Origin of the sequence: Streptomyces dysideae (assembly GCF_001514305.1) — a bacterium.
Lineage (GTDB): Bacteria > Actinomycetota > Actinomycetes > Streptomycetales > Streptomycetaceae > Streptomyces > Streptomyces dysideae.
Genome location: NZ_KQ949085.1, coordinates 51,724 through 107,659, shown reverse-complemented (window position 1 = coordinate 107,659; position 55,936 = coordinate 51,724). Strand labels below are relative to the sequence as shown.

Annotated in this window: 51 protein-coding genes and 5 pseudogenes (1 of these 56 cut by a window edge); 32 read left to right on the top strand and 24 right to left on the bottom strand. The window is 70.2% G+C overall.

Features of this window, described 5'->3' with window-relative positions:
- The 5 genes from AQJ91_RS19320 to AQJ91_RS19300 form a co-directional block, all read right to left on the bottom strand.
- Positions 1 to 10, bottom strand: the start of a protein-coding gene (locus AQJ91_RS19320) for a SpoIIE family protein phosphatase (RefSeq protein WP_407696875.1). 2,813 nt of this gene lie to the left of the window's left edge; only the first 10 of its 2,823 coding nucleotides appear in the window; its start codon is at positions 8 to 10; the stop codon falls past the left edge of the window.
- A 155-nt stretch (positions 11 to 165) separates the two neighbouring features.
- On the bottom strand, positions 166 to 1,134 hold the full coding sequence (locus AQJ91_RS19315; protein WP_067022882.1) for a cyclase family protein: 969 nt from the start codon (positions 1,132 to 1,134) through the stop codon (positions 166 to 168).
- A 254-nt stretch (positions 1,135 to 1,388) separates the two neighbouring features.
- Positions 1,389 to 2,168, bottom strand: coding sequence for a carbohydrate ABC transporter permease (locus AQJ91_RS19310; RefSeq protein WP_079085060.1), 780 nt, complete (start codon positions 2,166 to 2,168; stop codon positions 1,389 to 1,391).
- A gap of 50 nt (positions 2,169 to 2,218) precedes the next feature.
- A complete protein-coding gene (locus AQJ91_RS19305; RefSeq protein ID WP_234382549.1) occupies positions 2,219 to 3,145 on the bottom strand; it encodes a carbohydrate ABC transporter permease in 927 nt (308 codons plus the stop codon).
- A 130-nt stretch (positions 3,146 to 3,275) separates the two neighbouring features.
- The gene (locus tag AQJ91_RS19300) at positions 3,276 to 4,553 is read right to left on the bottom strand and encodes an extracellular solute-binding protein (RefSeq protein WP_067022875.1); all 1,278 of its coding nucleotides are present in this window, start codon (positions 4,551 to 4,553) and stop codon (positions 3,276 to 3,278) included.
- Positions 4,554 to 4,910: 357 nt separating this feature from the next.
- Between AQJ91_RS19300 and AQJ91_RS19295 the strand changes: the two genes are divergently transcribed.
- The 3 genes and pseudogenes from AQJ91_RS19295 (at position 4,911) to AQJ91_RS52175 (ending at position 6,459) form a co-directional block, all read left to right on the top strand.
- Positions 4,911 to 5,663 (top strand): DeoR/GlpR family DNA-binding transcription regulator, encoded by a 753-nt coding sequence (locus AQJ91_RS19295; RefSeq protein ID WP_067023220.1) that lies wholly within the window; start codon positions 4,911 to 4,913, stop codon positions 5,661 to 5,663.
- A pseudogene (locus AQJ91_RS19290) lies at positions 5,660 to 6,095 on the top strand (family 4 glycosyl hydrolase); the annotation flags it as partial. The gene AQJ91_RS19295 and the pseudogene AQJ91_RS19290, both read left to right, overlap by 4 nt.
- A gap of 19 nt (positions 6,096 to 6,114) precedes the next feature.
- A complete protein-coding gene (locus tag AQJ91_RS52175) occupies positions 6,115 to 6,459 on the top strand; it encodes a hypothetical protein (RefSeq protein WP_159054606.1) in 345 nt (114 codons plus the stop codon).
- On the opposite strand, the gene AQJ91_RS19285 is transcribed toward AQJ91_RS52175, so the two are convergent.
- Positions 6,423 to 7,637: an acyl-CoA dehydrogenase family protein gene (locus tag AQJ91_RS19285; RefSeq protein ID WP_067022872.1), complete on the bottom strand. Its 1,215-nt coding sequence runs from the start codon at positions 7,635 to 7,637 to the stop codon at positions 6,423 to 6,425. The two genes, AQJ91_RS52175 and AQJ91_RS19285, sit on opposite strands and share 37 nt — an antisense overlap.
- 120 nt (positions 7,638 to 7,757) lie before the next feature.
- Between AQJ91_RS19285 and AQJ91_RS19280 the strand changes: the two genes are divergently transcribed.
- From AQJ91_RS19280 to AQJ91_RS19250, 8 genes and pseudogenes are all read left to right on the top strand, one after another.
- The gene (locus tag AQJ91_RS19280; RefSeq protein WP_107122474.1) at positions 7,758 to 8,582 is read left to right on the top strand and encodes an enoyl-CoA hydratase/isomerase family protein; all 825 of its coding nucleotides are present in this window, start codon (positions 7,758 to 7,760) and stop codon (positions 8,580 to 8,582) included.
- Positions 8,583 to 8,689: 107 nt separating this feature from the next.
- A complete protein-coding gene (locus AQJ91_RS19275; protein WP_234382546.1) occupies positions 8,690 to 9,322 on the top strand; it encodes a hypothetical protein in 633 nt (210 codons plus the stop codon).
- Positions 9,319 to 11,913 carry a putative PEP-binding protein gene (locus tag AQJ91_RS19270; RefSeq protein ID WP_067022866.1) on the top strand — a complete coding sequence of 865 codons (2,595 nt, stop codon included), beginning with the start codon at positions 9,319 to 9,321 and terminating at the stop codon, positions 11,911 to 11,913. Before AQJ91_RS19275 ends, AQJ91_RS19270 begins: the two co-directional genes overlap by 4 nt.
- Complete coding sequence (locus AQJ91_RS19265; protein ID WP_067022863.1) at positions 11,910 to 13,028, top strand: acyl-CoA dehydrogenase family protein; 1,119 nt, start codon at positions 11,910 to 11,912, stop codon at positions 13,026 to 13,028. The genes AQJ91_RS19270 and AQJ91_RS19265 overlap by 4 nt, the downstream gene beginning before the upstream one ends.
- Positions 13,029 to 13,047: 19 nt before the next feature.
- Positions 13,048 to 13,164: pseudogene (locus tag AQJ91_RS55710) on the top strand (zinc ribbon domain-containing protein); the annotation flags it as partial.
- An 18-nt stretch (positions 13,165 to 13,182) separates the two neighbouring features.
- Complete coding sequence (locus AQJ91_RS19260) at positions 13,183 to 13,467, top strand: OB-fold domain-containing protein (RefSeq protein WP_234382586.1); 285 nt, start codon at positions 13,183 to 13,185, stop codon at positions 13,465 to 13,467.
- Positions 13,464 to 14,618 carry a thiolase family protein gene (locus AQJ91_RS19255; protein ID WP_067022857.1) on the top strand — a complete coding sequence of 385 codons (1,155 nt, stop codon included), beginning with the start codon at positions 13,464 to 13,466 and terminating at the stop codon, positions 14,616 to 14,618. The genes AQJ91_RS19260 and AQJ91_RS19255 overlap by 4 nt, the downstream gene beginning before the upstream one ends.
- A gap of 16 nt (positions 14,619 to 14,634) precedes the next feature.
- On the top strand, positions 14,635 to 15,342 hold the full coding sequence (locus AQJ91_RS19250; protein ID WP_067022854.1) for an SDR family NAD(P)-dependent oxidoreductase: 708 nt from the start codon (positions 14,635 to 14,637) through the stop codon (positions 15,340 to 15,342).
- Positions 15,343 to 15,348: 6 nt separating this feature from the next.
- On the opposite strand, the gene AQJ91_RS19245 is transcribed toward AQJ91_RS19250, so the two are convergent.
- Positions 15,349 to 16,002: a TetR/AcrR family transcriptional regulator gene (locus tag AQJ91_RS19245; protein WP_234382543.1), complete on the bottom strand. Its 654-nt coding sequence runs from the start codon at positions 16,000 to 16,002 to the stop codon at positions 15,349 to 15,351.
- A gap of 143 nt (positions 16,003 to 16,145) precedes the next feature.
- On the opposite strand from AQJ91_RS19245, the gene AQJ91_RS19240 reads away from it, so the two are divergent.
- The gene (locus tag AQJ91_RS19240) at positions 16,146 to 16,757 is read left to right on the top strand and encodes a TetR/AcrR family transcriptional regulator (RefSeq protein WP_067022848.1); all 612 of its coding nucleotides are present in this window, start codon (positions 16,146 to 16,148) and stop codon (positions 16,755 to 16,757) included.
- Positions 16,758 to 16,769: 12 nt separating this feature from the next.
- Here AQJ91_RS19240 and AQJ91_RS19235 read toward each other — a convergent pair whose 3' ends face one another.
- The 4 genes from AQJ91_RS19235 to AQJ91_RS19220 all read right to left on the bottom strand — a co-directional run bounded on the left by AQJ91_RS19235 (position 16,770) and on the right by AQJ91_RS19220 (position 20,788).
- Complete coding sequence (locus AQJ91_RS19235; RefSeq protein WP_234382540.1) at positions 16,770 to 18,206, bottom strand: 2-oxo acid dehydrogenase subunit E2; 1,437 nt, start codon at positions 18,204 to 18,206, stop codon at positions 16,770 to 16,772.
- Positions 18,203 to 19,237 (bottom strand): alpha-ketoacid dehydrogenase subunit beta, encoded by a 1,035-nt coding sequence (locus tag AQJ91_RS19230; protein WP_234382537.1) that lies wholly within the window; start codon positions 19,235 to 19,237, stop codon positions 18,203 to 18,205. Before AQJ91_RS19230 ends, AQJ91_RS19235 begins: the two co-directional genes overlap by 4 nt.
- On the bottom strand, positions 19,234 to 20,235 hold the full coding sequence (locus AQJ91_RS19225) for a thiamine pyrophosphate-dependent dehydrogenase E1 component subunit alpha (RefSeq protein ID WP_067022842.1): 1,002 nt from the start codon (positions 20,233 to 20,235) through the stop codon (positions 19,234 to 19,236). Before AQJ91_RS19225 ends, AQJ91_RS19230 begins: the two co-directional genes overlap by 4 nt.
- A gap of 97 nt (positions 20,236 to 20,332) precedes the next feature.
- The gene (locus tag AQJ91_RS19220; RefSeq protein ID WP_234382534.1) at positions 20,333 to 20,788 is read right to left on the bottom strand and encodes a VOC family protein; all 456 of its coding nucleotides are present in this window, start codon (positions 20,786 to 20,788) and stop codon (positions 20,333 to 20,335) included.
- A 240-nt stretch (positions 20,789 to 21,028) separates the two neighbouring features.
- Here AQJ91_RS19220 and AQJ91_RS19215 point away from each other — a divergent pair, with 240 nt between their 5' ends.
- From AQJ91_RS19215 to AQJ91_RS19200, 4 genes are all read left to right on the top strand, one after another.
- On the top strand, positions 21,029 to 22,321 hold the full coding sequence (locus tag AQJ91_RS19215) for an aromatic ring-hydroxylating oxygenase subunit alpha (RefSeq protein WP_067022839.1): 1,293 nt from the start codon (positions 21,029 to 21,031) through the stop codon (positions 22,319 to 22,321).
- Positions 22,318 to 23,142, top strand: coding sequence for an SDR family NAD(P)-dependent oxidoreductase (locus AQJ91_RS19210; RefSeq protein WP_234382532.1), 825 nt, complete (start codon positions 22,318 to 22,320; stop codon positions 23,140 to 23,142). Before AQJ91_RS19215 ends, AQJ91_RS19210 begins: the two co-directional genes overlap by 4 nt.
- 32 nt (positions 23,143 to 23,174) lie before the next feature.
- Positions 23,175 to 24,911, top strand: a complete 1,737-nt coding sequence (locus AQJ91_RS19205; protein WP_067022833.1) for a PEP-utilizing enzyme — start codon at positions 23,175 to 23,177, stop codon at positions 24,909 to 24,911.
- A 70-nt stretch (positions 24,912 to 24,981) separates the two neighbouring features.
- Positions 24,982 to 25,296, top strand: a complete 315-nt coding sequence (locus AQJ91_RS19200; RefSeq protein ID WP_079085055.1) for a putative quinol monooxygenase — start codon at positions 24,982 to 24,984, stop codon at positions 25,294 to 25,296.
- 25 nt (positions 25,297 to 25,321) lie between these two features.
- Here the strand turns inward: AQJ91_RS19200 and AQJ91_RS19195 are convergent, their stop codons facing one another.
- Genes AQJ91_RS19195 through AQJ91_RS19180 form a run of 4 tightly spaced genes read right to left on the bottom strand, consistent with a single transcriptional unit; the run spans position 25,322 to position 28,297 of the window.
- The gene (locus AQJ91_RS19195) at positions 25,322 to 26,353 is read right to left on the bottom strand and encodes an NADP-dependent oxidoreductase (protein ID WP_079085054.1); all 1,032 of its coding nucleotides are present in this window, start codon (positions 26,351 to 26,353) and stop codon (positions 25,322 to 25,324) included.
- 4 nt (positions 26,354 to 26,357) lie between these two features.
- Positions 26,358 to 26,573 carry a transposase gene (locus tag AQJ91_RS19190; RefSeq protein WP_067022830.1) on the bottom strand — a complete coding sequence of 72 codons (216 nt, stop codon included), beginning with the start codon at positions 26,571 to 26,573 and terminating at the stop codon, positions 26,358 to 26,360.
- Positions 26,574 to 26,579: 6 nt separating this feature from the next.
- Positions 26,580 to 26,894 carry a 2Fe-2S iron-sulfur cluster-binding protein gene (locus AQJ91_RS19185; RefSeq protein WP_067022827.1) on the bottom strand — a complete coding sequence of 105 codons (315 nt, stop codon included), beginning with the start codon at positions 26,892 to 26,894 and terminating at the stop codon, positions 26,580 to 26,582.
- Positions 26,891 to 28,297 carry an aromatic ring-hydroxylating oxygenase subunit alpha gene (locus AQJ91_RS19180; RefSeq protein WP_234382529.1) on the bottom strand — a complete coding sequence of 469 codons (1,407 nt, stop codon included), beginning with the start codon at positions 28,295 to 28,297 and terminating at the stop codon, positions 26,891 to 26,893. The genes AQJ91_RS19185 and AQJ91_RS19180 overlap by 4 nt, the downstream gene beginning before the upstream one ends.
- Positions 28,298 to 28,738: 441 nt before the next feature.
- Between AQJ91_RS19180 and AQJ91_RS19175 the strand changes: the two genes are divergently transcribed.
- The 4 genes and pseudogenes from AQJ91_RS19175 to AQJ91_RS55705 form a co-directional block, all read left to right on the top strand.
- Positions 28,739 to 29,881, top strand: coding sequence for a sugar ABC transporter substrate-binding protein (locus AQJ91_RS19175; protein ID WP_067022821.1), 1,143 nt, complete (start codon positions 28,739 to 28,741; stop codon positions 29,879 to 29,881).
- Positions 29,866 to 31,389, top strand: a complete 1,524-nt coding sequence (locus AQJ91_RS19170; RefSeq protein ID WP_234382526.1) for a sugar ABC transporter ATP-binding protein — start codon at positions 29,866 to 29,868, stop codon at positions 31,387 to 31,389. The genes AQJ91_RS19175 and AQJ91_RS19170 overlap by 16 nt, the downstream gene beginning before the upstream one ends.
- Positions 31,390 to 31,416: 27 nt before the next feature.
- Positions 31,417 to 32,496, top strand: coding sequence for an ABC transporter permease (locus AQJ91_RS19165; protein WP_067022818.1), 1,080 nt, complete (start codon positions 31,417 to 31,419; stop codon positions 32,494 to 32,496).
- A pseudogene (locus AQJ91_RS55705) lies at positions 32,493 to 32,636 on the top strand (NAD(P)-dependent alcohol dehydrogenase); the annotation flags it as partial. The gene AQJ91_RS19165 and the pseudogene AQJ91_RS55705, both read left to right, overlap by 4 nt.
- A 47-nt stretch (positions 32,637 to 32,683) precedes the next feature.
- On the opposite strand, the gene AQJ91_RS19160 reads toward AQJ91_RS55705, so the two are convergent.
- From AQJ91_RS19160 to AQJ91_RS19150, 3 genes are all read right to left on the bottom strand, one after another.
- Positions 32,684 to 33,469, bottom strand: a complete 786-nt coding sequence (locus AQJ91_RS19160) for a ThuA domain-containing protein (protein WP_067022815.1) — start codon at positions 33,467 to 33,469, stop codon at positions 32,684 to 32,686.
- Positions 33,470 to 33,472: 3 nt separating this feature from the next.
- A complete protein-coding gene (locus AQJ91_RS19155; protein WP_067022811.1) occupies positions 33,473 to 34,237 on the bottom strand; it encodes an SDR family NAD(P)-dependent oxidoreductase in 765 nt (254 codons plus the stop codon).
- 78 nt (positions 34,238 to 34,315) lie between these two features.
- Complete coding sequence (locus AQJ91_RS19150; RefSeq protein ID WP_067022808.1) at positions 34,316 to 35,557, bottom strand: acyl-CoA dehydrogenase family protein; 1,242 nt, start codon at positions 35,555 to 35,557, stop codon at positions 34,316 to 34,318.
- A 240-nt stretch (positions 35,558 to 35,797) separates the two neighbouring features.
- Between AQJ91_RS19150 and AQJ91_RS19145 the strand changes: the two genes are divergently transcribed.
- From AQJ91_RS19145 to AQJ91_RS55700, 7 genes are all read left to right on the top strand, one after another.
- A complete protein-coding gene (locus AQJ91_RS19145) occupies positions 35,798 to 37,336 on the top strand; it encodes an AMP-binding protein (protein WP_067022805.1) in 1,539 nt (512 codons plus the stop codon).
- A gap of 52 nt (positions 37,337 to 37,388) precedes the next feature.
- Entirely contained in the window at positions 37,389 to 37,994 is a 606-nt protein-coding gene (locus AQJ91_RS19140; protein WP_067022802.1) for a histidine phosphatase family protein, read from the top strand.
- A gap of 57 nt (positions 37,995 to 38,051) precedes the next feature.
- Positions 38,052 to 39,242, top strand: coding sequence for an acetyl-CoA C-acyltransferase (locus AQJ91_RS19135; protein WP_067022799.1), 1,191 nt, complete (start codon positions 38,052 to 38,054; stop codon positions 39,240 to 39,242).
- Between the two features lie 19 nt (positions 39,243 to 39,261).
- Positions 39,262 to 40,230, top strand: coding sequence for a PDR/VanB family oxidoreductase (locus AQJ91_RS19130; protein ID WP_067022796.1), 969 nt, complete (start codon positions 39,262 to 39,264; stop codon positions 40,228 to 40,230).
- A gap of 144 nt (positions 40,231 to 40,374) precedes the next feature.
- Complete coding sequence (locus AQJ91_RS19125) at positions 40,375 to 40,575, top strand: hypothetical protein (protein ID WP_067022793.1); 201 nt, start codon at positions 40,375 to 40,377, stop codon at positions 40,573 to 40,575.
- A gap of 274 nt (positions 40,576 to 40,849) precedes the next feature.
- Positions 40,850 to 41,710, top strand: coding sequence for a 3-hydroxybutyryl-CoA dehydrogenase (locus AQJ91_RS19120; protein WP_067022791.1), 861 nt, complete (start codon positions 40,850 to 40,852; stop codon positions 41,708 to 41,710).
- A gap of 56 nt (positions 41,711 to 41,766) precedes the next feature.
- Positions 41,767 to 42,084, top strand: a complete 318-nt coding sequence (locus tag AQJ91_RS55700; RefSeq protein ID WP_067022789.1) for a hypothetical protein — start codon at positions 41,767 to 41,769, stop codon at positions 42,082 to 42,084.
- Here AQJ91_RS55700 and AQJ91_RS19110 read toward each other — a convergent pair.
- Positions 42,051 to 43,517, bottom strand: a complete 1,467-nt coding sequence (locus AQJ91_RS19110) for a non-reducing end alpha-L-arabinofuranosidase family hydrolase (protein WP_067022786.1) — start codon at positions 43,515 to 43,517, stop codon at positions 42,051 to 42,053. The genes AQJ91_RS55700 and AQJ91_RS19110 overlap by 34 nt on opposite strands.
- Positions 43,518 to 44,505: 988 nt before the next feature.
- Between AQJ91_RS19110 and AQJ91_RS58255 the strand changes: the two are divergent.
- The 3 genes and pseudogenes from AQJ91_RS58255 to AQJ91_RS19095 all read left to right on the top strand — a co-directional run.
- Positions 44,506 to 44,751, top strand: a pseudogene (locus tag AQJ91_RS58255) (non-reducing end alpha-L-arabinofuranosidase family hydrolase); the annotation flags it as partial.
- 424 nt (positions 44,752 to 45,175) lie between these two features.
- Positions 45,176 to 46,618: an endo-1,4-beta-xylanase gene (locus AQJ91_RS19100; RefSeq protein ID WP_067022781.1), complete on the top strand. Its 1,443-nt coding sequence runs from the start codon at positions 45,176 to 45,178 to the stop codon at positions 46,616 to 46,618.
- A gap of 31 nt (positions 46,619 to 46,649) precedes the next feature.
- Positions 46,650 to 48,008: an RICIN domain-containing protein gene (locus AQJ91_RS19095; RefSeq protein WP_067022777.1), complete on the top strand. Its 1,359-nt coding sequence runs from the start codon at positions 46,650 to 46,652 to the stop codon at positions 48,006 to 48,008.
- Positions 48,009 to 48,275: 267 nt separating this feature from the next.
- Here the strand turns inward: AQJ91_RS19095 and AQJ91_RS19090 are convergent, their stop codons facing one another.
- Positions 48,276 to 48,698, bottom strand: a complete 423-nt coding sequence (locus AQJ91_RS19090) for a YjbQ family protein (RefSeq protein WP_067022774.1) — start codon at positions 48,696 to 48,698, stop codon at positions 48,276 to 48,278.
- Between the two features lie 437 nt (positions 48,699 to 49,135).
- On the opposite strand from AQJ91_RS19090, the gene AQJ91_RS19085 reads away from it, so the two are divergent.
- A complete protein-coding gene (locus AQJ91_RS19085; protein WP_067022771.1) occupies positions 49,136 to 50,203 on the top strand; it encodes an NAD(P)-binding domain-containing protein in 1,068 nt (355 codons plus the stop codon).
- A gap of 179 nt (positions 50,204 to 50,382) precedes the next feature.
- Here AQJ91_RS19085 and mltG read toward each other — a convergent pair whose 3' ends face one another.
- A complete protein-coding gene (gene mltG / locus AQJ91_RS19080; protein ID WP_067022767.1) occupies positions 50,383 to 51,225 on the bottom strand; it encodes an endolytic transglycosylase MltG in 843 nt (280 codons plus the stop codon).
- Positions 51,226 to 51,268: 43 nt separating this feature from the next.
- Complete coding sequence (locus AQJ91_RS19075) at positions 51,269 to 53,077, bottom strand: ABC transporter ATP-binding protein (RefSeq protein WP_067022764.1); 1,809 nt, start codon at positions 53,075 to 53,077, stop codon at positions 51,269 to 51,271.
- A gap of 94 nt (positions 53,078 to 53,171) precedes the next feature.
- On the opposite strand from AQJ91_RS19075, the gene AQJ91_RS19070 reads away from it, so the two are divergent.
- Positions 53,172 to 53,621 carry a MarR family winged helix-turn-helix transcriptional regulator gene (locus tag AQJ91_RS19070; protein WP_067022761.1) on the top strand — a complete coding sequence of 150 codons (450 nt, stop codon included), beginning with the start codon at positions 53,172 to 53,174 and terminating at the stop codon, positions 53,619 to 53,621.
- A gap of 73 nt (positions 53,622 to 53,694) precedes the next feature.
- On the opposite strand, the gene AQJ91_RS19065 is transcribed toward AQJ91_RS19070, so the two are convergent.
- A complete protein-coding gene (locus AQJ91_RS19065; RefSeq protein ID WP_067022758.1) occupies positions 53,695 to 55,104 on the bottom strand; it encodes a cation:dicarboxylate symporter family transporter in 1,410 nt (469 codons plus the stop codon).
- Between the two features lie 181 nt (positions 55,105 to 55,285).
- Positions 55,286 to 55,936 (bottom strand): annotated as a pseudogene (locus tag AQJ91_RS19060) (peptide-N4-asparagine amidase); the annotation flags it as partial.

Here is a 55,936-nt window from a genome sequence, read left to right as displayed (position 1 = left end):
CCGTCGGCATCGGTTCCCCGCCGGACCGAACCACGCTTCGCCTCACCCGCGTCTTCGATAATCCGCTCTTCGGAAATATCTGACATTGACGAGAATACGGGCATCAAGGCCGCGAGTCACGGTTCGTAAGGCTCCTCACGCACGGTAACCGGACGGAGTCGGTCGTCACAGGACCGCGACCGGGCTGACGGGCGAGCCGGTCCCGCCCGGAACGTTCAACGGCGCCACGACGAGCAGGAATTCATGCCGCCCGGCCTCGGCGGTCGCGCCGGAGAGCGCTTCCAGGTCGAGGTTGTCCAGCAGCGGCACCCCCATCGCGGCGACGGCCAGGGCGTGGACCGGCGAGTGCACGCCGTCCACCGGCGACGGCCGTACATCACTGTCGCCGTCACCCCCGAGCAGCGCGATGCCACGCTCGGCCAGCAGCGGTACGGCGTCCACGTGGAAACCCGCGCTCGCCGCGTCGGGGTCCCAGGCGCCGAGTTCCGCACGGCGGCGGACATGTCCGGAGCGCAGCAGCACCGCGTCACCCTCGCCGATCGTCACATCGAGCGCCTTCTCCGCAGCGATGATGTCCTTCGCGTGCACCGCTTGTCCCGGCTCCAGCCAGCGGATCCCCAGGGCGGCGGGGAGGTCGAGCAGCACTCCCGTCGTGACGAGGGGACCGAGCGTCGACACCGCGCCGAAGCGGGCGCCTGCGGCATCGACGACCTCGTGTGCCGTCCGGCCGTCGTAGAGCTGCCCCCGGTAGACGATGTGGCACAGCGCGTCGAGATGGGTGACGCCCTTGCCGTGGTAGTCGGCGGCGATGAAGTCCTTGTGGGTGGACGGTTCCGGAGCCTCCACGTCGCCCAGGTCGGTCATGTGGTGGAGGGCGGGCTTGCGGTTGTCGGGGCCGGGTCGGGTGTTCCAGGGCAACGCCATCGGGACGACCGTCCCGGACCGCACTCCCGCCGTGGCCCGCCGCACATGGTCCGCTGTCACACGGTTCCAGGCACCGCGGTCGGCCGGGGCCCAGCGTCCCCACGTGCGAACCGCCTCGAAGAGTGCGTCGAACTCCCGACGGGAGACGGCAGGCCCGTTGCCGGTACCGGTCGGCCCGGGATTCGGGGCATCGGCGGAGTTCGAGCTCATCTGTACTCACCGTTCCCATAGGGCGTCGGGGTGTGCGCCCGGCTGACGTCGTGACGTCGCGCCGTGACGCGGAAGAGCGTCGTCCTCGTGATCAGAAATCCAGCTTTGCACACCCGCCGATTCCCCCGCAGGTCAGCCCGACCGCCGAAGCGCCGGCGCCACCGCCAGGCCGACTGTCGCCGACTGGGTGACCGCCGGCCCCATGCCGTCCGCCTCGGCACGATCCGACGCGCGCGACGTCCGATCGCGCTGCCTCAGCGCAAGGCGCCCTTGGTGGCGTCGGCGATGAAACCGCGCGCGAAGAAGGTGAACACCAGCACCAGCGGGATGACCGAGAGGAGCACCCCGGACATCACCATGCTGTAGTCCGTGGAATGGCCGGCGTACAGCTGGGCCAGCGCCACCTGGAGGGTGAGGCGGTCCGGGTTGACCAGCATCACCAACGGCAGGATGTAGTCGTTCCAGGCGGCGATGAAGGTGTAGATGCCGAGGAACGCCAAGGCCGGGCGGACACACGGCAGCACCACGTGCCAGTACAGCCTGATGAACCCGGCGCCCTCGATGCGGGCGGCGTCCAGCAGTTCGTCGGGGACGCTGGTGGTGGTGTACTGGCGCATCCAGAAGATGCCGAAGGCGTTGGCGGCGGCGGGCACGATGAGCGCTTGGAGCGTGCCCAGCCAGCCCAGCTGCACCATGATCTCGTACTGCGGGATGATCGCCAGCTGGGTCGGCAGGATGTACATCGACAGCAGCACGCCGAAGAGGAACTTCTTCGCGGGGAAGTCGTACTTGGCGAAGGCGAAGGCGGCCAACGAGTCGAAGAACAGCACCAGCACGGTCGTACAGACCGCCACGATCACTGTGTTGACCAGGGATCCGAAGAAGTCCATCTTGTCGAAAAGGTGCTGGATGTTGGTCAGCAGGTTGTCGCCGAACCACAGCTTCGGCGGGTAGCGGTAGATGTCCTGCGAGGTGTTCGTCGCCATGACGACGATCCAGTAGAACGGGAACACCGAGATGACGACACCGGTCATCAGGATGAGATGGACGCTGAGCCCCCGCAGGCGTTCACGGTTCTGGCTGTTCACGGCCGGCGCTCCTTACGCTGCACCAGGCGCCAGTTGATGACGACGATGAGCAGGATCAGCAGGAAGAAGGCCCAGACGATCGCGGCCCCGTAGCCGAAGTCGTTGTTGTCGAAGGCCTGGTGGTAGAAGTACAGCAAGGTGGTCAGGCCCGCCTGGCCCGGTCCGCCGGAGTTGGGGTTGGTCGCTGCCTCGCTGCCGAACAGCACCTGTGGTTCGGTGAAACTCTGCAGGCCGGTGACAGTGGAGATCACCACGGTGAACAGGATGATGGGCCTGAGCAGCGGGATCGTGATGGAAAAGAAGATCCGTACCGGGCCGGCCCCGTCCATCCGGGCGGCCTCGTGGAGTTCCGAGGGGATCGCCTGGAGACCGGCCAGGTAGATGATGGCGTTGTAGCCGGTCCACTGCCAGGTCATCAGCGCCGCGATCACCAGCTTGATCGTCCACTCGTTGCTCATCCAGGGCACCGCCGACAGGTGCAGGGCCCTCAGGATGGCGTTGATCAGGCCGAAGTTGTTGCTGAAGATCGCGCCGAAGAAGATCGCGATGGCCACCAGCGAGGTGATGCTGGGGATGAACAGGGCGACCCGGTAGAAGGCCGTGAGACGTTTGGTGGAGTTCACCAGCACCGCGAGCACCAGCGCCAGGCAGAGCATCGGCACCGTCGACAGCACCCAGATGACGAGGGTATTGCGGACGGACAGCCAGAACACCGGGTCGTCCCACAGGAAACGGAACTGCTGGAACCCGACGAACTGCATGTCCCCGACGCCGTCCCACCGCTGGAAGGCCAGATACACGGTGAAGATCACCGGGAAGAGCATGAAGACGGAGAAGATCAGGTAGTACGGCGAGATGGCCAGGTACTGCGGCCAGTACCTGGCCGCCCGCGGTCGCGGCCCGCGCCGGGCCCCGGCCGGCACCGGCCGGATCCGAGGGCCGCGACGCTCCGGACGGCGCGAACGGTCCGGAGCGGGCTGCCCGGTGGTCACGGTGTCGGATCCGGAGGTCGGTCCGGTAGGTGCCGGGCCGGCTACCGGGCTTGACGACATGTCACTTCACTCCCTGACGCTGCGCGATCTGCATGGCCTGGCTGACCGCGTCCTTCCAGGCTTCGTCCGGGTCCTTGCCCTTGGCCTCGATACTGGTCAGCTCGCTGTAGTAGGGCGCGGAGACCGCCGCGTCGGCGGGTGCCTCGTAGGCGGCGGGGATCCTCTCCGCCGCCGGACCGAAGATCTCGATGGTCTTCTGGCCGCCGAAGAAGGCGTCGCCGCCGGTCAGCGCCGGCAGCTCGTACGCGGCCGGGGCGGTCGGGAAGAGGGCCGCGTCGGTGAAGCCGCGGGCCTGGTTCTCCGGGCTGAGGATCCAGCTGATGATCTCGAAGGCTTCTTCGGGGTTGCCGCTGGTCGCGGGGATGGCCAGGAAGGACCCGCCGAGGTTGGACGGTCCACCGGGCAGGCTCGCCACCCGCCACTTGCCCTTGGTGCCGGGCGCGGCGTTGCTGATATCCAGCGCGTGCCAGGCTGCGCCGATCTCGGTGCCCAGGGTGCCGCCGCTGATCGCCGCGTTCCAGGTGTTGTCGTTGATCTTGGCGTCGATACCGAGGGTGTAGGGCTTCACCGCAGTGGTCCACGCGGTACGGATGTGGTCCTGGTCGCCGATGAACTTGTTGTCCTCGTCGATGAACCGCTGGGTGCCCTGGCCGACGATCATCGAGAACACCGAGCCGATGTTGTTGATGAGGAAGGTCTTGGGGATGGCCTTGTGCAGTTCGACGCCGGCCTTGAAGTAGGCGTCCCAGGTGGACAGCTCGGCGGAGACCTTGGCGGGGTCGGTGGGCAGCCCCGCCTGCGCGAAGAGGTCCTCGCGGTAGTACGTCGCGCAGGGGCCGATGTCGATCGGGAAGCCGATGAGCTTGCCGTCCTGCGTGGTGGCCTGCTTCAGCTTCCACGACAGGTACTGCGGGGCCAGCTTGTCCGCGCCGACGGAGTTCAGGTCGATGAAGCGGTTGGCGTTGGGCAGGAACGAGGCGATGTCCTCGCCCTTGATACCGGTGATGTCCGGTGCGGACTGGGCGGCCCTCAGGCCGGTGAGCAGCTTGGTCTTGAAGTCACCGCCGACCACGGAGGTCTTGAGGCTGATGTCGGAGAAGTGCTTCTTGGCGTCCGCGACAACCTTGTCGCTCAGGCCGCCGGACCAGTACCAGAGGGTCAGGTTCTTGCTGTCCTTGCTGCCGCTCGATCCGGAGCCGCCGCCGCACGCTGCGGTGGCGCCGGCCGCGGCGGCCGACAGTGCGGCGGCCTGCAGGAATCGTCTGCGGGAAAGGTCCACGATCTTCTCCTAGTTTCGGCGGGTTCGGCACGTCCGCACGTCCGACAGGACCTGTGAGTCGTGGGGCACGTGGGGGCACGGCGGCGGGGGCCGGGCGGCTGAAGAGCATCGGCGTGGGTGGAACCCTTCAGCCACCCGGAGTGTGTGACCTGGTCCTCTCAGACGGTGCCGACGCGTCCGTGACGGCGGAACACGCCGTTCATCCGCTTCGGCCGACCGGAGTGGGGTCCGGACCTGGCTCCGAATTACGCAAGAGAGTGCACCCGGTGCGTGACTTTGACAAGGGTCAAGCACGTATCGAGACATTCATGCGCGACTTTGCTTGAGTTTGGCGCGTTGGCGAGTATGGTCAGCCGCATGCTCCCTGACCGAAGACATCAGCTGATCCTGCGCGCCCTGCGCGCGGACGGGCCCACCACGGTGGTCGCCCTGGCCGAGAAGGTCGGGGCGAGTCAGGCCACGATCCGGCGCGACCTCGCGCAACTGGAGGACGAGGGACTGCTCAAGCGGGTCTACGGCGGTGCCGCCCCCGTCGTGGGTGAGGACGACCCGTTCGCCGACGTGGCCGGCGTCCGCGTCGAGGCGAAGGACGCCCTGGCCGCCTGGTGCGCAAACCTCGTCAGGGACGGCGAGACCGTGCTGCTCGATATTGGCACCACGGCCCACCGGGTGGCACGCCACCTCCATGGCCGGTCTCTGACCGTGATCACCAGCAACCTGGCCGTCTATGAGGAACTCCAGGACGACAAGGACATCCAGCTGATCCTGCTGGGCGGCGTGGTCCGGCGGGACTACCGCTCGCTGGTCGGCTTCCTGACCGAGGACAACCTGCGGCAGGTCCACGCCGACCGGCTGTTCCTCGGCACCAGCGGGGTCCGCCCCGACGGGCAGGTGCTGGACACGACCGCCGTCGAGGTTCCCGTCAAGCGGGCGATGATCGCCGCCAGCACCCACGTGGTCCTGCTGGCGGACGCGGGCAAGTTTCCCGGCACCGGCATGGCCCGGGTGTGCGGTCCGGAGGAGCTCGACGTCGTGGTGACCAACGCTCCGGGGGACGAGAAGACCTGCAATCGGCTGCGCGAGGCGGGAGTTGAGGTGGTCGAAGTATGAGACTCACGATCCTGGGCGGCGGAGGCTTCCGGGTCCCGCTGGTCTTACCGGGCGCTGCTGGGCGACCGCGGCGAAGGACGTGTCACCGACGTGACCCTGTACGGCCTGGACACCTCCCGGCTGGCGACCATCCGCAGGGTTCTCGCCGACCAGGCGGCCGGGCATCGCGATCCGCCCGTCGTCACTGTCACCACCGACCTGGACGAGGCGGTCACCGGAGCCGACTTCGTGTTCTCCGCCATCCGCGTCGGCGGGCTCGCCGGACGGGCGGTGGACGAGCGGATCGCTCGGGCGGAAGGTGTGCTGGGCCAGGAGACCGTCGGCGCGGGCGGCATCTCCTACGGTCTGCGCACCATCCCGGTGGCGCTCGGGATCGCCCGTCGCATCGCTACCCTGGCGCCCGACGCCTGGGTCATCAACTTCACCTGCCCGCCCCATCGCCGGAGCCCCGTTGCCCGACCACGGCAAGGGCCTGGTGTGTGCGGTCGAGGCGGTCGAACGCGCGGTGATCCACGCCGCCACCACCGCCGATCGCGCCCACGCGGTCAAGGCGCTCACGATCCACCCGCTGATCGACTCGTACACCGTCGCGAAGCGCCTGCTGGACGCCTACCAGCGCCACTTCTCCGAACTCGACTACCTGGGCGGCCAGGGCCGGCCCTCGCAGCACGCCGCGAAACACTCGTCCTTCCGGGCAGGAGGTGCACCGCTCCCGTCCGTCGCACCCGAATGCGGCAGCTGTTCACCTCGTCGACGCCGTCATGAGCCGGCGGCACCCGAACTCGGCTGCCGGTAGGGCCGCACGGCACGGCGCGCGATGGCGAAACGGTGCGTCTCCGACGGCCCGTCGTAGATCCGGAACGGTCGCACCTCCCTGAGCAGCCGGGCCAGCGGGGCGTCGGCGGCCGAGATACCGAGTGCTCCGCAGATCTGCACCGCCCGGTCGACCACCCGGTTCACGGCCTCCGCCACGAAGGTCTTGGACACCGAGGTGAGTTGCGCGGCGGCGGAGCCGGTGTCCAGCTCCCAGGCGGTACGCAGGATCAGAGCGCGGCTCGCCTCGATGTCGATCTCGGAGTCGGCCAGCATCTGCTGCACCATGCCGAGGTCCCCCAGGACGGAGCCGAACGCCATGCGACTGCCCGCCCGTTCCAGCGCGACGTCCTGGGCGCGCCGCGCGGCTCCCAGCCAGCGCATGCAGTGCGTCATACGGGCGGGGCCGAGCCGGACCTGGGCGCCCGCGAAGCCGTGGCCGACCGCGCCGAGCACCTGGTCGTCCCCCACCACGCACTCCTCGAAGACGATCTCGCTGTGCCCGGCGAAGAGCCCTTCGTCCAGAGTCTCGATGTCCCGGGCGATGCTCATGCCGGGAGTACCGGCGTCGACCAGGAACATGGTGGCGCCACCCGGGTCTCCGGGGTTGCCGGAGGTGCGGGCCATGACGATGGCGAAGCCGGCGCCCTGGGCACCGCTGATGAACCACTTGCGCCCGTCGATGCGCCACCCGCCGGGAATCCGGGTCGCGGTGGTCCGCAGGGAGCGGGGATCAGCGCCGGCTCCCGGTGCCGGTTCGGTCATGGCGAAGCAGGACCGCACCTCGCCGGCGGCGAGCGGGCGCAGATAGTGCTCCTTCTGGTCTTCGGTGGCGGCCTTCTCCAGCAGGTGCATGTTGCCCTCGTCCGGGGCCGCGCAGTTCAACGCCAGGGGTCCGAGCAGCGAGTAACCCGCGGCTTCGAAGACCACCGCCTGCCCGCGCAGGTCGAGTCCGTGCCCGCCCCACCGCGTCGGCACGTGCGGAGCGAACACACCGGCCTCACGGGCGCCTCTCTGCAGGATTTCCCGCAGGGCCTCGGGGGCGTCGTGCACGGACCCGCCGCACGCGCGCTCTGCCGGGATCACCACCTCGCGTACGAACGCGGAAGTGGACGCGGCAAGTTGGGCAACAGTCGGATCGACATCGAACTGGATGGGCACGGGACCTCCCGGCGACGGGCGTACGGGCATCGGGCCCGCCGCGTCCTAGAAACTGTATAGCGTCTTCAGTATCTTGCCGAGAGACACCCGGCGACGGGAAGACGACAGGAGAGACGTCCTATGAGCCATCCTGTGAGCACCGAGCCGGTCCGGATCGTCCGTCACGCCGACGGAGTCGTCGAGCTGAGGCTGGATGCCCCCGAGCGGGGCAACGCCCTGGACCTGGCCACGGCCGAGGCACTGCGGGACACAACTGCCCAGGTGGCCGCCGACCCGGGCGGCGCGGTCCTGCTGCGGGCGGCGGGCGGCACCTTCTGCGTGGGCGGTGACCTGCGCGCCTTCGCCGGTCGCGGCGAGGGGACGGGTGCCTATGTGCATGCCGTGGCGACCGCCGCGCATGCCGCGATACAGGTCCTGCACGAGCTGCCGGTACCGGTGGTGACCGCCGTGCGCGGCGCCGCCGCGGGTGGCGGGGTCGGCCTCGCCCTCGTGGGCGACATCGTCCTGGCGGCCCGGTCCGCGCGGTTCCGGCTGGCGTACACGGACGTCGGGCTCACGCCGGACTGCGGGGCCTCCTGGTTCCTGCCGCGTCTGGTCGGCCGCCGGCTGGCGGCGGACCTGATCCTGACCAACCGGGTCCTGACCGGGGACGACGCCGAACGGTGGGGCCTGGTCTCCCGGTCCGTCGACGACGAGGAGCTGGACCCGGCGGCGCACCGGACCGCCGCCGGGCTGGCCGCCGGCGCCGGTGACGCGCTGCGCGGCGCGAAGGGCCTGCTGCGCGGCCGCGCCGGGCACGGACTCGGCCGCCACCTCGCCGAGGAGGCGCGACAGATCGCCGCCCTGGCGGAGGGGCGGGAGGCGCAGGACCGCATGGCGTCGTTCCTCGTCGCCCGGGACCGCGCCCGGACGCGGCAACAGCCGGACACAACCCAGGCAACCTGAAAGTGTTTCTTGAATCCCTCTTCACTAACAGGCTCGCCGGAGCGTAACCTCCGGGCAACACAGAACCGAGGAACCGGTCACCACAGAACCGGGGAAAAGGTGTGGCGATGCAATCTGCTGCCGTGGACCTTCCGGACTCTCCCGACGAGACGCTCACCGAAGCCGTCGTCGACCTCGTTCTGCGTGGCATGTGGCGCGGCAGGCCCGAGTCGGAGCACCGCCCCTTGGTCGACGCCGGGCTGGCGATGGTGAAGGGTCCGATGGTGCTGCCGACCGAGCGTGCCAGGACCGCCGCCTCGCGGATCCTGCGGATCTCCCCGGGATCAGCGCAGGAGGAGCAGATCACCACGGCGTACGAGGCTTTCCTGCCGGTCAACAGGAAGATCCGCGAGGTGTGCACGGCATGGCAGTGCCGCCCCGACGGCACCGCCAACGACCACTCCGACAGCGTCTACGACGCCGGGGTGCGCGAGTCGCTGGAAGACGTGCACGAGGCCATCCAGCCCGTGCTGCGCAGGCTGGAACGGGTGCTCGAAGGCAGCGGACGGTATCTCACAGCCTTGGAGGAAGCCCTCGACCGCTTCGACGACGGTGCGGTGCAGTGGCTGGCCTCGCCGCTGTGCGACTCGTACCACACCGTGTGGATGCGGCTGCACCAGGAGTTGCTGCTCGTGCTGGGGATCAGCCGGGCCGACGACGAGGCCCGTGAAGAAGAACTGGTCACGAGGAGCCGAGGTTGAGCGTCACCAACCGCCAGGCGGGCCCCCTCGCACCGTCCGAGGCCCCCCTCGCACCGTCCGAGGCCCCCGGCCGGATCCTGGTGCCCTACGGGCAGGGACGGGCCCGGGGGCTCGACGCCGACGAACTGGGCGCCCACGGCACGGCGATGGACCGGCTGGTGGCCCTCGGGCTGCCGGTCGTGCCGGGGCTCACCGTGCCGGCCGGCGCCTCCGCGTCGCTGTGTGAACCCGACACCGCCCGAGCCGCCGTCGACCTGATCGAACAGCTCTCGGGGCGGCGGATCGGCGACGCGGGCCGCCCGTTGCTGCTGCGCCTGTCGGCGAGCGCGCCGACCGAGATCGCCGGACTGCCGCCCGACCTTGCCTGTCTCGGCGTCACCACCGCGGGCGCCGACGGCCTGTGCACCGTCATCGGGCGCGAGGACGCGCTGTACGAGGTGTGGGCCGCCACCGTGCGGATGATCGCCGAGTACGCCCTCGACGTACCCGGCGCGGTGCTCGACGACGCTCTCCTCGACACGCCCGAGCCGCGGGCACGGGTCGATGCGCTGCTGTCCCTGGTCGCGCGGCACGGCTCACAGCCATTCCCCGACGACCCGGCCCAGCAGCTCGCGCTGGCCGCCCGTGCCCTCCTCGTTCGGTGGGACTCACCACGAGCGAGGAGATCCCGCAAGGCACAGCGGCTGCCCGCCGATCTCGGTATCGCCCTGCACGTGCAGGCGCTGCGCATCGGCCCGGCGGACCACTCGGGCTACGGCACGGCGGTCAGCCGCCATCCCGAGACCGGCCGCCTCTCCCCCCAGGGCTCGTTCTTCCGGGGGGTGCGCCGCAGCGCCCCACCCCCGCACACCAGTGAACCGCTGGACCGGCTCGCGGGCGGAACGGCTCTGCTGGAGCATTCCCTGCTCACCCTCGAACGTCATCTGTACGCGCCCGTCTCCGTCGACTTCGAGGTGCGCGACGACGAGATCTCCCTGCTCGCCGCCTCCGCGCAGCAACGGCCGCCGCTGCGGGCCTCGGTATGCCTCGCCGCCGACCTGGCACGGGACGGCGCAATCGGCCCCGAGGAGGCCGTACTCCGGATCAGCCCCGCGCAGGTGCAGGAGCTGCTGCACCCCCAGCTCCGGCTGACCGGCGGCGAGGAACTCCTGATGAAGGGGCTGCCCGCCTCCCCGGGCGCGGCGACCGGAGTGATCGTGCTGTCCAGTGAACGCGCCCTCGAACTGGGCGCGGACGGCACCCATGTCGTGCTCGTGGCCCATGAGACGACCCCGGCGGACGTCCCAGGAATGCTGGTGTCCGTCGCCGTACTGACCGGCAACGGCGGTATCGCCTCGCACGCCGCCGTGGTGGCGCGGGGCGCCGGCAAGCCCGCGGTGTGCGGCGCCGAGGGGCTGCGCGTGGACCGGGCCGCCGGGACGGTGCGCATCGGGGACCGGGTGCTGCGCGAGGGCGACCCCGTCTCGCTGGACGGCCGTACCGGCGCCGTCTACGCGGGGACGCTGAGCCTCAGTGTCGCCGGACCGCCGCCCGAACTGTCCACCCTGCTGGAGTGGGCGGACGGCATGCGCCGACTGGGTGTACGGGCCAACGCCGACAGCGCCGCGGAGGTGAGCACCGCCGTCGCCCTGGGGGCGGAGGGTGTCGGGCTGTGCCGTACGGAGCACCAGTTCCTCGGCGAGCGGCTGCCGCTGATCCGCCGGGTGATCCTGGCCGCCGACCCGGCGGCCCGCGACGAGGCGCTGTCGGCACTGGAGCACGCCCAGCACCAGGACTTCAGAGCTCTGCTGGCCGCGGTCGGGAACCGGCCGGTGACCGTGCGCCTGCTGGACGCCCCGCTGCACGAGTTCCTGCCCGCCGCCGGCCACGCCCTGGACGGGGCGGAGGAGCAGCGGGCCGCCGCGCTGCGTGAGGCGAATCCGATGCTCGGGCTGCGCGGGGTGCGGCTGGCGCTGCTGCACGAGAGGCTCTACCCGGCGCAGGCCGAGGCGCTCTTCGCCGCCTGGGCGGACGTCGCCGCCACCGGAGTCCGGCCCGAGCTGGAGGTGATGATCCCGCTCGTCAGTATGCCGGAGGAACTGGCCGCCGCGGCCGCGTACGTGCGCGGGGCCGCCGAGGCGGTCGCCGCCCGCACCGGTGTGGAGGTTCCGTACCGGCTCGGCACGATGATCGAGACCCCGCGGGCCGCGCTGCTCGCCGGTGAACTCGCCGAACACGCCGAGTTCTTCTCCTTCGGCACCAACGACCTCACTCAGCTGACCTACGGATTCTCCCGCGACGACGTCGAGCGCCAGGTGCTCGCCAACTATCAGGAGCGCGGGTTGCTGACGGCCAGCCCCTTCGCGCGGCTCGACCCGCACGGGGTGGGCGCCCTGGTCGCTCTGGCGGCCGAGCGGGCACGGAGCGTGCGGCCGGGTATCAAGCTGGGCGTGTGCGGAGAGCACGGCGGGGATCCGGAGTCGATCGCGTTCTGCGACGACCTCGGCCTCGACTACGTCTCCTGTTCCGCGCACCGCGTGCCAGTGGCACGGATGGCGGCCGCGCACAGTGTCCTGCGCGAGCGGCGTGACGAGAGCGGGAGCGCACGATGACGAGCACCGTGACCGACGGCACGGCCCTGTCGGACGCCGAACTGGACGACCTGCGCGAGACCGTACGGTCCGTGTGCGCGGACGCCGGAGGCACCGCGGCGGTGCGCCGGCTGCCCGAGCACTCCCCCGGCGTCGACGCCGCGTTGTGGGACACCCTCGGCCGGCAGGTCGGCCTCGCGGCCCTCGGTCTGCCCGAGTCGGCGGGAGGGATCGGCGGCCTGGCCGAGATCGCCGTGGTCTGCGAGGAGTTGGGCAGGACGCTGGCACCGGTACCGCTGCTGTCCTCCACCGTGCTGGCCGGGCAGGTACTGGCCGGCTGCGGTACGGCCGACAAGGCGCTGGCCGAGCTGGCCGAGGGCACGGTGCACGCCCTGGCGGTGGCTGCGCCCGACGGAACGTGGCGGTCCGACGCCGTGCCGGTGGCCGTCTCCTGGCGGGGCGGTGTCCCGGTCCTTGACGGCACCGTGCCGTTCGTCCTCGACGGCGCCGATGCCCAGGCGCTGGTGGTGGCCGGTATCGGGGCCGACGGCGTGGACCTCTTCCTCGCCGACCCGAGCGGGCCGGGGGTCACGGTTCGCCGGGTGCCCACCCTGGACCTCAGCCGGGGCCAGGCGGTGGTCACCTTCTCCGGCGCCCGGGTCCGGGCGCTGACCACCGGGGGCGAGGGAGCGGATGTCGTCTCCCGCGCCCTGGACGTGGCCCTGGTCGCCCTGGCCGCCGAGCAACTCGGCGGTGCGCAGGCGGCGTTGGACATGACGGTGGCCCATGTGCGGGACCGTACCCAGTTCGGCAGGGCGATCGGCGGCTTCCAGGCGGTCAAGCACACGTGCGCCGACATGCTGCTCCAGGTCGAGGGCGCACGGTCGGCGGTGGTGCGCGCCGTCCGGGCGGCCGCGTCGCGCGAAGCGCTGGCCGAAGCGGCGGCGGTGGCACAGGCGTGGTGCTGCGAGGCCTTCGTGTCCGTCGCCGCCGAGTGCGTGCAGCTGCACGGCGGCATGGGTTTCACCTGGGAGCACGACGCACACCTGTACTTCCGGCGTGCCCAGTCCGACGCCGTCCTGCTGGGCGGCGCCGCACACCACCGGGAACGGCTGGCCGGGCTGCTGGGCTGGTGACGTGGAAGGCGGAACCGGTATGACCACCAGACTCATCGATGACTCGCTGTTCGACAGTGGGGCCCCACCGCGTCTCGCGGGCGCGCGCTGCTCCGGGTGCGGCACTGTCGTCTTCCCCCGACAGGACTCGTGCCCGTGCTGTTCGGACGGGCCCATGTCCGGTCACGTGCTGCCGGTGAGCGGGCGCGTGTGGTCGTGGACGCTCCAGGCGTTCCCGCCCAAGCCGCCGTACCGGCCGCCCGCCGGCGGCTACCGGCCGTACCACGTGGGCTACGTGGACCTCGGTGAGGTGTTGGTCGAGGCGCAGCTGGCGGTTCCCCGCGCGGAGATACGGATCGGGCTGCCGGTCCGGCTCACCACGGTGCCCGCGTATCACGACGAGGACGGGACCGAGGTACTGACCTTCGCGTTCCGCCCGGACCGGGAAGGAGAGCGATGAGCCGGACCGACGACGTCTACGTGGTCGGATGCGGGATGCATCCCTTCGGCCGCGACGAGAACGTCACCGGGATGGACATGGCCGAGCGGGCGGTATGCGAGGCGCTGGCCGATGCCGGGGTCTCCTGGGAGGACATCGGCTACGCGGCCGGCGGCTCCGACGTGTCCGGCAAGCCCGACACGCTGGTGGGCCGCCTGGGCCTGACCGGTGTGCCGTTCGTCAACGTGCAGAACGGCTGCGCCACCGGTGCCTCCACCGTACTCACGGTGGCCAACGCGCTGCGCGCGGGCGAGGCCTCCCTGGGACTGGCGATGGGGTTCGACAAGCACGAGCGGGGCGCGTTCCACGTCTCCGCGGCCCGCTACGGCCTGGGCGACTGGTACGCCGAGACCGGCATGATGCTGACCACCCAGTTCTTCGCCCTGAAGACACAGCGGTACCTGCACGAGCACGGGATCTCGGAGCGGGCGCTGGCGACGGTCGCCGCGCGGGCCTTCCGCAACGGCTCGCACCACCCCCTGGCGTGGCGGCGCAAGCCGCTGACGGAGCAGGAGATCCTGGACTCCGCCGAGGTCAGTCCTCCGCTCACCCAGTACATGTTCTGTTCACCGGGACAGGGCGCGGCGGCGCTGGTGCTGGCGCTCGGCGACCGCGCCTTCGACCTGTGCGAACGACCAGTCAGGCTGGCGTCGTTGGCCTTCCGCACCCGGCGGTTCGGTTCGTTCGAGGTGTTCGCGCCCTGGCTGCCGCCGGGACCGCACCGCAGCCCCAGCGTCGACGCCGCTGAGGCAGCCTTCCGCACGGCCGGTGTACGACCCGCGGACGTCCAGGTCGCCCAGTTGCAGGACACCGACAGCGGCTCGGAGCTGATCCACCTGGCGGAGACCGGGCTGTGCGGGCACGGCGAGCAGGAAGAGCTGCTGGCCTGCGGGGACACCGACCCCACGGGCCGGATACCCGTCAACACCGACGGCGGCTGCCTGGCCGGCGGGGAGCCCGTCGGCGCCTCGGGGCTGCGTCAGTTCCACGAGGTCGTACGGCAGTTGCAGGACCGGGCACCGGGCGTGCAGGTACCGGGCGCTCCCCGGGTGGGCTTCACCCATGTGTACGGGGCGCCCGGGATCAGCGCCTGCTCCGTCCTCACGGTGTGAAAGGCGGAAGGCTCGCATGCGGAACAACACCCCCAGAACCGCACTGGTCACCGGCGGGGCGCGCGGAATCGGCGTGGAGATGTGCCGACAACTCGCGGACAAGGGGCTACGCGTCCTGATCGGCGCGCGAAGACCGCAGGCGGCCGAAGAGACGTGCCGCGCGATCGGTCCGGCGGCGCTGCCGCTGACCCTGGACGTGACCTCCGCTCAGAGCGTCACGGAAGCGGTGCGGGAGGCCGGACAGCTGACCGGCGGGATCGATGTCCTGGTGAACAACGCGGGAGTGTCCCTGGACGGGGAACTGCGACCGCCGTACGTCGACGAGGACGTCCTGCGGGCCACACTGGACACGAACTTCACGGGTGCCTGGCGCGTGACGCAGGCCGTCGTCCCGGGCATGGTGGAAGCAGGCTACGGACGGGTCGTGAACATCACCAGCTCGTACGGTTCGCTGGCGCTGATGGACTCCGGTCGGCACCCCGCCTACCGGATCTCCAAAACGGCGCTCAACGCCCTGACCCGTATGCTCGCGGCCGAACTGTCCGGCACAGGCGTCCTGGTCAACGCCGCCGACCCCGGCTGGACCCGCAGCGGGATGGGCGGTCCGTCCGCTCCGCGCGGTCCGGAAGTGGGCGCGGACACGCCGGTCTGGCTGGCGACCCTTCCTGAGGGCTCCGAGACGACGGGCGGGCTGTTCGCCGACCGCAAGCCACTGCCCTGGTGATTCACCTCAGGACCGTGACGTGGCCGGTTTCTGCTCGTCGGCGACGATACGCAGCGCCAGCGCCCTGACCGCCTCCAGTACGGAGCGCGACGGCATCTGGGCCAACGGCCCTCCCTCCGCCCGCAGTGCCGTGACGAGCATGGTCGTACTGATCAGGGTGCGGACCGCGAGCGCCTGCACCGCGTGCCGGGCCTTGGCCGCCCGGGGGCTACGGGTGGTGCCCTCGGGCAGGTAGTCGTACCCCCGCTGGATGTGCCGCTGCTCGAATTCGTCGCGGAGCACCTTGACGTTGCCGTTGGCGGAGGCGAACTGGAGCTGGTACAGGCGGGCCTCGTCCGGGTTCTGCTCCATCCAGTCCCATACGGCGTCGATGACGCGGAGCAGACCCTCCGCGTCACCCGGCTCGGACTCCGGCCGGGCGGCCTCCACAACCGCGTTCAGCTGGTCGAAGACCCGTCGCATGGCGAGTTCGAGCAGCTCCTCCTTGCCGTTGAAGTGGTAGTAGACGGCCGTGGGCACCACCTGGGCCTCGGCCGCGATGTCCTGGATGCTGGTCTCCGCGAATCCGTTGCGGCCGAACACCCGCACGGCGGCGGTGATGATGTGCTGCCGTCGCGAGGGGCGGTGGGCGGGCTGCTTGCCGTTCTTCGTGGTGGCCATCATGCTCCCCTGGCGACTGCCGTGACCCGCGTCCGTGGGTCCTGAGTACTGACCATGCTATCCAGTAACTCCAACGGGCCGAGGGCATAATTCCTGCTACGTATGTGCCTCCGGAACACCGAGGTCCCGGCATACTTGACATCATGACGACATCCGGGACCCGCGCCGCTCACCGTCCGTCACGCAAGCAGTGGGTGATCGAAGCAGCCACGGAGCTGTTCGCCACCCAGTCGCCGGACGAGGTGACGGTGGCCGACATCGCCGCTCGTGCGGAGATGACCTCGGCAGCGGTGTACTACCACTTCTCCTCCAAGGACCAGGTCCTTGCGGAAGGGATGCGGGTGTTCGCCGCCGCGCTGCGCGAGCAGTTGCAGGCACTCACGGAGGTCCACGAGCCCGGCTCGGACATCGGACCGGCGGTCACCACGCTGCTGGCCTGGCTGGGCGAGCACCGCTCCGCCGCCACCGTGTTCTTCGTGTCGTCGGCCGGCATGAGCCAGGAGGTGGAGGCGCTGCGCCAGGAAAGCCGCGCGGACCTGCTGGCCGAACTGGTGCGGCTGATCCACAAGGCCCGTGAGTCGGTCTCCGACGCGGAGGCGGCGGTGATCGGCCTGGGCCTGCTGGCGCTGCTGGAGACCGCGGCGATCTCTCAGGTCCGGGGCGACGACGTGTACCGGTCGCTCGGCCACCGTTCGTTCGTCCGCGAGGTCGGCCACCTGGCCGAGAGGATCGCCGACCCGGCGGCGGCCGAATAGACCTCGACCGAATCACACCAGCAGACGCAGGGGCTTGCGCAGCAACTCTCCGACCGTGCGCAGATACTCGGCCGCGGGTGCTCCGTCGACGGCGCGGTGGTCGAAGGTGAGGCTCAGGGTGAGCACCCGCGTCCGCAGCGGTCGGTCGTCCGTCCACTCGACGCCGTCCCTGAGTCTGCCCACCCCGAGGATCGCGACGTTGCCGGGGTTGATCACTGGCGTGAAGAAGTCGACGCCGTATCCGCCCAGCGAGGTGACGGTGAAGGTGGCGCCTTCCAGCTGGGCCGGGGAGACCCGCCCCTCGCGCGCGGCCTGGGCCAGGGCCCTCGACCGGCGGGCGATCTCGGGCAGCGGCAGCGCCACCGCGTCCTCGATCACAGGCACCATCAGGCCGCCCGGAACGGCCACAGCGAACCCCAGGTGGATTTCGTCGAGCAGATGGACGCCGTCCTCGCGCACCGTCGCGTTGAGCAGCGGGTGTTCGCGCAGGGCCAACGCGGCGGCCTTCAGCAGGAAGTCGTTGAGGCTGGGCACGGGCAGTTCGCTGTCGGCCCATTCCTCCTTGAGCCGGTCCCGCAGGGTCACCACGGCGTCCATCCGCACCTCGTAACCGTGCGTCAGCTGCGCCATCTCCTGGAGGCTGGCGTGCATCCGGCGGGCGATGGTGCCGCGCATCCCGGTGAGTGGGAGGACGTCTCCCGGCTGGGGTGCGGCGTTCCGGCGGACGGGCGCCGGTTCGAGCGCCGGGGTGACGGAGTCGAGGTCGGACCTGCGGATCCGGCCGCCGGGCCCGGTGCCGTTCACCTCCGAGAGTTCGATGCCCCGCTCCTTCGCCAGCCGGCGGACCAGCGGCGAGACAGGGAGAGCGGAGTCGGCGGGCAGGACCGCGGGCAATGCCTGGGCCGCCGGGGAGGCGGCAGCGTCGGCGAGGAACTCCTCCACGTCCTCGGAAACAATCCGGCCGCCGGGACCAGTACCGCGTACGGCGGTGAGATCGACGCCGGCCCCGGACGCCACCCGTCGGGCGTTCGGTGAGGCCAGGAGTCGGCCCCCGGGACCGCCGGTGGCAGAGCTGCCGTTGAGGGACGGCGCAACCGATGCCGTGGGAGCGGCAGCAACGCCTGAAGCCGCCGGCGCCGAGGCCGTACCGCTGGTCCCGGACCCGGCGGGCATCGGCGTACCGGCCGGGTCCGGTGGCTGCTCGCCTTCGGCCAGCAGCCAGCCGATGAGGGCCCCGGCGGGGACGGTCGCCCCGGCCGGGACCACCGGGTGGAACAGTCCCCCGGCCTCCGCCTCGACGTCCACGTCGACCTTGTCGGTGGCCAGCCGCAGCAGTGCGTCGCCTTCGGCGACGGCGGCGCCGGTGGGCACGAGCCATTCATCGATCGTGCCTTCCTGCATGGTCAGGCCGATCTTCGGCAGCAGAACCTCGACCGCCACGTCGGTCACGACCTTTCGAGTAGGCGCCGGCAGCCCTGGGTGATCCGGGCACGATCGGGAACATAGGCCTTCTCGAGGACCGGCGAGAAGGGCACCGGGGAGAAGGGGGCGCCGATACGCAGGACCGGCGCGTCCAGGTGGTCGAAGGCGGCGTCCTGGATCTGGGCGGCGATCTCCGCGCCGAGCCCGCCGAAGGTGACGGCCTCGTGCACCACGAGCACCCGGTTGGTGCGGCGCACGGAGGCGAACATCGTCTCGGTGTCCAGGGGCTGCACGGTGCGGGGGTCGATCACCTCGATCTCCACTCCCTCGGCGGCGAGTTCGTCGGCCGCCGCGAGGGCCTCCCCCACCATCCGGCCCAGGGCGATCACGGTGACGTCGGAGCCCTGCCGGGCGGTGTGCGCCTGGCCGAGCGGGATGCCGTAGATCTCCTCGGGCACCTCGCAGGTGCTGCCGAGCAGGACCTTGTTGAGCATCACGACGACCGGGTTGTCGTCCCGGATGGCCGAGACGGTCAGGCCCTTGGCGGTGTACGCGTCGCTCGGCATCACCACCTTGAGGCCGGGCACATGGGCGAGCCAGGCCTCCAGGCTCTGGCTGTGCTGGGCCGCGGCGCCGAGACCCGCCCCGGAGGCGGTGGTGATGGTGAGCGGCACGGACACGGAGCCGCCGAACATGTACTTCATCTTGGCGGCCTGGTTGACGATCTGGTCGAGGCAGACGCCGATGAAGTCCATGAACATCAGGTCGACGACGGGGCGCAGCCCACGAGCGGCGGCTCCCACCCCGAGGCCGACCAGGGCGGCTTCGGAGATCGGGGTGTCGATCATGCGGCGGGGGCCGAACTCGTCGAGCAGGTTGTCGAACATGCGGAAGACGCCGCCGTATCCGGCCACGTCCTCGCCGGCGACGAAGACGTTCTCGTCCTCGCGCATGGCCTGGGCGAGTCCTTCGTTGAAGGCCTTGACGTAGGTCAGTTTGCGGGCCGTGTTGTTCGGGCCGACGGCCTGTGCTTCGGTGAGGGTGGTCATGGCGGTCATCCCGAGTAGACGTTGAGCAGCAGGTCGGCGGTGTCGGGCAGCGGGCTCGTCTCGGCGTACGCGATGGCCTCGGCGATCTCGTCGCGGGTGCGTTGCCATGCGTCGTCCAGTTCCGCGCGGGTGGCGGTGCCGTCGGCGACGGCCCGGACTTCGAGCAGGTCGATGGGGTCGCGGGCCTTCCACTCGGCGACCTCCTCGGCCGAGCGGTAGGGGTGACGCAGGCCCTTGACGCCCTGATGGTCGTAGTAGCGGTAGGTCTTGGCCTCGATCATCATCGGGCCCCCGCCGGACCGGGCCCGATCGACGGCTTCGGCGGCGGCGCGGTGGACGGCGACCGCGTCCATGCCGTCGACGATCACGCTGGGCATGCCGTAGGCGGCGGCCCGCTCGGCCACGTCGGTGAGCAGCATGTGCTTGGACTGTGGCGTGAATTCGGCGTAGCCGTTGTTCTCGCAGACGAAGACGACGGGCAGGCCGAGGATGGCAGCCATGTTGGCGCCCTCGTGGAAGGCGCCGATGTTCGTGGCGCCGTCGCCGAAGAAGGTCACGGCGACGCTGTCCTCGCCCTTGTACCGTGCGGCGAAGGCGGCGCCCACCGCGATCGGGACGCCCGCTCCGACGATGCCGTTGGCGCCGAGCATGCCGCGGGTGACGTCGTTGATGTGCATGCTTCCGCCGCGGCCGAGACAGGCGCCGGTGGCGCGGCCGTACAGCTCGGCGTACATCTCCCGGAAGCCGACGCCCTTGGCCACGGCGTGCCCGTGTCCGCGGTGGGTGGAGGTGATCTGGTCGTCGTCGCGCAGGGCCGCCATCACACCGGCGGCCACGGCTTCCTGGCCGACGTAGAGGTGCAGGAAGCCGGGCAGCTTGCCCGCCTCCATGAGCGTGCCCGCCTCGGTCTCGAACAGCCGGATGCGCACCATGCGCTCGTGCAGATCCTTGATGACCTGCGCGGATATCTGGTGCGCGGCCACATCGGCCGACTTCTTCTGAGCCATCGTCCCGCCCCTTCGCCCGAGGGAGGTGTGCCAAGCAAATGGACTTTCTAGTGCCGGTCTACAGTAACCAGCATCGGCACCTTACTGAACAGCCTCTCTAATTACTATGCCCCGGACCCGACTCTTCGCCTCGCCCGTCCACCAACTCCACCGCATTGCCCTCCGGATCCGCCCAGAAGCTGATCCGCCGGCTGCGGGCCCGCACGACGACCGGATGCGACAGGGGCGTCGCACCCGCCGCCACCAGGTCCGACACCACCGGGTCGAGGTCCTCCACATGGAAGGTGAGGTACGACAACCCCTGGCGCGCGGCGAGCGGCAGCACCGACTCCATGGACACCGGGGCCGCCTGAGGCAGGATCAGCTTGACGCGGCCCCCGGAGGGCACCCGCAGCCAGACGACCAGAAGCTCGCCACCCAGCCCGGCCGGGCCGCCGATGGACTCCGGTATGCGCGATCGATGCACGACACGGCAGCCGGGCACCTCGCGACAGAAGCGCTCCATCAGCTCCAGGTCCCGTACCACCACACCCGCCTCGAATGACTTGGTCACGCTCGCCACCACCTCCCGTAGCGCACCCGACGGCTCATGGAGCACCCGACCGCCGGTCACCGCGAAGACTGGAGCCGGTCCACAGAAAGCAGGGGGAGCGATCCGTCACACTCCACGCGGCGACTTCGACACTTTCTATTGACAGACCACACTAAGTCCTGTTGTCGTTTCGGACACAGCCCAGCTGTCGCATTCCGAAGCCGGCCACCGGCTCGCGGCTGGGAGGATTGTGAGGACATCGTGGTCCAGACCAGTTCGCCGGAGATTCGGGAAACGGACGCCGAGCGCAAGCCGCCGACGGCCCCCGAATACTCCTCGTGGATCAGCCAGGACCGGTCCACCGACGCCGCATCCGTGACGATGCGGCGGGAGGCCGCCGAACTCGTCGAACGCGTGGTGGCGCACTACCGCGACAGCACGACGCACGAGGCGGACGGCCAGTGGACGGAACCTGTCACCAACTACCTCGACGCCGGCCGCTGGCACCGGGAGATGAAAGCCGTCCACCGGAGCGTTCCGCTGCCGCTCGCCATGTCCTGCGAGCTTCCCGGACCGAACACCTACAAGGCGCTCGACGTGCTGGGTGTACCGGTGCTGATCACCCGGGACCGCCAGGGCGCCGTGCACGCGATGATCAACGCCTGCCGGCACCGGGGGGCCAAACTCCTGGAACCCGGCTGCGGGGTGTCGAGGCGGCTCACCTGCCCGTACCACTCCTGGTCCTACGACCTGACCGGTGAGCTGCGAGGCGTGTACGCCGAGAAGACCTTCGGAGAGGTTCCGCGCGAGGGCCGCGGCCTCGTCAGGCTTCCGGCCGGGGAGCGGGCGGGGATCGTCTTCGTCTCGCTGGACCCGGCCGCCGAACCCGACCTGGACGCCTGGCTGGGCGATCTGCAGCCACTGCTGGAGGGACTGCGGCTGGCGGAGTGCCACCACTACTCCACCGGCGAACTGACCAGCCCCAACTGGAAGGTCACTCTCGACGGGTATCTGGAGACGTACCACTTCGCCTCGCTGCACCCGAAGACGGTGTTCGAGACGAACCTCTCCAACATGATGGCCCACGACACCTGGGGCCCCCACCAGCGCATCGCACCGGCCCTGCGCCCGATCGCGCAGGCGGTCGAGCTGTCCCCGGACAAGCGCGACCCAGGGGACTGCGTCGGCCCCATCTACTGGCTCTTCCCCGGCCTGGCGATCGCCGGCGGCTGGCGGCAGAAGATCGCCGTCTCCCTGGTGCTCCCCCGGACGGCCACCGAGTCGGTGACCCAGCAGATCATCCTGCTGCGGGAACCGGCGGTCACCGAGGAGGAGCGCCAGGCCGCCGACCGGTTCGGCGAGTGGTTCCACGAGGTGGTCCGCGACGAGGACTACGCGACCACCTACGGAGTTCAGCAGGGCCTCGCCGCCCTCAACGGGACCGACTTCGTCTTCGGACGCAACGAGCCCGGACTCCAGCACTTCCACCGCACCATTCACCAGCACCTGGACATACACGCCAAAGGCGACCAAACCGCCAGAGTCGCCAGGTGACGAACCAACAACACTCGCGGGAGAACACCATGGTGGCTACGGGCAGCCTCGACGGACGTGTCGCAGTGATCACCGGCAGCACGCGCAGCATCGGCCGCGCCATCGCCGAAGCATTCCTCGCCGACGGCGCCACGGTCGTCCTCAGCGGCCGCAGCGAGGTCAAGGGCAAGCAGGCCCTGGAGGAGCTGGGCGCCGGGGAACGGGCCGTCTTCCACCCCTGCGACGCCAACAGCCAGGAGGACATCGAGAACCTCGCCGACTTCGCCGCCGAGCGCTTCGGCAGGCTCGACATCTGGGTCAACAACGTCGGTGGCACCTCGGGCTTCGCCCCGGTCCACGAGCTCAGCGACGAAGCCTGGCACGACGCCCTCAAGCTGAACCTCAACGCCTACTTCTACGGCACCCGGCGCGCGCTGCCGAAGATGCTGGCGGGCGGCTGGGGCCGGATCATCAACATCTCCTCGGTCGAGGGCAAGCAGGCCAACAAGCCCGCGATCAGCCACTACATCACCAACAAGCACGCGATCCACGGACTGACCAAGGCGACCGCCTTCGAGTACGGCACCCAGGGCATCACCTGCAACGCCATCTGCCCCGGCGCCGTCGACACCGACCTGATGCGGGCCGCCGGACCGGCCGCGGCCGAGGCCGAGGGCATCTCGTACGACGAGTGGCTGAACCGCTTCGCGGAGCACGCAGCCACCAAGCGGATCACCACCGTGGAACAGATCGCGGCCGTCGCCTCACTGCTCGCGAGCGACGCCGGCGCCGGTATCACGGGCACGCTGATCAGCGTGGACGGCGGAACGGCACAGTGGTAGGCACCGGGACGGACGGCGGGAGACCTTCGACCATGAAGAGCTGGATCACGGACTGGCAGCGCAGTGAGCGACTGCCGCACTACACCCGGGCCAACGCGGGCGAGACCCTGCCGGACCCCGCCAGCCCGCTGGGCTGGACCCTGGTCTGGGGGCGCGGTCTGCACGGCTGGCGCAAGGGATTCGTCGGCTTCGGCATCTACCACGAGGAGGAGGTGACCGGCCCTCGACCGCCGTTCGTCGGCATGTTCGGCGGCTACTTCTACCTCAACCTGTCCCACATGCGGCTGTTCGGCATCCGCATGGGCCAGACGGCGGACCAGATCGACGCCGCCTTCGTCGGCCGGCGCTCCGACACCCCGGTGTACGTCGCGCACCCCGACGACCAGGATGCCGAACTGACCGCCACGGCCGGCGGCACGCTCCAGCGGATGCTCGGCCAGAGCAACTTCCCGGAGGCCGACGCCGACCAGGAACGGCTGCGCCGCCTGCGCCGCGAGCGGCCGGACCCGACCGGGCTGTCGGACGCCGAACTGGTGGCGCACGCACGGTCGTTGCTGGACGAAGTGGAGACAACCTTCCAACGGCACGTCGAGTCGTCGCTGCCCGCGTCCGTCGGCCCCGCGATCCTCGGACCGCTGTGCGCGAGCGTGGACCGCCCCGGCGCCATGCTGGACCTCATAGGCGGTCTCGGCGATGTCGACTCGGCCTCCCCCTCGGACGGGCTGTGGACACTGTCCCGCCAGGTGGCGGCGTCGGCGGAGCTGACCGCGCTGTTCGACCAGGGCCCGGCCGCGGTGGAGCAGGCGCTCGACGGGGCGAGCGGGGACGTGAAGGCGTTCCGTGACGCTTTCGAGGAGTTCCTGGCCAACTCCGGTGACCGCGGTCCCAACGAGTGGGACATCCACGCGCTGTCGTGGGAGGCGGCGCCGGTCCAGGCACTGGCGCTGGTCGACCGGATCCGGCACAGCTCCGACGACGTCTCCCCGGCCGCCCGACGGGCTCGCCTGACCGAGCGGCGCGAACAGACCGCGCAGGAGATCCGGGCCGTGCTGCCCGAGGACGCGCAGCCCATGTTCGACGCCGGCATGCACGCCTCCCAGGTGTGGATCCCGGCCCGCGAGCGCACCAAGGCGAACTGCGTCACCGTCGTCAACGAGATCCGCATGGCGGTACGAGAGCTCGGCCGCCGCGGCGTCGAGTCGGGGCACTTCGCCAAACCCGAGGACGTGATGATGCTGCTGGACACCGAACTCGACGACTATGTCGCCGACCCGGAGTCGTTCGGCCCTGTCATCTCGCAGCGACTTCAGGAGTACGCCGGACTGCACGAACTGGAGCCGCCGTTCTTCATCGCGGACGACGCGCGGACCGAGATCGACACCTGGCCGCGACGCGCCGAGGAGCGCACCGAGGCCGCGGTGGAGGGCGATGTGCTCAGCGGCGTGGGTGGCAGCCACGGCACGTACACCGGCAGGGTCCGGGTGGTCACCGACCCGGCCTCGTGCGAGGCGCTGGAGCCCGGCGAGGTGCTGGTCGCGCCGATCACGGACGCGGCCTGGACCCCACTGTTCCTGGTCGCCGGAGCGGCCGTGGTGGACGTGGGCGCGCTCAACAGCCACGCAGTCGTGGTCTGCCGGGAGCTGGGCATCCCGGCCGTCATCTCCGTCGAAGGCGGGACGCGACGGCTGCGGGACGGCATGGTGATCACGGTCGACGGCCACCAGGGCACCGTCACCGTGGACAGCGTCCCGACGCCGCTCGGCGTCTGAAACACCACGGGCCCGCCGTTCCCCTGCACCGGGGCGGCGGGCCCGAAGGCATGACCGCGAAAGGAACCCCGTGACTGAGGAAATCATCGTCGCCGGCTGGATGGACTACGAACCCGGCGACCGCGACACCATGCTGAATGCCCTCGTCGAGCTGGGCCGGTATACCCGCGAGCGGGAACCCGGCTGCCTGGACTACGCCATGACCTCCGATCCCACCGACGCGCGGCGTATCCGGGTGTACGAGCACTGGACCTCCCGACAGGCCCTCGACGAGCACTTCTCCACCGCGCACATCAAGGACTTCCGGGCGGCCGTGGCGGGGCTGACCCGAGTCGGAGTCTCCCTGCAGGCCCACACCGTCGCCGCGTCGCGCCCCATGCGCTGAACGGCGCTCCCCGGCGGGGCGCCGTTCAGTCGGAATCGCCCAGCCGGACCAGCATCTTGCCGACGTTGCCGCCGCCCAGCAGGGACAGCAGCGCACCGGCGGCGTTCTCCAGGCCGTCCACGACCGTCTCACGCGCGGTGATCCGACCGTCGGTGAGCCAGTCCGCGACCCGCTGCTCGAACTCCGGCCGCAGGTCCTCATGGTCACGGACGATGAAACCGCGCAACGTCAGCCGTTTGAGGACCGCCTGGATCAACTGGTTGATGTCCACCGGCCGTCGCTCGCCGCCGAACTGCGACATCATGCCGCACAGGGCGACCCGGCCACCGGTGCGCAGCGCGTGCAGGGCGGCGGCCAGTTGCTCACCGCCGACATTGTCGAAGTAGACATCGATGCCCTCGGGTGCCAGCCGGGCCAGCGCCTCGCGGACCGGCTCGGCGCGATAGTCCGCAGCGGCGTCGTAGCCGAACTCCTTCACCAGCAGAGCGCACTTGTCCGGCCCTCCGGCGGTCCCGATGACACGGTCCGCGCCCAGCAGGCGCGCGAACTGGCCGGCGGCGGTGCCGACAGCCCCGGCCGCCGCCGACACGAAGACGGTGTCGCCGGGGTGCAGTGCGGCGATCCCGGTCAGGCCGACGTACGCGGTGAAGCCGGTTTGGCCGAGCAGCCCCAACCAGGTGGGCAGCGGGGCGAGTCGCGGGTCGATGCGATCCGCGCCGTCGGTGTCCGCGACATCCAGCACGGCCCGCTCCCGCCAGCCCAGCTGGTGTCGTACGAAGGCACCGGCCGGCACCGAGGAACAGCGGCTCTCCTCCACTACCCCGAGAGCCCGGCCGTCGAGCGGCGAGCCGGGGGTGAAGTTGTGCGTGTAGTGCTTCTCGGTTCTCTCCAGTCGCCCTCGCATGGACGGGTCGACGCTCATGTAGAGGTTGCGGACGAGCAGCTGCCCCTCACCGACGGACGGCAGCGGACGCTCCTCGACGGCGAAGTCACCGGAGACCGGTTCCCCGTCGGGCCGTCGCACCAGACAGACCACCCGCGTGGTACGGGGTGCCACCGGGTCACTCCCCCGGCTGCCGGGCGCCGCGCCGCTGGGCGAGCCGACCCACCCAGCCGGCCATCTGCAGATCGGCGTGGCGCAGTTCGCCCGACTGCCACCGGGCCTGGAAGTCGAAGACGCCCTGCGCGCCGGTCTTCGGGTCGGTCACCTCGACCAGACCGTCCTCGGTGAGCCGGTACACATGCCCGGTCAGCGGGTGGATCACTTGCTTGGGCATGGGCCCTCACTCCTGCACTCGGCGGCGTACGCCGCGCTTGGTCACGGTCACCGGGCCCTCGACCCGAAGCCGGCAGGCGAGCCGGGTCAGGCCGTCCACCGGCTTGCGCAGGGCCTCGATGCCCTCGCGTTCCAGCGGGTCCACGGGGGAACAGTTCTCGGCACCTTCCTCGATCCGGACGAAGCAGGTGCGGCACGTGCCCTTGCCGCCGCAGACGGTGGGCCAGCGGTAGCCGAGCCGCCCGGCGGCGCTGAACAGGTCCTCGCCGTCGAGGACCTCGATCTCGACGTCGGAGGGCCGGACCGCCACGCGGTGGGTCACTTGTTCATCCAGTGGTCGAGCGTCTGGTTGAAGTGGCGGATGCGGCTCTCCTGGTAGTTGGCCAGGGTGATACCCGGCTTGCGCATCGCCTTCAGGCCCTGCTGGACGTAAGGCAGGTTCTCGCAGTCCTGGTCGAAGACGGGCCCGAGCACACCGAGTTCGGGGATGTCCGCGAACAGCATGTCCTCCGGCACCCAGCGGATCTTGGCCGGAGAAGGCATCTCGCCGGGCTGCTTCGGGGCCGACATGAAGATGATCTCGGCGGTGCACGAGTCCGGGTCGAGCCCGTTGGGCCGGAACCGGTAGATGATGTTGGACTTGGCGCCGCCCCACGGGTTGAAGTTGGGGAACAGCAGGTAGTTGATGGCATCCAGCAGCTCGGTGTCAGGGGTCCGCGAGAAGTCCTGCTGCGAGGTGGCCGCCAACTGCTCGCGCATCCGCTGGGCGAGGACCTGGCGGGCGGTGCCGCCGGGCGGAATCGCGGGCAGCTCGTCCCCTTCCCCCATCACCAGGTCGCGGCCCTGGGCCGCCGAGTAGAACGCACGCGAGTCGTAGAACGTCTCCAGCACGTCCTCCTCCGTGACGGACTCCGCCACGTGCGGGCTGGGCGCGCCCTGGATGTTGATCATCCGGTTCCAGTTCGGCTGGTCGGCCATGACGTCGTACTGGGAGTTGGCGTCGGCGAGCCACGGCAGCATCTGCGGGTGGGTGGCGATCACGTGGAAGGACTCGATGAACGCGTCCTGCGCGATCTTCCAGTTACAGGGGAGCACCTTGGCGATGTGCAGCGACTTGTAGCGGTTCTCCAGCGGCCAGATGTAGTACTCGTCGAAGGTGCCGCGGTAGCCGTCGAACGATTCCGCGCAGGGGTCCATGTTGATGAAGACGAAGCCGCGCCAGGTGGCGACCTGGGCCTCGGGGAGCGCGAACTTCGCCGGGCTGACGTGCGGGAAGTCCCAGGCGCACGGCGGGGTCTGCATGGTGCCGTCGAGGTTCCAGGCGAAACCGTGGAACGAGCAGCGGAACTCGCCGACGTTGCCGCCGCTGGTGCGGAGCTTCCGGCCGCGGTGCAGGCACACGTTGACGAAGGCGCGGATCTCGTCGGGGGCCGTCCGCACGACGATGAGCGAGTCGTCGCCGATCTCGTAGATCTCGTGGTCGCCGACCTCGGGAATCTCGCTCTCCAGGCAGGCGAACTGCCAGACCCGCCGCCACACCTGCCGCATCTCGCGTTCGGCCCAGTCGCGGGAGGTGAAGCGTGTGGCGTCGATGTCCTCGCTGCCGAGGTAGTCGTTGCGCTCGAACCTCAGAGCGGGCGGAACGGGCCGGCTGTCCTGGTCGAGGTAGTCCTGGACGCTGGGCCCGGGGCACCGTGCAGTGCCCAACTCCGACGTTTCGTCCATCATCTCTCCTCCGGCAGAAACTTTAGAGTGAGTGTAGTTAGCTGCCGCAGTCGGGAGCAACACTCACGGCGGTGGACAGAGCCACATCGCCCCGAGGTCATCACGGACACTGCCTCCGGGCCAGGAATTTTTTGCGACGGGCCCCTCCCCAAGCCCGCCGGGGCATGTCACACTCCGACGCACTTGAGGCTGTAGTGCCTAATAAGTTTCTCGTCCAGGGTCGGCGTCTGCCCGTCCCGGACCCAGCGCCGCGGGTTCGCCCCCACGGCCCGCGCCGTACCCCACGCCGGCGATCAACGCAGCCGTCTTCCCCTCAACACCCCATGCGTGCCGTCCCGTCCCGGGCGGCACAGGATCCGCCTGAACGGAGCCGACCGCCGCGGACGCGGGAGCGACGCGGGTCGCGGCAGTGCAGGCGCCACACCACGGGAGTACTCAACGATGAGTTCCAGACCCGGTCGCGCGGTCCGCCGCGCCCTCACCGCGATCGTGCCCGTCGCCGCCCTGCTCACCCTGGCGGCGTGCGGTACCGACTCGACTACGGCCGCCGAACCGTCACAGGCGGCGGCACCCGGCTCGCCCGGCCTGGCGGCGGCCCGCGCGGCACTGAAGAAATACTCCGAGCGCCCGGCCTCGATCGCCGTCACCCAGCCCGTCGGCAAGAAGATCCCCGAGGGCAAGAAGATCGACTTCATTCTGTGCGGCGTCCAGTCCTGCAAGGACCTCGCCGACTTCTTCACCGAAGGCGCCGAGGAACTCGGCTGGAAGGTGAAGCAGATCGCGACCCAGGGGACCCCGGAGTCCGTCCAGGCCGCCTACGAGCAGGTCCTGCGCGACAAGCCGGACGCCGTCGTCGCCTCCGGTTTCCCGCGCGCCGTCTACGCCAGGCAACTGGCGCAGCTGAAGGCGGCCGGCATCCCGGTCGTCCAGTCGAACGCCGACGAGGTGATGGGCGACGGCATCTCCCTGCTGAAGAACGGGCCTAAGGACGTCGGCGTCCAGGGCGAGATGCTCGCCTCGTGGGTGGTGTCGGACAGCGACGCCGAGGCGAACACCGTGTACTTCGATCTGCCGGCCTACACGATCCTCAAGCCCGTCAAGGACTCCTTCGCGGCCAAGTACGAGGAATGGTGCGACGGCTGTGCGCTGGACAACATCGACGTGCCGATCACCGCGGTCGGCAAGGACATGCCGGACCGGGTGGTTTCGTACCTCCGCTCGCACCCGAAGGTGACCCACGTCGTCTTCTCGCTGGGCCTGCTGAACGTGGGTGTCCCGGCCGCGCTGAAGACCGCGGGCATCACCGGCAAGCACCTTGTGGTCAACGTCGGTGACGCGCAGAACTACCAGTACATCCAGAGCGGCCTCAGCGACGGCGCGATGGCGCTGAACTCCCACGAGACGGCATGGCTCCAAGTCGACGCGCTGGCCCGGCACTTCACCGGCCAGTCCATGGACGTGGACCAGCGGGCGGAGCTGCCGAACATGCTGGTCACCAAGGACAACCTGCCCTCCGCCGACGGCGACTTCCCGATCGTCGAGGACTACCAGGCCCAGTTCAAGGCGCTGTGGGGGCTGAGTTGACCCGGCCGGTGCTGCGGGTGGCCGGGCTGTCGAAGAGATTCGGCGGAACCCAGGCGCTGACGGAGGTCGACCTGGAGGTCGCGCAGGGCGAGATCCACGCTCTGATCGGCCCCAACGGCTCCGGCAAGTCCACCCTCATCAAGATCCTCGCCGGGTACCACCACGCGGAGCCGGGAGCGGTCGCCGAACTCGACGGCGAGCCGTTCGACCTCGGCCAGGTCACCGTCTCCCGGCACGACCGGCTCCGCTTCGTCCACCAGGAGCTGGGACTGGTGGGCGAGTTGAGCGCCATCGACAACCTCGCGCTCAGCCGCGGCTTCGCCCGTACGGCCCTCGGCAACATCCGCTGGCCGGAGATGGAGAGACGGACGACCGCACTGGTCGAACGGTTCGGTCTCGGCATCGACGTACGCCGGCCCCTGACGACGGCGACCCCCGTCCAGCGCGCGGTGGTGGCCATCGCCGCCGCGCTGCAGGGCTGGGAGGGCCGCCGCGGTGTCCTGGTGCTCGACGAACCCACCGCCGTGCTGCCGCCCGGCGAGGTGGCCCGGCTCTTCGACATCGTGCGGGAGGTCCGCGACGCCGGCGCCGGCGTGCTGTACGTCTCGCACCGGATGGACGAGATCTTCGCGCTCGCCGACCGGGTCACCGTGGTCCGCGGCGGACGCCGGATCGCCACACGCCCGGTCGCCGAACTCACCCCGCGCTCGCTGGCCGAGCTGATGGCGGGCGAGGAGACGGAGACCGACCACCGCCCGGCTCCTCGTCCCGGCACCGCCGGGACCGTACTCGAGGTCCGCGATCTGTGGGCCGGGCCCCTGCGGGGAATCGGCTTCGACCTGGCCGGGGGCGAGCGGCTGGGCATCACCGGGCTGGTCGGCTCCGGCCACGAGATCGTGCCGTACGTGGTGTGCGGCGCCCACTCCGGGCGGGTGAGCGGCAGGCTGCGGCTGCCGGAGCGCTCCGAGCGCTGGACCGACGCGCGCCACGTCGGCGGGCTGGGCCTTCCCCTGGTCCCCGCCGACCGGGCGGGTGAGGGAGTGATCGGCGACTTCTCGGTCGGCGAGAACCTCACCCTCCCGCTCCTCCACCGGCTCCGTGCCCGGGGCGGACGGCTGCACCGGCGCCGCGAGGCAGCCCTCGCCGAGGACTGGATCCAGCGGGTCGGGGTGCGCACGGCGGGCCGCGGGGCCCGCATCACCACGCTGAGCGGCGGCAACCAGCAAAAGGTCGTCATGGCCCGCTGCCTGGCACAGCGCACGCCGGTGCTGGCGCTGTGCGAACCCACGGCGGGCGTCGACATCGCCACCCGTCTGCAGTTGTACGACCTGATAGAGCGTCAGGCGGACGAGGGCATGGGCGTCATCGTCTCCTCGTCCGATACACAGGACCTGCTCGCCCTGTGCACCCGTGTCCTGGTGGTACGGGACGGCCGGATCGTACGGGAGCTCAGCGGCCGCGACATCACCGAGCCCGCGCTCGTGCACGCCATGGAAGGAACCGAGTGACATGAGCCTTGGAAGGAACCCAGTGACATGACATTCGTCCCGGCCGTACGGGTCCGGCGGGCGGCGGCCGCCCTGTCGTTCCGGAACATCGGCGCCGTCTACGTGTGGCTGGTCATCGCCGTGCTCTTCTCCGTCTGGGCACCGGAGACATTCCCGACCGCCACCACGGTCAAGCAGATACTCAACGGCAACGCCGTGGCCGGGTTGGTGGCACTCAGCGTCGTACCGCCGCTGGCCGCCCGTGTCTTCGACCTCTCGGTCGCCTACACCATGTCGCTCACCAGCGTGCTGACCGCCTACTTCCTGGTCTCCGCCGGACTCGGGCCCTCCGCCGCGATCGCTCTGGCGATGACCGCCGCGCTGCTGATCGGGGTCGTCAACGGAATCGTGGTCGTGGTGCTGCGCGTCGACTCGTTCATCGCCACCCTGGCGACCGGGGCGCTGATCCAGTCGCTGATCACGATGGTCACCAACGACAGCTCCATCACCGGCGTGCAACTGCTGGCCGAGCCGTTCGCGAACATCGCCCAGCTGGACGCGGGCGGTATCACACTGCCGGTGCTGTATCTGCTGCTCGCCTCGGTGGCCATCTGGTTCCTGCTGGAGCACACCGCCACCGGGCGCCGGTTGTACGCGACCGGCTTCAACGCCGACGCGGCACGGCTGCAAGGGGTGCGCACCGACCGGCTGCGCTTCCTGACCCTGGTGTCCTCCGCGCTGCTCTCCGGTTTCGCCGGAATCGTCTTCTCGTCCTCGGTCGGATCAGGATCGCCGACCGCGGGCACCCCGTATCTGCTGTCCGCCTACGCCGCGGCCTTCGTCGGGGCGACGCAGCTGCGCGCCGGCCGCTTCAACGCCTGGGGCACGGTGCTCGCCGTCCTGCTGCTCGGCACCGGCGTCACCGGCCTCGGGCTCGCCACCAGTGCCCAGTGGGCCGCGAGCCTGTTCACCGGCTCGGTCCTCATCGTCGCGCTGGTCCTGACGGGTGGCCGGATCGCCCTGCCCGCTGTCCTGCGCCGCCGGAGGGGAAACCCCTCGGATGCCGGCCCCGAGGCTCCCGCGGAGGGCGCCGCCATGCCTGCCACCAGTAAGGAGAACAGAGGATGAAGGCCGTGCAGTACCGGAAGGTGGGACGTGCCCCTGAGGTCGTCGAGGTTCCCGTGCCCGAACCCGGCCCGGGCCAGGTGCTGTTGAAGGTCGCGGCGGCGGGGCTGTGCCACTCCGACCTGGCGGTCATGGGCTGGCCGGGTAGGGGCGGCGGGGGCGAAATCCTCCGGCCGCTGCCCCGTCCCGCTCAGCTGCCCGCCGGACCCCGCACGCCCACCGTCCGCGCCACACAGCGCCGCAGTACCGTCAGGAACTCCGGTGTCCCCCACGGTCCCCGGTCCATGCGCCCGGTGTCCGGCACGCCGAGGTCCTGCACGTCGTAGCGGCCGCGGCAATGGCCAAGGGTGAAGTAGCAGACCTCGCCGAGCCCATACCGCTTGAGGTACAGCACCGGCCGGGGTGCGTTGTCGAGAGCCGCCGTGTCGCTCTCGGCGAAACCGCGGCACGGGCCCGTGTACTCGGCGTGCAGCAGCACCTCCAACTCCCCGTGCAGCTCGCACAGGTACAGCTCGTCGGTGACCGTGAACGGTTCGATCCCGGCGACCAGCGGATGGTCGGGCCGGGTCACCCGCACCTCGTACGGTTCGATCGGCGGGTGCGCCAGGAACTGGCTGCCGAGCACGACCGCCACTTCGCCGAGGAGCCGCGGCGTGGTGAACACCCGCGGTCCGCCGGAAGCCGGCGGCTCGATCACCGAGTTGGTGCCGTGCAGGGCCAGCCAGCGCCCGCCCCGCTCGACGAACCGTGCCAGCGCGACCCGCTCGGCCGGGCGGGGCCGGACATCGCAGGTGTAGGTGACCAGCAGGTCGGCCCCCTCCAGCGAGGCGGCACAGTCGTAGTCCTGGAAGACCGTCGTACGCACCCGCGGATGCTCACCGAGCAGCTCCAGCAGCCTCAGCCGCGCGTAGTCGAAGTCGTGCCACCTGCCGCCGCAGACCAGTACGGCGTCCAGACGGCCGGCCGGGCCCGCCACGGCTCAGTACTGGACGCGGGTCAGCAGCCCGCCGTCCACCACGAGGTTGACCCCGACACAGAAGGAGCCGGTCCGGCCGAGCAGGAACGCCACGGCGGCCGCCACGTCCTCCGCGGTGCCGTAGCGGCCGATCGGCAGCTTGGCGAGGACCTCCTCGTACACCTCCGGACGGCTGGTGCGGATGGTCTCCCAGGCGCCGCCGGGGAAGTCGATCGGGCCGGGCGAGACGGTGTTGACGCGGATGCCCTTCGGCGCGAGGGCGTGCGCGAGGGCCGAGGCGTGCTGGACTACGGCGGCCTTCAGGGCGGAGTAGGAGTTGGCGCCGGCGGGTCGGGCGGTGTCGGAGGCGTTGGTGGTGCCGATGGCGACCACGGCGGCCCGGTCGGAGGCCTCCAGGTGGGGCATGGCCGCCTCGACGAGTCCCGCGAACGGGATCAGGTCGCCGCGCAGGCTGGCCTCCCATGACTCGGGGCCCTTGACGTTGCCCGCCGACACGTTGGACACCAGCAGGTCCAGGCCGTCGAGTTCACCGGCCGCCCGCTCCACGAATCCCGCGAGCGCGGCCCGGTCGGTGACGTCGACCGGCTCGGCGAACACCGTCGCACCCTCGCCTCGCAACTCGGCCGCGGCCTTGGCGAGCGCCTCCTCGCCCCGGGCGCACAGCGCCAGCGCGCAGCCCTCGGCCGCCAGGGTTCCGGCGATCGCCCGGCCGATACCCCGGCTCGCGCCGGTCACCAGCGCCTTCGCGCCTGTCAGTGCCAGATCCATCGATGTCACTCCTTTGTGATTGCGGAACGGGCCCCGGGTGATTGCGGGAAGCCCCGAGGCCCCTCGGGTTGTCGTCCCTCAGTTGCCGGAGAGCTGCGAGAACGGCACCCGGTCCACGCGCGGCTCCGGCGGCAGCTTCAGTACTCGCTCGCCGATCAGGTTGCGCTGGATCTGGTCGGTGCCTCCGGCCAGCCGGTAGCCGGGAGCGCCGAGCAGATGCTGGGTCCAGGCGAATGTTCCCGGCTCTCCCGTGTCGGCGCAGATCCGGGCGCCCATGAGTTCGGCGGCGACCTGCCCGGTGCGGATGAGCAGGTCGGAGGCCATGAGCTTGGTCAGCGACGCCTCGGGGCCTGGCCGGCCGCCGGAGGCGCTCGTTCTGGCGACGCGGTCCACGGTCGCGGCGCGCAGCGCGGTGCGGACGTACAGGTCGGCGAGGCGCTGACGGACCAGCGGGTCGTCGGTGCGGCCGAGAGAGCGTGCGAGGGCGAGAACGTCCGTGAAGGTGCCGCCCTTGCGCCGGTTGCCGCTGCCGGAGGCGGTCCGTTCGAAGCCGAGGGTGGTGGTGGCGACCTCCCAGCCCTGACCCGGGCGCCCGATCCGGAGCCGGTCCGGGACGCGTACACCGCTGAGGAAGACCTCGTTGAAGGAGGCTCCGCCGCTCATCTGGCGGATGGGGCGTACCTCCACGCCGGAGGCGTCCATCGGGACCAGGAAGGCGGTGATGCCCGCCTGTTTGACGACATCCGGATCGGTGCGGGCGAGCAGTAGGCCGTAGTCGGCGAACTGTGCTCCCGAGGTCCACACCTTCTGACCGTCGATCACCCAGTCTCCCCCATCCTCCTGCCGGGCGCGGGTGCGCAGGGCCGCGAGGTCGGAGCCGGCGCCGGGTTCGCTGAAGAGCTGGCAGGCCAGCAGGTCGGTGCGCAGGAACGCGTGTGCGTAGTCATGGCGCTGCTCGGCCGTCCCGAACAGGGAGACGGCCATCGCGACCAGGCGCACGGTGACACTGATGAGCTCGGTGGACGGCGGCACCTCGAAGGCCGACTCCTCCTGGGCGAAGGCAGCCACGTGGGCGGCGGTCAGGCCGGCGCCGCCCTTGTCCCGGGGCAGGGTGAGGGCCTGGTACCCGGCGTCGAAGCGGGCTCGCTGGTAGGCGCGGCAGCGCTCCAGCAGCAGGCGCTCCTCGGCTTCGGGGATGTTGTGGAACACGGCAAGGCCGGCGGCCTCGCCGGTCGTCTCCGGCGCTCGCGCCGGTTCGAGCACGGTGGCCAGCCACTGTCGGACCTGTGTGCGCCATGCGTCCGGGTCGGGCTGGGACATGGCTCCTCCTTGGGACGGCACTTACCAGACGACACTTACCAGACGACACTTACCAGACGACACTTACCAGACGGCAGCTTCAGTAACGGCGAGCAGGGAAACACTCAAACCATCTGCTCAACCACGCTGGGATGCGTTCGGCTTGGTTCAGAGTGTTCCGCACTTTCTTGATAAACGCTACAGTCTGGGCATCGACTCTCCCCTGAACGCGGGAGAGGACCGAGAGCCGCCGGAGGAGCCATGTCGCTGCTGCCACTCGACCGTCGCGCCCGGGAGACCCCAGACGAACCCGCCCTGGCGGACGACTGGGAAGTGCTGTCCTGGTCCGGCCTCGCCGACCAGGTGACACGGGCGGCGGCACGGCTGCTGGAGATCGCCCCCGGCCCTCACGACCGGGTCGTCGTGCTGGGCGACAACGCCATACCGACGGTGGTGGCCCATCTGGCCGGACTGCGCGCCGGTGTGGGGACCGTGGCCGCGTCCCGGCATCTGACGCCGGGCGAGCTCGTGGACCAGATCATCGACGCGGGGGCGACAGGGATCATCGCCGGCCCCGCCGGGGCGGGCGCCGCCCTGGACGCGGCCAGGGAACTGGGCCTGCCGCTGGTGATGCACGGAACTCCGGCGATCGGGCACGCCTTCGACTGGGACCTGTGGCTGGCGGCCACGCCCGCCGGGCGACCCGTTCCCGCGGACCGGCCCGCCCGGCCGCCCCTCGTCTACACCTCGGGAACCACGGGCCGGGCACGCGGCACCGAGGTGCGCTGGGTGACCGGCCCGGTCGCCGACAGCGCCGCGTATCTGGCCACGATGGCCGCCCGGCCCGGATTCCCGCCGGGACCGCACCTGGTGTGCGGCCCGCTGCAGCACAACGCGCCGCTGACGTCACTGCGGCACCTTGCGGCCGGTCAGCAGGTGGTCGTACTCGGCAGATACGACCCGGCGATCTTCCTGAGCCGCGTCGCGAAGTGGCGGATCACCTCCACCGTCATGGTGCCCACCCACTTCCAACGGCTGCTCGCCCTGCCGGAAGAGGTACGAGCCCGGTACGACGTCTCCAGCCTCGCACAGGTGTCCCACACGGGATCCGCGTGCCCGCCGGACGTGAAGCGGGCCATGATCGAGTGGTTCGGTCCGGTGCTGACCGAGTCGTACGGCGCCAGCGAGGCGGGCACCGTGGCCCGCATCGGCAGCACCGAGTGGCTCGAACACCCCGGCTCGGTGGGGCGCGTCCAGCCCCCGTTCGAGGTCCTGGTGACCGATGACGACGGCCGGCCGCTGCCGCCCGGCGAACGGGGACTGCTCGCCTTCCGCGCCCCCGAGGACCGGGGCGTGCGCTACCACGCGGACCTGGACAAGACGAAGGCCGCCTATCTCTCCCCCGGCGTCTTCACCCTCGGCGACATCGGCTACGTCGACGCGAACGGCTACATCTTCATCACCGACCGAGCCGCGGACGTCGTGGTCTCCGGCGGTGTCAACCTGTACCCGGCGGAGAGCGAGGCGGTGCTGCGGCAGCACCCGGCGGTCGCCGAGGTCGCGGTCATCGGCGTGCCCGACCCGGACTTCGGCGAGTCGCTGCGGGCGCTGGTCGTGGCAGCCGTGGACGGGACGCAGGCCGAGGAACTGGACCGGTTCTGCCGCGACCGGCTGGCCGCCTACAAGTGCCCGAAGTCGTACGAGTTCGTTCCTGAGCTCCTGCGCAACGCGATGGGCAAGCTCGACAAACGCGCGATGCGCCGCCCCTACTGGCACTCCGAGCGGACCATCGCGGGGTGAGCCGGGCCGAGGACCGCCGACAACCGCCGACCCCTCGTACGAAGGATCATTCATGACCGAACTCCTCCTCATCCGGCACGGCCTCCCCCTGGCAGGCGTGTACGACCCGGGGCTGTCGCCGGAGGGCACCGCTCAGGCGGAGCGCCTCGCCGCCTGGCTCGTGCACGAGGACGTCGACGCCCTGTACACCAGCCCGTTCCAGCGTGCCCGCGAGACGGTGGCGCCCTTGGAACGGCTCACCGGCATGACCGCGACCGTGCTGGACGACCTGCGCGAGTGGGACACGGACGTCTCGCACCCCTACACGCCACCGGAGCAGATCGGCGCGAACGATCCCCGGGCGGCGGCGCTCGCCGAGGGGCGGTACGAGGACTTCGTGCCCGATCTGGACCGGGACGCCTTCCGCGCGCGTGCCGTACGGGCCATGGACACCATCCTCGACACCCATCCCGGCGGGCGGGTCGCGGCCGTGTGCCACGGCGGCATCACCAACACCTATCTGGCGACGGTGCTCGGCCTGCCCACGATGTTCTGGTTCCACCCCGGCTACACCTCGGTCTGCAGGGTGCGGCGGCTGCCGGGCGGCCGGATCGTTCTGCACTCGGTGAACGAGACGGCCCACATGATCGCCGAGCGTGCCGTCGACGCGATCGCCTGACCCGCCCCCTCCGTCCCCAGGGCCGACCCGCCCCACTTCCCCCAGGAGGTCCCGGCCATGCCCGGATCCGTCATCGTCGCCGGAGCCAGAACGCCCATCGGTAAACTGATGGGCACCCTGAGCGCTGCGTCCGCCGTCGACCTCGGCGCCCATGCCATCAGCGCGGCGCTGGCCGCCGTGCACCTGGACCCGGCCGCCGTGGAAGCCGTCGTCATGGGCCATGTCGTCCAGGCCGGGGCCGGCCCCAATCCGGCACGGCAGGCCGCGATCCGCGCCGGAGTCCCGTTCTCCGTCCCCGCGAGCACCGTCAACAAGCTCTGCCTGTCGGGTCTGCATGCCATCGCCCTGGCCGACCTCATGATCGCCTCCGGCCGTCACGAGGTGGTCGTCGCGGGCGGCATGGAGTCCATGTCGGGCGCGCCGCACCTGCTGCGCGGAACTCGCACCGGCTGGAAGTACGGTGCGGCCGCCGTCGAGGACGCTCTCGACCGCGACGCCCTCGTCTGCGCCTTCGACGGCGTCTCCATGGGCGCGGCCACCGAGCGGTACCAGCAGCCGTTCGCCCTGACCCGCGAGGAGCAGGACGAGTACAGCGCGCTCTCCCACCAACGGGCCGCCCGCGCCCGGGAGTCCGGCGCGCTGACCGACGAGATCGTCCCGTTCAGGGTGACGGGACGGCGCGGCGAGACGGTGGTGGACACCGACGAGGGCGTACGGCCGGGAAGCACCGCCGACAGCCTGGGGCGCCTGAGACCCGCCTTCTCCGGCGGGGGCACCATCACCGCGGGCAACTCCTCACAGCTCTCCGACGGTGCCGCGGCCATCGTCGTGATGAGCGCGGAACGCGCCCGGCGGGAGGGCCTGACCCCGCTCGCCGAGATCGGCGCCTACGGCACGGTCGCGGGCCCCGACCCCTCGCTGCTGGTCCAGCCGGCCGGCGCGGTCCGCGACGCCCTGTCCCGGGACGGCCGGTTCAAGGCCGCCGACCTGGATCTGTTCGAGATCAACGAGGCGTTCGCCGGAGTGGCCCTCGCCTCCGTACGAGAGCTGGACATCCCCTTGGAGAAGGTGAACGTCAACGGAGGCGCCATCGCCCTCGGCCACCCGGTCGGTATGACGGGCGCCCGCCTGGTGCTGACCCTCGCGGTGGAGCTGCGGCGGCGCGGAGGAGGCAGCGGAGCGGCGGCCCTGTGCGGGGGCGGCGGCCAGGGCGACGCGCTGCTGCTGCACGTGCCGGCACAGGCCTGAACCCCGGAGCTGACGCGCGATGAACGACCATCTGCCCCTGGCCGAGACGATCCTCACCGTGGCGACCCGCGCCCCCGCCGCCGACGGAGTCGTCTCCCTCACCCTGCGCCGCTCGGACGGCGAGGCACTCCCCTCCTGGACGCCGGGTGCCCACATCGACGTACTCCTGGACAGCGACGACGGCGACCTGATCCGTCAGTACTCCCTGTGCGGGCACCCGGAGGCACGCGAGGCCTGGCAGATCGCCGTGCTGCGCGAGCCGCAGGGCCGCGGCGGCTCCGCGTACGTCCACGACCACTTGCGCGAAGGCAGCACCGTCCGGGTCCGCGGACCACGGAACAACTTCCCGCTGCGTCCCGCCGCACGCCATCTGTTCGTCGCAGGCGGCGTCGGTATCACGCCGATCCTTCCCATGGCCGAGGTCGCCGAGGCCGCGGGGGCCGACTGGCGTCTGCTGTACGGCGGCCGCACGCGTACCTCCATGGCGTTCCTGGACCGTCTCGCCCCGTACGGGGACCGTGTACTGATTCGCCCTCAGGACGAGTACGGCCTGCTGGACCTCGCCGCCTTCCTCGGCCCACCCGAGCCGGACACCCTGGTGCACGCCTGCGGTCCCGAGCCCCTGCTGCGGGCCGTGCAGGAGAAGTCCGCGGACTGGCCCCCGGGCACGCTGGGCGTCGAGCGGTTCGCCCCGGCCGAGGCGGCCGGGGCCGGCCCGGCCGAGGCCTTCGAGGTGGAGCTCGCCCGTTCCGGGCTCACCCTCACCGTGCCGCCGCACCGCTCGGTGCTCGAAGCCGTGGAGGAGGCCGGCGTCGCGGTGGCCTCCTCCTGCCGGGAGGGCACATGCGGCACCTGCGAGACCGACGTGCTCGACGGCCGGCCCGACCACCGCGACTCCCTGCTGACCGAGGACGAGCGTGCCACCTGCGACACCATGCTCATCTGCGTCTCCCGCTCGTGCGGGCCTCGTCTGGTCCTCGACCTGTGACCAGTGGGACTCTCTCGCACCGCTCCTGTGCCGCTGCTCACATCGCCGCCACCTCCAGCAATTTACTAGGACGTCCTAGTATCTCTCCAGCCGGCGTTCCCCCGCCCCGTCCGGGAAGGCCCCCATGAGCGATCTGCACCAACCGTGCACCCCGTCCGCCTGGTCACCGCTTCGGCCCTGTTCGACGGAGCGGACACGTCGATCAACATCATGCGGCGGATCTTCCGGTCCCAGGGCGCCGAGGTGGAGTACTTCGAGTACCTGGTCGAGTCGCTGCACGGGCGGGAGCGGAGCGCGTCCGCGTGGTGGGCGGTGGAGGCGGCGTCATCGTGCCCGAGGCGATAGCGCGGCTGCGCACCAGCGGGGTGACCGTCCTCTTGACCGGCCGACGCGGGACCACCAGGCCCGCCACCGGGACCGGCCCACGCCGCCCTGACTGCTCTCAAGGACGCGACGGTGAGCGGCCACAACGTCTTCGCCGTCCTCATGGACGCCGCCCGGGTCTGCTCGCCTCAGCAGATCACCGAGGCCTTCTTCGAGGTCGGCGGCCAGTACCGCCGCAACGTCTGGACCAGGCCCCAGAAACCCCCGTGCAGCCACTCATCGGATAGGACCTCAGATGGATCCCGTCACCCGTCTCGGCGTCGTCGGCTGCGGCCTCATGGGCTCCGGCATTGCCGAAGTCGCCGCCCTCAGCGGCATCGACGTCCGCGTCGCCGAAGCCACCCATGACGCCGTGGAGACCGGCCGCCGCCGTCTCATCGACTCCCTCGACAGGGGCGTGCGGCGTGACAAGCTCAGCGCACAGCAGCGAGACCAGGCCGTCGCCAAACTGTCCTTCACCCACGACCTCAGCGACATGGCCGACCGCCAGTTCGTCGTCGAAGCCGTCGCCGAGAACCGCGACATCAAGACCGACGTCCTCCGAGCCCTGGACAAGGCGGTCGAAGACCCGGCGGCGATCCTGGCCACCAACACCTCCTCGATCCCCATCGTCGATCTCGCCGTCGCCACCGAGCGGCCCGCACAACTCATCGGCATGCACTTCTTCAACCCCGTGCCCGTGCAGCAACTGGTCGAGCTCATCCCCGCCCTGACCACCAGCCAGGAGACCGTGCAGCGCACCCGCGGCTTCGCCCGCCAGCTGGGCAAGCAGGTCATCCAGGCACCCGACCGCTCCGGATTCGTCGTCAACGCCCTGCTCGTGCCCTACCTGCTCAGCGCGGTACGGATGGTGGAATCGGGCGCCGCACGCCCGGACGACATCGACCACGGCATGGAGCTCGGCTGCGCCCACCCCATGGGACCACTGCGCCTGCTCGACCTCATCGGCCTCGACACCGCGCAAGCGGTGGCCGAGTCGATGTACGAGGAGTTCAAGGAACCGCTGTACGCCCCGCCCGCCTTGCTGCGCCGCATGGTCGCCGCAGGCCACCTCGGCCGCAAGAGCGGCCGCGGCTTCCACACCTACGACGCTTGAACAAGGGGCAAGCCCCCCCCGCGAGTCAGCAAGACCATCCACATGAAGGTCAGACTGTGCACCTGAGCGCCACCGCCGCGAAGGCCGTCTACACCTTCGACTACATGCGCGACGGCCGCCGCATCGACTTCCTCAACCGGGCCGTACGCCGCGCCGAACTGGACCACCCAGAGATGACCGGCGAGTTTGAGCTGTACTTTCACGCCCTGGACGACGCGTTCGGCCTTCAACTACCCCGGCAGGACATCCAGGAGACGTTGTCGCGTAACCCGGGCGGGCTCGGCCTTCCGCCGAGCCCGCCCCGCCGGCTCCATACCGGAGCCGGACCCGTGTCACGCCGTCAGCGCTGCAGTGTCAGCAGACCCGGACGGTAGGGCAGGAGACCGTAGTCGCCGCCGGAGTTGGGGCTGCGCCCCTGGTAGAGCAACTGCAGATTGCAGGGATCCACGGTCATGGTCTGATCGGCGCTGGTGCGGATCAGTTCGCCATGGCTGATGTCGTTGGTCCAGGTGGCGCCACTGTTGGCCTTCCCGGCGAAGGGATTGCTCTCGGTCGCGGCCTGGGGTGTCCATGAGCCGTTCAGACTGGTGGCTGTGAACGAGCGGAAGTAGCGGCCCTGTGAGCCGATCGCCTCGACGATCATGAGGTAGCGGTTCTGGCCCTGGAGCTTGTACACCTGCGGGGCTTCGAACAGGTTGTTCGTCGTGTCGCTCATGATCGTCGTGTACGACGAGCCGAAGCTGCCCGGGAAGTTCCCGATCGGCATGCTGGCCCGGTAGATCTTGCCGTTGTCACCGGCGAAGAACAGGTACATGTTCGTCCCGTCACCGATGAGCGTCTGGTCGATGGGTCCGGTTCCGGAGCCGGGGATGCTCCCGGAGAAGAGCACCTGCTCGGATGACCAGCCATTCGGGTTGGTGGGGTCGTTCGACGTCCGGTAGGAGAAGGCAGTCCCACCCCACTGGTAGGCGAGCACCCAGATGTTCTTCGGCGCGAAGTAGAAGAGCGTGGGCGCGACGGTGGAAGTTGACATGGTGTTCTGGCTGGCCGAGGCCATCTCCGACCAGTTGGTGAACAGGCCGAAGTTCATCGAACCCCACCTCGTCCCCGTGTCGTGCGTCGTCGCATAGACGAGTTGCCTGCCGTTGTGGGGGACGACGGTGAAGTCCTTGAGCGAGACCCACCCCGGCTTGGGCTGCGCGAGCGCGCCCGTTGATGTCCAGCGGTATGTCGACGGAAGATCGCACGGGCCGGGGTTGCCGCCGCCGACCTTGACGAGCTGCCATTGCTGGTTGGTGCCGCCCCAGTCGTCGTACTGGACGATGTTCGCGTTGTCGGCGGTGGAGCCGCCTTGCACTTCGAGGGCCTTGTTGCTGTGGCGCGAGATGAACCTCACGTAGCCGTCCGAGCTGTCGGCCAGCCGCCACTGCTGGTTGGTGCCGTTCAGGTCGGCCCACTGGACGATCGAGCCGCCGTCGGCGGTGGACCGGTTGTAGACGTCCAGTACCTTGCCGGAGTGGCGGGACTTGATGCGGTAGTCACCGCCGCCGGAGTCGACGAACTGCCACTGCTGCTGGTTCTGGTCGTTCCTGGTCCACTGGGTGATGCGGGCGCCGTCGTTGGTCGCCAGGTTGTAGACGTCAAGGGCTTTGCCGCTGTTGCGGTTGACCAGCACATACCAGGCGTTGGTGTCGACGGTCGCCGCAGCGGCGGGCTGGGCACCGAGGAAGGTGGCCACGAGCAGCAATGGCGCAAGGACGGCGAGTAAGCGTCTCAGGTAGGCCGGGGACGGATGGCGAGACCACATCAGAAGATCTCCTTGGGGGGGGGCGGGGGGTGAGGTGACCCCGATGAACCGCGGAGCGCCGCTCCGGGGGTCGGGGACGGGATAGGTGTGAAGGCGGCCGCACATGCCGAAGAGCTGGCGCCCTGGGCGCTCCAGCCGGACCACTTCGCCGTGGCCGAGACGTGAGAGGTCTCCGGCCTTCAGCCGTTCCAGCTGACGGCCGGTTGTGACGGCTGCGGCCAGGGGGCCGTCACGCCGGCGGATCCACCAGGCGTCCGGGGAGTGCTGGCCAAGGGGACCTCCGGGGTGAGGGATGTCGGTTCATTCTCGAAATTTTCGGAAGCTTCTCGAATTCTTTGACGCCACAAGCTAGGAACGTGGAGCCTCCCGGTCAAGACCTGTCGCCGATCTGTCCACAAACAGCGCCCCCTTTGGGCTTAACAGGCATGTCGGTCGACCGGAAAATCTCCGAATGTTTCGATACACCTCGCCGGCCCAAGGTGTCCGCACGGAGGAGGAGAGTTGAGCAAGCAGCGCCCACCTCTGGCCGTCATCGCCTGGGCCGTCAACCCCTCGGTCTGCCCACGCAGTTCAGCGTGCCGACCCCGCGCCACGGTCTCCCACCGCTCCAGCCATGACACCATCACCGCCTCCCAGCCCCGAGCCCTGACACGACGAGCCGGCAAACGATCCCCGACCGGCTTCTACACCAACCCAGGAGACGTGTCCGTCACATCCTCAACTCCCGTATGAGTCCGCACCTGTTGACGACTGTCCTGTGCGTCACTACTGTCCGCCTCCGAGTCTTCGACCCACCAACCTCTGTTCGATATTTCGAATGGGAGCGCTCCCAGCCTCCGCCGCCGCCCATGGCGCCCGCTGGGCACCAAGAACGCCTCCACAGAGAAGGGACGATCATGTCGGTGTTACCCCGATCTCCGAGACGTCGGTCACGGAGACTCAAGGGCTCAGCAATCGCCGCGGTGTTCGAGGCGCGACCGACGTGTACTACAAGGTCGCCGGCAGCAACCAGTACCTGCTCCTCCAGGAGGCCATCGGCTCCACCGGCCGACGCTACTTCCGCTCCTTCACCTCCACCCGGACCTGGACACCCCTGGCCGCCACCGAGAACGAACCCTTCGCCCAATCCCTGCCGACTGCAGTACCTCTACCAGGGCATGGGCCCAGCGCCGACGGCGACCACCTCCGCCTGCCCTGGCGAATGGGCCTGCTCACCCAGACCAACTCCCCCTGCCGACCACCATCGACACAGGAGCCGCTCATGCCCCCCACCCCTCTGTTACGCCACCCCAGACGCCTCGCCGCCACCCTGCTGACGGGTTCGCTCCTCGTCGGCGGCCTCCTGACCGCGCCCACCGCGGGGACCAATCCCTCCCCCACGGCCTTCACCCTCAACGGGAATGCCTGCGCCTGATCCATGGCCGACCAGACCCGGGCAGACGATCCAACCGGGCTCATCCTGCAAGGCCCTACGTCACCCGGCGGCCGACCGAGCGCTGTCCGTGCCGGTCGAGATCGTCCCGGTCCCATGACCACGATGTCCGCTGATCCCGCGCTGCCCGGGTTCCGACCCGACCCGTCCGTCTGCCGAGTGGGAGCGGACGACGCATTCCCCTGCGCTTCAGTCCTTCCGTGATTTCTACCCTGGAGGCACAGTCATGGCTTCGCATGCCATTCCCCCACCCGCCGTCCGCCGGAAGTTCGGCGGTCTGCTGATAGCGCTGGTCGTCGGCGTCCTCGGTGCGGTCGCCGCACCGGTCTCGCCGCCGACCGCACACGCCGCCGAAAGCACGGCCGAGAGCACGCTCGGCGCCGCGGCGGCGCAGAGCGGCCGCTACTTCGGCACCGCCATCGCCTCGGGCCGGCTCAACGACTCGGCGTACACGACGATCGCGGGCCGCGAGTTCAACTCGGTGACGGCCGAGAACGAGATGAAGATCGACGCCACCGAACCCCAGCGGGGCCAGTTCAACTTCACCGCCGGTGACCGCGTCTACAACTGGGCGGTGCAGAACGGCAAGCAGGTGCGCGGCCACACCCTGGCCTGGCACTCCCAGCAGCCCGCCTGGATGCAGAGCCTCAGCGGCAGCAACCTGCGCCAGGCGATGATCGGCCACATCAACGGCGTGATGTCCCACTACAAGGGCAAGATCGCCCAGTGGGACGTCGTGAACGAGGCGTTCGCCGACGGCAGTTCGGGAGCCCGGCGCGACTCCAACCTGCAGCGCACCGGCAACGACTGGATCGAGGTCGCCTTCCGCACCGCGCGCGCCGCGGACCCGGCCGCCAAGCTCTGCTACAACGACTACAACGTCGAGAACTGGACCTGGGCCAAAACCCAGGCCATGTACGCCATGGTCCGAGACTTCAAGCAGCGCGGCGTGCCGATCGACTGCGTCGGCTTCCAGTCGCATTTCAACAGCGGCAGCCCCTACAACAGCAACTTCCGCACCACCCTGCAGAACTTCGCCGCCCTCGGCGTCGACGTGGCCATCACCGAACTCGACATCCAGGGCGCCTCGGCCACGACCTACGCCAACGTGACCAACGACTGCCTGGCCGTCCCGCGCTGCCTCGGCATCACCGTCTGGGGTGTGCGCGACACCGACTCCTGGCGACCGGAGCACTCGCCGCTGCTGTTCAACGGCGACGGCAGCAAGAAGCCCGCCTACACCGCCGTCCTCAATGCGCTCAACGCCGACTCCTCTACGCCCCCTTCGGATTCCGGACAGATCAAGGGCGTCGCTTCAGGCCGCTGCCTGGACGTGCCCGGCGCCGGCACCACCGACGGCACCCAGCTCAACCTGTGGGACTGCCACAACGGCACCAACCAGCAGTGGACCTACACCGCCGCGGGCGAGCTCAGGGTCTACGCCAACAAGTGCCTGGACGCCGCCGGCACCGGCAACGGCGCCAAAGTCCAGATCTACAGCTGCTGGGGCGGCGACAACCAGAAGTGGCGCCTCAACTCCGACGGATCCATCGTCGGCGTCCAGTCCGGCCTCTGCCTCGACGCCGCCGCCGGCGGCACCGCCAACGGCACCCTGATCCAGCTCTACTCCTGCTGGAACGGCAGCAACCAACGCTGGACCCACACCTGACGGGACCTGCCATAAACGAAAGGGTGAATCGATGAAGACCCATGGTGCGGCTTCCCCCGCCCCTCCACGAAGGCATCGCTGGTGGTCCCGGGTCGCCGCCGCGGTGGCGGCGACCCTCGCGATCGGCATGCTCGGCGCGGTGCCCGCCGAGGCGGCGACGGTGGACACCAACGCCTGGTACGCCCTGGTCAATCGCAACAGCGGCAAGGCGCTGGACGTCTATGACGTGTCCACCGCCGACGGCGCGCGGGTCAGCCAGTGGACGCGCAACGACGGAACCAACCAGCAGTGGCAGTTCGTGGATTCCGGCGGCGGCTTCTACCGGCTCAAGGCCCGGCATTCGGGCAAGGTTCTCGACGTGGCCGACGCCTCGACCGCCGACGGTGCCGCGATCCAGCAGTGGGCCGACCACAACGGGGCCAACCAGCAGTTCCGCCTGGCCGACTCCGACGCGGGCCACGTCCGGCTGATCAACCGCAACAGCGGCAAGGCGGTGGAGGTGCAGGGCGCCTCCACCGCCGACGGCGGCAACGTCGTCCAGTACACCGACTGGGGCGGCGCCAACCAGCAATGGCAGATGATCAAGCTGTCGTCCGGTGGCGGCGGATGCGGCAGCGCCCCGACTCTGGCGAGCGGTACGCACACGATTCAGAGCGGCGGTAAGAGCCGCAGCTTCATCCTCAGGGTTCCCGCCAACTACGACAACAGCCACCGCTACCGGCTGATCTTCGCGTTCCACTGGCGGGGCGGAACCGCCGGCGACGTCGCCTCGGGCGGCACGAGCGGGAACGCCTGGTCCTACTACGGCCAACAGGAGCAGTCGAACAACGGCGCGATCCTCGTCGCCCCCCAGGGCCTCGGCAACGGCTGGGCCAATTCGGACGGTGAGGACGTCACCTTCGTCGACGACATGATCCGGCGAATCGAGGGCGGCCTCTGCGTCAACACGGCACAGCGTTTCGCCACGGGTTTCAGCTGGGGCGGCGGTATGAGTTACGCACTCGCATGCTCCCGGGCGAACGTCTTCAGGGCCGTCGCGGTCATCTCCGGCGGCCAGATCAGCGGGTGCAGCGGCGGCACCCAGCCCACCGCCTACTTCGGCATCCACGGCATCAGCGACAACGTCCTCACCATTGCGCAAGGACGGTCCCTGCGCGACAAGTTCGTCGCCAACAACGGCTGCACTCCCCAGAGCCCGCGCGAGCCCGCCCCGGGCAGCCGAACGCACATCACCACCACCTACTCGGGCTGCCGTGCCGGATACCCGGTCCAATGGGCCGCGTTCGACGGAGGCCACATACCCGGTCCGGTCGACGGCTCCCCCAACGAAAGCGGCGTCGCCACCTGGACCAAAGCAGAGATCTGGAGGTTCTTCGCACAGTTCCAGTGACAGGCCCGCACCATGGAGTGGAGCCAGGATGATCCTGGCTCCACTCCGTCGGCGTCTATCTCAGGTTGAAGGATGGAGCGGGGTTTGCCCCCGTTTGCGGAAGAGGTCGCCGCCTTCATGCGGGACAGCCGCCGCACTCCAAGCAGACATTTTCCGCACCCGTCATAGGGTCGCTCGATCATGTTCAGGTCCGTACCGCGCAAGGTCTCCATTTCGAGCACGCAGCGTGCGGAGAATTCGCGGCCACCCCCTGGACGGTGATCTTGGTCATCCCAGGAAGCTCAACCGAACCTGACGGTTGGGATTGGAGATATTGGTGTCCACCAGACACACCGACTGCCACGTCCCCAACTCCAGCCTCCCACCCAGCACCGGCAACGTCGCATGCGGCGGCACGATCGCCGGGAGGACGTGGTCGCGGCCGTGGCCGGGGCTGCCGTGGCGGTGCTGCCAGCGGTCGTCGGCGGGGAGGAGGGTGTGCAGAGCGGTCAGGAGGTCGTCGTCGCTGCCGGCGCCCGTCTCGATGATCGCGACGCCGGCGGTCGCGTGCGGGACGAAGATGTTCAGGAGGCCGTCGCGGCCGGCCGCCGCCTCCCTCAGGAAGGCCTCGCAGTGGCGGGTGAGGTCGACGACCGCCTCCGAGGAGCCGGACACGACGTTCAGAACTCGGGTGGTGAAGGCGTCTGACATGCCTCCCATCGTCACCCATGGGGCAGGGTTCACGCGCGGCCGACCGCCCGGGCCCTGATATCGAAGGCTGCGGGTGGCCTTCGCCGCGTGTCGCCGCGGCCGCTGACGCCTTTTCTCCCCATCTCCCGCCCGTACCACGCGCCGTCCCCCGCTGGCTGCGCCGCACCACCGGCCCCTTCTCCTCCTCGCCCTGCGGCAACTCCTCAGCAGCACCGGCGTGTTGACCGCCGCCGGACTCGCGCTCGGCGCGGCCTTCGGTACCGGACTCGCCCTCGTCTCCGGGCTGTTCAGGGTCGGCGAGGATCAGGGTGATTCCTGAGCCGGCGGCGCGTGGGCTGATCGGCCCTGCGGCGACGGAGGGTGGTGCTCCGCCGCTCGTCGCGAGCGGGCGCTGACCTCGCGGGAAGATCTCCGCACCCGGTGCGGTTAGTAGAAACGTGAACAACACCGAGGTAGTCGTCATAGGCGCTGGTCAGGCAGGTCTGTCCAGCGCCTATCACCTGCGCCGCACCGGCTTCGAGCCGGACCGCGACTTCGTCGCCCTCGACCACGCCCCCGCTCCTGGCGGCGCCTGGCAGTTCCGGTGGCCCTCGCTGACGTACGGCAAGGTGCACGGGATGCACTCGCTGCCGGGTATGGAGCTGACCGGCGCGGATCCCGCACGGCCGTCGTCCGAAGTTATCGCCGGGTACTTCGACACGTACGAGCGGACCTTCGACCTGCGGGTACGGCGTCCCGTCGACGTGCGTGCCGTACGGGAGGGCGAGGGCGGGCGGCTGCTCGTCGAGACCTCGGCCGGGGACTGGTCGGCGCGGGCGCTGATCAACGCGACCGGCACCTGGGACCGGCCGTTCTGGCCGCGCTATCCGGGCCAGGAGACCTTCCGGGGGCGGCAGTTGCACACCGCGCAGTATCCCGGGCCGGAGGAGTTCGCAGGTCAGCGTGTTGTCGTGGTGGGCGGGGGTGCGTCGGGGACGCAGCACCTGCTGGAGATCGCCCCGTTCGCGGCCGCCACCACCTGGGTGACCCGGCGCCCGCCCGTCTTCCGCGAGGGCCCCTTCACCGAGGACGTGGGCCGGGAGGCCGTCGCGCTCGTCGAGGAGCGGGTCCGGCAGGGGCTGCCGCCGAAGAGCGTCGTGTCGGTGACCGGGCTGCCGCTCAACGACGCGATCCGGCAGGGGATCGCGGACGGGATCCTGGACCGGCAGCCCATGTTCGACCGGATCACACCGGACGGCGTGGAATGGGCCGACGGGCACCGCGTGGATGCCGACGTCATCCTCTGGGCGACCGGGTTCCGGGCCGCCATCGACCATCTGAGGCCGCTGCGGCTGCGTGAGGCGGGCGGCGGGATCCGGGTCGAGGGGACGAGGGCGGTCGCCGATCCTCGGATCCATCTCGTCGGCTACGGGCCGTCCGCCAGCACCATCGGCGCGAACCGGGCGGGCCGCGCGGCCGTGCGGGACATCAGGCGGTTGCTGGCCGGAGAGCCGGTCGCCGCGTGATGTCCCGTCGGTGGCGTCCCGTGGCGTGGCGCCCTGCGGACCGCGCGGCTCCGCTCGGCGCGCCGAGGGAAGACGTCGGCCGGCCCTCCGCACGGCCGTCTGCGCCGCTCACGCAGCTGCGCTGACCTGCGGAGCCGTGAACTCCGCGCCGCTACACCACTGCGCGGGAAGCCACCGCGTCACTTCCCGGGCCGCTTCTGGTGGGCGTTGAACTCGGCGACATTGCGCTGGTGTTCCGCGTGGTCGGCGGTGAAGCGGGTGTCGCCCGGCTTGACCGTGACGAAGTACAGCCAGTCGCCCGGCGTCGGGGTGATCGCGGCGCGCATCGCCTCCTCGCCGGGGTTGGCGATGGGCGTGGGCGGCAGGCCCATGCGCTGGTACGAGTTGTAGGGGCTCTCGATCCGGGTGTCCGCGGCGGTCGTCTTCAGCGTGGAGCGGTTCAGCGCGTAGTTGATGGTCGAGTCCATCTGCAGCGGCATCCCACGTTCGAGCCGGTTGAAGATCACCCGGGCGACCTTGCCCATGTCGGCCTTGGTGGCGGCCTCGGCCTGGACGATGCTCGCGATGGTGACCGCCTGGTAGACGTTCATGGCGTTGCGCTGCGCGCCGGCCGCGATCGGGGCGCCGTTGAACTTCCGGTTGGCGGTGTCGACCATGAACGACAGCAGGGACTCCGGCGTCGCCTTCTTCCCGTCCTTCTCGAGCGGATACGTCGCCGGGAAGAGGTAGCCCTCGGGGTTGCCGTCGGCGTCGTTCGGCAGCTTGAGGCGGGCCTTGCCGAGCGACTTCCTGGTGGTGCCGGGTGGCACGGTGAGGGCCTTGTCGACGGCGTCGTAGATCTGGCCGGCGCGCCAGCCCTCCGGGATGACCAGCGCGGTGGGCTTCTTCTCCTCCTCGCTGTCCAGGCCCAGCAGCGGCACCGCCACGGCGGTGCCGGCCACGACGGCCCCGGTCGCGATGAGGACGAGTCGGCCCCGGCGCGTCAGTCGAATCGCGCTCCGTGGCGGAGTGTTCATGTGCATGTGCGCACGGTAACCCGCCAAACCGTACAAACCTGGCATATCGTCATCTTGTCGGCTCCAGTCGGGCGTCCCGGCGGACCAGCGCCGCATACCGCCCCTCCCGTTCCAACAGCTCCTCGTGCGTGCCCCGTTCGGCGACGCCGCCGGAGTCGAGGACCACGATCTGGTCGGCACCCCGAATGGTGGACAGGCGGTGCGCGATGGTGAGCGTGGTGCGGTTGGCGGACAGGGCGTCGATGGCCTCCTGGACGGCGCGTTCGGTGCGGGTGTCCAGGGCGCTGGTCGCCTCGTCGAGGATCAGGACAGGCGGGTCGCGCAGGATGGTGCGGGCGATGGCCAGGCGCTGCTTCTCGCCACCGGAGAAACGGTGACCGCGCTCTCCTACGACCGTGTCGTAGCCGTCGGGCAGGGACGCGATGTGGTCGTGGATCTGGGCCGCCTTCGCCGCCGCCTCCAGCTCCTCGTCGGTGGCGTCCGGCTTGGCGAAGCGCAGGTTGTCGGCGACCGAGGCGTGGAAGAGGTACGTCTCCTGCGAGACGACGCCGACCCCGCGGGCCAGGGTGTCGAAGTCGAGGTCACGGACGTCGACCCCGTCGAGGGTGACCCGGCCTCCCGTCACGTCGTACAGCCGCGGCACCAGATGGCCGAGCGTCGACTTGCCGGCGCCGGTCGGGCCGACGACCGCGAGGCTGCCGCCCGCCGGGACGGTGATGTCGATGCCGCCGAGGATCGGGCCGCCCCTGTCGTCGCCGTCGTACCGGAACTCGACGCCCTCGAAGCGGACCTCGCCCTTGATGGTGTCGAGGTGGAGGGGCCGGTCCCGTTCGGTGATGTCGATGGGCAGGTCGAGGTACTCGAAGATGCGCTGGAAGAGCGCGAGCGAGGCCTGGATCTGGACGCCCGTGCCGAGCAGGCTCACGGCCGGGCGGAACAGGCCCTGCTGGAGCGAGACGAAGGCGACGATCGTGCCGATGGAGACTTCGGGGCCGCCCAGTTGAAGCGCCATGCCGGCGGTCCAGTAGATGAAGGCGGGCATCGCGGCCATGACGATCGAGATGACGGCCATACGCCAGCGGCCGGCCATGTTCGACCTCACCTCGAGGTCCACCAGCCGCTCGGACTCCTCGGCGAAGGCACTGGTCAGCGAGTCGGAGCGGCCCATCGTGCGGCCGAGCAGGATGCCGCTGACCGAGAGCGACTCGGTGACCGTGGCGGCCATCGCGGCCATCTGCTTCTGGCGTTGGGTGGTGATCCGCTTGCGTTCGTTGCCCACTCGGCGGCTGATCCAGACGAAGACCGGCAGCAGGAGCAGCGAGACGATGGTCAGCCGCCAGTCGAGGGCGAGCATCGCGACGATCGTGGCGACCACGCTGGTCAGGTTGGAGACCAGCGAGGTGGCCGTCGAGGTGACGGTGGCCTGCATGCCGCCGATGTCGTTGGCGATGCGGGACTGGACCTCGCCGGTGCGGGTGCGGGTGAAGAAGGCGAGCGACATGCGCTGCAGCCGGCCGTAGACGGCGGTGCGCAGGTCGTGCATGACGCGCTGGCCGACCGTCGTCGAGATCAGGGTCTGCAGCACGCCGAAGACACTGGTCAGGACGGCGCTCAGGATCATGCCGAGCGCGAGCAGGCTGAGCAGGCCGGTGCGGCCCTCGGGGATCGCGACGTCCAGGACGGCCTTGAGCATGAAGGGCGTGGCGACCGAGACCAGGGACGCGGCGCCGACCAGGAGGCCGACGATCGCGAGGCGTCCGCGGTACGGACGGAAGAGTTTCAGGATGCGGCGCACCTGCCGGGGCTGTTCCTGCTCGTCGGCGAGTGGCGTCCAGGCGGGTTCTTTTTCGGGGTGCATGGGCTCCTACGGGTGATTCGAGGTCGGGGACTGACGGAGCATAGCTCATTGTTACCTATGCTCACAATGAACGTCGTCCTGATATTGTTCCCGCATGACCACCCCCGATCCCGACGGCCCGCTCGCCGAGCAACTGCTGCGGTTCACCCGCCGGGTGCACCGGATCCAGAAGCGTCATCTACAGGAGTGCGGCCTGGGCGTCACCCCCGCGCAGTCCCGTCTGCTGCGCACGCTCGCGCACTACAGCTCGCCGCCCCGGATGGCCGATCTCGCCGAACGGCTGGAAGTGGTCCCACGTGCCGTCACCTCGCTGGTCGACGGCCTGGAGGCGAGCGGGAAGGTGCGGCGGGTACCCGATCCGACCAACCGGCGGGTCATCCGGATAGAGATCACGGACGACGGCCACAAGGCACTGCGCGAACTGCACGGGGCGCGGCGGGCGGCGGCGGCGGAGATCCTGGCGCCGCTGACGGACGAACAGCGCGAGGTGCTGGGCGGCTTGCTGGACACGCTGATCGACGGGGACGCCGTCCGGCGCTGCTGAGCGCGTGAATCGGCCGCCGCCGCCACTCCGTGAGGCTGGAGTGGCGGCAGCGGCCGTGTACTGGTGCCTGGTGTCAACCGACCTCGGAGGCGGTCTCCTTGGCCGGCTGGGCGGGAACGGCGGCGGGCTCCTCAGCGGGTACGGCCTTCTTGAGGTCCGGTGCCTCCGGCTCCTCGTCGTCCAGCGTGACCACGATCTCGCCGGACAGGACCTTCTTCGCCCGGTCCGCGTCCAGCGCACCCTCCCAGCGGGAGACGGCGAAGACGGCGACGCAGTTGCCGAGCAGGTTCGTCACGACGCGCATCGAGTCCATGATGCGGTCCACGCCCAGCAGCAGAGCGACGGCACCGGCGGGGATGGCACCCAGCGAGGAGGCGGTCGCGGACAGGGCGAGGAAGGCCGAACCGGGGATGCCGGCCATGCCCTTGCTGGTCAGCATGAGCACCAGGAGGACGGTGATCTGCTGGCTCAGGCTGAGGTCGACGCCGACCGCCTGGGCGATGAACAGCGTGCCGATGGACAGGTAGAGCGAGGCGCCGTCCAGGTTGAAGGAGTAGCCCGTGGGGAGGACGAGGCCCACGGCGTCGTCGCGGGCGCCGGCCTTGCGCAGCTTCTGCATCACGCGCGGCAGGACGGACTCGGTGGACGCGGTGCCCAGTGCGAGCAGCATCTCCTCACGGATGTAGCGCAGGAACTGCCAGAGGCTGAGTCCGGTCACCACCTTGAGGGCGACGGCGAGGAGGGCGATGAAGACGGCCGCGGCGGCGTAGCACAGGATGATCAGCTTGGCGTAGGTCTCCATCACGCCGAGCCCGTACTGGCCGACCAGGACGGCCATCGCACCGAACACCGCGATCGGGGCCAGCCGCATGACGAAGCCGACGATCGCGAAGATGACCTCCTGGGCCTGCTCGATGGCGGGCAAAACCTGCGGCACCTTGGTGTGGCCGAGGTGCAGCAGCGCGGCGCCCACCAGACAGGCCAGCACCAGCACTTGGAGCAGGGAGTTCTCTGCGAAGGCGCCTATGAAACTGGTGGGCAGCGCGTTCAGGACGAACTCGGTCGTCGAGGGCAGCGAGCCGCCGTTCGTCTTCGCGTCGACCGCCGAGGCGTCGAGCGAGGACGGGTCGACGTTCATGCTCGAGCCCGGCTGGACGACGTTGGCGGCGACCAGGCCGATGATCAGGGCGGCCGTGGACGCGACCTCGAACCAGATCAGAGCCTTGAGCCCGATCCGCCCGAACGCCTTCAGATCACCGGCCTTGGCGATACCGACGACGACCACACAGAACACGAGCGGCGAGATGATCGTCTTGATCAGCCGGATGAAACCGTCGCCGAGCGGCTGGAGATCCGCGCCCAGGTCGGGCCACAGCTTCCCGACGACGATTCCGAGGACGAGTGCACAGGCGACCTGCGCGAAGAGAGAGGTACGCAATATACGTGCGACGCGTCGCGGCAGGGACGGGACGGACTGCGGCACGAGCACTCCTTGAGGGGACGGATGGCACCACAGAAGCCAGGACGGGACTTCTGCAATCTTCTGCGATACGGAAAGCGACTTCCGTAGCGATCACTTTGTAGGTGTCGTTGATCCCGCACAAGACACCCGTGTTGCAGCCGTGTAAATCACGCCTCGCGTGACGCATCGCACACAACTCGCCTCAGCAGCCGCTGAGATGCTCCGTGAGCACCCCCTGAACGGTGGCGAGGGACCGGTCGTAGCAGCCGTCGGAGCCGTACAGCCGATAGCGCTCGCGCGACGTGCCGACCGCGTGGCGCTGGTCGCGCGGCACGTTCACCGTCCAGGCCGCGTCGCCCGTGTACGTGTCGTCGAGCCGGGCCCATGCGATGCGCCGGCCGTCGCGCGTCGTCACGGCCGAGGCGCGGTCACCGAGGGTCAGCACGGTGCGGAGCCGGTCGTCCGCGCCGAGCGTGGTCGTGCCGTCCATCGCGTACGTCCGGTGGGTGCGCGTCGTGCGGGCCGGGCCTCGTCCGTCGATGGTGACCGACTCGTCGTCCGTCCAGGAGGCGTCGAGTGCGTCGAGGTTCTCGCCGTCGGTCCAGCGGTGCGTGGAGGTGTTGGCCAGGGTGCGGCTGACGGTGGTCGCCACCCGGCCGTGCGAGGTGTCGACGTATCCGGCGACGGTCAGTCGGTGACCACCCTCGGTGTCCACCCGGTGCTCCGAACCAGGCGTGTACGCCGAGGAGTTGGCGCGATCGCCCGCCCTGTGCGCGGTGAGCTTCCCGGTGACCTGTGCGCTCTTCGCGTCCTGCCAGACGAGGACGTTCACGGGGGCGCTCCAGCCGCTCTG

What these genes read in the sequence shown, in the direction of transcription:
- AQJ91_RS19245 (WP_234382543.1), bottom strand. Translation starts at nt 16,002, where the DNA reads ATGGCCACCACGAAGAACGGCAAGCAGCCCGCCCACCGCCCCTCGCGA.
- AQJ91_RS19100 (WP_067022781.1), top strand. Translation starts at nt 45,176, where the DNA reads ATGGCTTCGCATGCCATTCCCCCACCCGCCGTCCGCCGGAAGTTCGGC.
- AQJ91_RS19165 (WP_067022818.1), top strand. Translation starts at nt 31,417, where the DNA reads ATGACATTCGTCCCGGCCGTACGGGTCCGGCGGGCGGCGGCCGCCCTG.
- AQJ91_RS19130 (WP_067022796.1), top strand. Translation starts at nt 39,262, where the DNA reads ATGAACGACCATCTGCCCCTGGCCGAGACGATCCTCACCGTGGCGACC.
- mltG (WP_067022767.1), bottom strand. Translation starts at nt 51,225, where the DNA reads ATGCACATGAACACTCCGCCACGGAGCGCGATTCGACTGACGCGCCGG.
- AQJ91_RS19110 (WP_067022786.1), bottom strand. Translation starts at nt 43,517, where the DNA reads ATGTGGTCTCGCCATCCGTCCCCGGCCTACCTGAGACGCTTACTCGCC.
- AQJ91_RS19310 (WP_079085060.1), bottom strand. Translation starts at nt 2,168, where the DNA reads ATGACCGGTGTCGTCATCTCGGTGTTCCCGTTCTACTGGATCGTCGTC.
- AQJ91_RS19095 (WP_067022777.1), top strand. Translation starts at nt 46,650, where the DNA reads ATGAAGACCCATGGTGCGGCTTCCCCCGCCCCTCCACGAAGGCATCGC.
- AQJ91_RS19280 (WP_107122474.1), top strand. Translation starts at nt 7,758, where the DNA reads ATGAGCCATCCTGTGAGCACCGAGCCGGTCCGGATCGTCCGTCACGCC.
- AQJ91_RS19120 (WP_067022791.1), top strand. Translation starts at nt 40,850, where the DNA reads ATGGATCCCGTCACCCGTCTCGGCGTCGTCGGCTGCGGCCTCATGGGC.
- AQJ91_RS19180 (WP_234382529.1), bottom strand. Translation starts at nt 28,297, where the DNA reads ATGGACGAAACGTCGGAGTTGGGCACTGCACGGTGCCCCGGGCCCAGC.
- AQJ91_RS19175 (WP_067022821.1), top strand. Translation starts at nt 28,739, where the DNA reads ATGAGTTCCAGACCCGGTCGCGCGGTCCGCCGCGCCCTCACCGCGATC.
- AQJ91_RS19150 (WP_067022808.1), bottom strand. Translation starts at nt 35,557, where the DNA reads ATGTCCCAGCCCGACCCGGACGCATGGCGCACACAGGTCCGACAGTGG.
- AQJ91_RS19240 (WP_067022848.1), top strand. Translation starts at nt 16,146, where the DNA reads ATGACGACATCCGGGACCCGCGCCGCTCACCGTCCGTCACGCAAGCAG.
- AQJ91_RS19265 (WP_067022863.1), top strand. Translation starts at nt 11,910, where the DNA reads ATGACGAGCACCGTGACCGACGGCACGGCCCTGTCGGACGCCGAACTG.
- AQJ91_RS19225 (WP_067022842.1), bottom strand. Translation starts at nt 20,235, where the DNA reads ATGGCTCAGAAGAAGTCGGCCGATGTGGCCGCGCACCAGATATCCGCG.
- AQJ91_RS19260 (WP_234382586.1), top strand. Translation starts at nt 13,183, where the DNA reads ATGTCCGGTCACGTGCTGCCGGTGAGCGGGCGCGTGTGGTCGTGGACG.
- AQJ91_RS19295 (WP_067023220.1), top strand. Translation starts at nt 4,911, where the DNA reads ATGCTCCCTGACCGAAGACATCAGCTGATCCTGCGCGCCCTGCGCGCG.
- AQJ91_RS19230 (WP_234382537.1), bottom strand. Translation starts at nt 19,237, where the DNA reads ATGACCGCCATGACCACCCTCACCGAAGCACAGGCCGTCGGCCCGAAC.
- AQJ91_RS19145 (WP_067022805.1), top strand. Translation starts at nt 35,798, where the DNA reads ATGTCGCTGCTGCCACTCGACCGTCGCGCCCGGGAGACCCCAGACGAA.
- AQJ91_RS19315 (WP_067022882.1), bottom strand. Translation starts at nt 1,134, where the DNA reads ATGAGCTCGAACTCCGCCGATGCCCCGAATCCCGGGCCGACCGGTACC.
- AQJ91_RS19275 (WP_234382546.1), top strand. Translation starts at nt 8,690, where the DNA reads ATGCAATCTGCTGCCGTGGACCTTCCGGACTCTCCCGACGAGACGCTC.
- AQJ91_RS19075 (WP_067022764.1), bottom strand. Translation starts at nt 53,077, where the DNA reads ATGCACCCCGAAAAAGAACCCGCCTGGACGCCACTCGCCGACGAGCAG.
- AQJ91_RS19155 (WP_067022811.1), bottom strand. Translation starts at nt 34,237, where the DNA reads ATGGATCTGGCACTGACAGGCGCGAAGGCGCTGGTGACCGGCGCGAGC.
- AQJ91_RS19190 (WP_067022830.1), bottom strand. Translation starts at nt 26,573, where the DNA reads ATGCCCAAGCAAGTGATCCACCCGCTGACCGGGCATGTGTACCGGCTC.
- AQJ91_RS19140 (WP_067022802.1), top strand. Translation starts at nt 37,389, where the DNA reads ATGACCGAACTCCTCCTCATCCGGCACGGCCTCCCCCTGGCAGGCGTG.
- AQJ91_RS19090 (WP_067022774.1), bottom strand. Translation starts at nt 48,698, where the DNA reads ATGTCAGACGCCTTCACCACCCGAGTTCTGAACGTCGTGTCCGGCTCC.
- AQJ91_RS19250 (WP_067022854.1), top strand. Translation starts at nt 14,635, where the DNA reads ATGCGGAACAACACCCCCAGAACCGCACTGGTCACCGGCGGGGCGCGC.
- AQJ91_RS19205 (WP_067022833.1), top strand. Translation starts at nt 23,175, where the DNA reads ATGAAGAGCTGGATCACGGACTGGCAGCGCAGTGAGCGACTGCCGCAC.
- AQJ91_RS19135 (WP_067022799.1), top strand. Translation starts at nt 38,052, where the DNA reads ATGCCCGGATCCGTCATCGTCGCCGGAGCCAGAACGCCCATCGGTAAA.
- AQJ91_RS19255 (WP_067022857.1), top strand. Translation starts at nt 13,464, where the DNA reads ATGAGCCGGACCGACGACGTCTACGTGGTCGGATGCGGGATGCATCCC.
- AQJ91_RS19070 (WP_067022761.1), top strand. Translation starts at nt 53,172, where the DNA reads ATGACCACCCCCGATCCCGACGGCCCGCTCGCCGAGCAACTGCTGCGG.